At 62.5% G+C, this 57,400-nt stretch carries 52 protein-coding genes (1 of these 52 cut by a window edge); 17 read left to right on the top strand and 35 right to left on the bottom strand.

Annotated elements, in window-relative coordinates:
• Positions 1–66 carry the 3' portion of an alpha/beta hydrolase gene (locus J2Y41_RS10755; protein ID WP_309928406.1) on the top strand. 714 nt of this gene lie to the left of the window's left edge, so 66 of the gene's 780 nt are visible here — the last part of the coding sequence; its start codon lies beyond the left edge, outside the window; the stop codon is at positions 64–66.
• 23 nt (positions 67–89) lie between these two features.
• Here the strand turns inward: J2Y41_RS10755 and J2Y41_RS10750 are convergent, their stop codons facing one another.
• A complete protein-coding gene (locus J2Y41_RS10750) occupies positions 90–569 on the bottom strand; it encodes an NUDIX domain-containing protein (RefSeq protein WP_309928664.1) in 480 nt (159 codons plus the stop codon).
• A gap of 242 nt (positions 570–811) precedes the next feature.
• Here J2Y41_RS10750 and J2Y41_RS10745 point away from each other — a divergent pair, with 242 nt between their 5' ends.
• Complete coding sequence (locus J2Y41_RS10745; RefSeq protein ID WP_309928405.1) at positions 812–2,182, top strand: hypothetical protein; 1,371 nt, start codon at positions 812–814, stop codon at positions 2,180–2,182.
• Positions 2,183–2,283: 101 nt separating this feature from the next.
• On the opposite strand, the gene J2Y41_RS10740 is transcribed toward J2Y41_RS10745, so the two are convergent.
• From J2Y41_RS10740 to J2Y41_RS10725, 4 genes are all read right to left on the bottom strand, one after another.
• The gene (locus J2Y41_RS10740) at positions 2,284–2,460 is read right to left on the bottom strand and encodes a hypothetical protein (protein WP_224088936.1); all 177 of its coding nucleotides are present in this window, start codon (positions 2,458–2,460) and stop codon (positions 2,284–2,286) included.
• A gap of 7 nt (positions 2,461–2,467) precedes the next feature.
• A complete protein-coding gene (locus J2Y41_RS10735) occupies positions 2,468–3,583 on the bottom strand; it encodes a glycosyltransferase family 2 protein (protein WP_309928404.1) in 1,116 nt (371 codons plus the stop codon).
• A 198-nt stretch (positions 3,584–3,781) separates the two neighbouring features.
• On the bottom strand, positions 3,782–3,952 hold the full coding sequence (locus J2Y41_RS10730; protein WP_216926503.1) for a hypothetical protein: 171 nt from the start codon (positions 3,950–3,952) through the stop codon (positions 3,782–3,784).
• 179 nt (positions 3,953–4,131) lie between these two features.
• Complete coding sequence (locus J2Y41_RS10725) at positions 4,132–4,962, bottom strand: oxidoreductase (RefSeq protein WP_309928403.1); 831 nt, start codon at positions 4,960–4,962, stop codon at positions 4,132–4,134.
• 353 nt (positions 4,963–5,315) lie between these two features.
• On the opposite strand from J2Y41_RS10725, the gene J2Y41_RS10720 reads away from it, so the two are divergent.
• Positions 5,316–7,334: a rhamnogalacturonan lyase gene (locus J2Y41_RS10720; protein ID WP_309928402.1), complete on the top strand. Its 2,019-nt coding sequence runs from the start codon at positions 5,316–5,318 to the stop codon at positions 7,332–7,334.
• 106 nt (positions 7,335–7,440) lie between these two features.
• On the opposite strand, the gene J2Y41_RS10715 is transcribed toward J2Y41_RS10720, so the two are convergent.
• Positions 7,441–8,202: an SRPBCC family protein gene (locus tag J2Y41_RS10715; protein ID WP_309928401.1), complete on the bottom strand. Its 762-nt coding sequence runs from the start codon at positions 8,200–8,202 to the stop codon at positions 7,441–7,443.
• A gap of 178 nt (positions 8,203–8,380) precedes the next feature.
• Positions 8,381–11,041: a Tat pathway signal sequence domain protein gene (locus J2Y41_RS10710; RefSeq protein ID WP_309928400.1), complete on the bottom strand. Its 2,661-nt coding sequence runs from the start codon at positions 11,039–11,041 to the stop codon at positions 8,381–8,383.
• 149 nt (positions 11,042–11,190) lie between these two features.
• Here J2Y41_RS10710 and J2Y41_RS10705 point away from each other — a divergent pair, with 149 nt between their 5' ends.
• The 3 genes from J2Y41_RS10705 to J2Y41_RS10695 all read left to right on the top strand — a co-directional run bounded on the left by J2Y41_RS10705 (position 11,191) and on the right by J2Y41_RS10695 (position 12,730).
• Complete coding sequence (locus tag J2Y41_RS10705; RefSeq protein ID WP_309928399.1) at positions 11,191–11,538, top strand: metalloregulator ArsR/SmtB family transcription factor; 348 nt, start codon at positions 11,191–11,193, stop codon at positions 11,536–11,538.
• 13 nt (positions 11,539–11,551) lie between these two features.
• Positions 11,552–12,058 (top strand): SRPBCC domain-containing protein, encoded by a 507-nt coding sequence (locus J2Y41_RS10700; RefSeq protein ID WP_309928398.1) that lies wholly within the window; start codon positions 11,552–11,554, stop codon positions 12,056–12,058.
• A 93-nt stretch (positions 12,059–12,151) separates the two neighbouring features.
• The gene (locus tag J2Y41_RS10695; RefSeq protein WP_224165356.1) at positions 12,152–12,730 is read left to right on the top strand and encodes an adenylate kinase; all 579 of its coding nucleotides are present in this window, start codon (positions 12,152–12,154) and stop codon (positions 12,728–12,730) included.
• On the opposite strand, the gene J2Y41_RS10690 is transcribed toward J2Y41_RS10695, so the two are convergent.
• The 3 genes from J2Y41_RS10690 to J2Y41_RS10680 are packed head-to-tail and all read right to left on the bottom strand — an operon-like array spanning position 12,727 to position 15,901.
• Positions 12,727–13,434, bottom strand: coding sequence for a glycosyltransferase (locus J2Y41_RS10690; RefSeq protein ID WP_309928662.1), 708 nt, complete (start codon positions 13,432–13,434; stop codon positions 12,727–12,729). The genes J2Y41_RS10695 and J2Y41_RS10690 overlap by 4 nt on opposite strands.
• A gap of 41 nt (positions 13,435–13,475) precedes the next feature.
• On the bottom strand, positions 13,476–14,834 hold the full coding sequence (locus J2Y41_RS10685; protein WP_309928397.1) for a bifunctional PIG-L family deacetylase/class I SAM-dependent methyltransferase: 1,359 nt from the start codon (positions 14,832–14,834) through the stop codon (positions 13,476–13,478).
• Entirely contained in the window at positions 14,828–15,901 is a 1,074-nt protein-coding gene (locus J2Y41_RS10680; protein WP_309928396.1) for an acyl-CoA dehydrogenase family protein, read from the bottom strand. The genes J2Y41_RS10685 and J2Y41_RS10680 overlap by 7 nt, the downstream gene beginning before the upstream one ends.
• Before the next feature lie 302 nt (positions 15,902–16,203).
• Between J2Y41_RS10680 and J2Y41_RS10675 the strand changes: the two genes are divergently transcribed.
• On the top strand, positions 16,204–18,525 hold the full coding sequence (locus J2Y41_RS10675; RefSeq protein WP_309928395.1) for a bifunctional SulP family inorganic anion transporter/carbonic anhydrase: 2,322 nt from the start codon (positions 16,204–16,206) through the stop codon (positions 18,523–18,525).
• Positions 18,526–18,670: 145 nt separating this feature from the next.
• Here J2Y41_RS10675 and J2Y41_RS10670 read toward each other — a convergent pair whose 3' ends face one another.
• A complete protein-coding gene (locus J2Y41_RS10670) occupies positions 18,671–19,021 on the bottom strand; it encodes a VOC family protein (protein WP_309928394.1) in 351 nt (116 codons plus the stop codon).
• Between the two features lie 137 nt (positions 19,022–19,158).
• On the opposite strand from J2Y41_RS10670, the gene J2Y41_RS10665 reads away from it, so the two are divergent.
• On the top strand, positions 19,159–19,755 hold the full coding sequence (locus tag J2Y41_RS10665) for a DUF1992 domain-containing protein (RefSeq protein ID WP_309928393.1): 597 nt from the start codon (positions 19,159–19,161) through the stop codon (positions 19,753–19,755).
• Between the two features lie 74 nt (positions 19,756–19,829).
• Here J2Y41_RS10665 and J2Y41_RS10660 read toward each other — a convergent pair whose 3' ends face one another.
• The 17 genes from J2Y41_RS10660 to J2Y41_RS10580 all read right to left on the bottom strand — a co-directional run bounded on the left by J2Y41_RS10660 (position 19,830) and on the right by J2Y41_RS10580 (position 40,108).
• Entirely contained in the window at positions 19,830–21,110 is a 1,281-nt protein-coding gene (locus tag J2Y41_RS10660) for an ammonium transporter (protein WP_309928392.1), read from the bottom strand.
• 189 nt (positions 21,111–21,299) lie between these two features.
• Positions 21,300–22,604 (bottom strand): MFS transporter, encoded by a 1,305-nt coding sequence (locus tag J2Y41_RS10655; RefSeq protein ID WP_309928391.1) that lies wholly within the window; start codon positions 22,602–22,604, stop codon positions 21,300–21,302.
• Between the two features lie 135 nt (positions 22,605–22,739).
• Entirely contained in the window at positions 22,740–23,471 is a 732-nt protein-coding gene (locus J2Y41_RS10650; RefSeq protein WP_309928390.1) for a glutamine amidotransferase, read from the bottom strand.
• A 98-nt stretch (positions 23,472–23,569) separates the two neighbouring features.
• On the bottom strand, positions 23,570–25,750 hold the full coding sequence (locus tag J2Y41_RS10645) for a transglycosylase domain-containing protein (protein WP_309928389.1): 2,181 nt from the start codon (positions 25,748–25,750) through the stop codon (positions 23,570–23,572).
• 106 nt (positions 25,751–25,856) lie between these two features.
• Positions 25,857–26,330 carry a sensor histidine kinase gene (locus J2Y41_RS10640; protein ID WP_224088909.1) on the bottom strand — a complete coding sequence of 158 codons (474 nt, stop codon included), beginning with the start codon at positions 26,328–26,330 and terminating at the stop codon, positions 25,857–25,859.
• Positions 26,331–26,564: 234 nt separating this feature from the next.
• On the bottom strand, positions 26,565–27,278 hold the full coding sequence (locus J2Y41_RS10635; protein ID WP_309928388.1) for an aspartate/glutamate racemase family protein: 714 nt from the start codon (positions 27,276–27,278) through the stop codon (positions 26,565–26,567).
• A complete protein-coding gene (locus J2Y41_RS10630) occupies positions 27,268–28,707 on the bottom strand; it encodes an MFS transporter (protein WP_309928387.1) in 1,440 nt (479 codons plus the stop codon). Before J2Y41_RS10630 ends, J2Y41_RS10635 begins: the two co-directional genes overlap by 11 nt.
• A gap of 225 nt (positions 28,708–28,932) precedes the next feature.
• A complete protein-coding gene (locus J2Y41_RS10625; protein WP_309928386.1) occupies positions 28,933–30,537 on the bottom strand; it encodes a carbohydrate-binding domain-containing protein in 1,605 nt (534 codons plus the stop codon).
• Between the two features lie 27 nt (positions 30,538–30,564).
• Positions 30,565–31,359, bottom strand: a complete 795-nt coding sequence (locus J2Y41_RS10620) for a polyphosphate polymerase domain-containing protein (protein ID WP_309928385.1) — start codon at positions 31,357–31,359, stop codon at positions 30,565–30,567.
• A complete protein-coding gene (locus J2Y41_RS10615; protein ID WP_309928384.1) occupies positions 31,356–32,090 on the bottom strand; it encodes a DUF4956 domain-containing protein in 735 nt (244 codons plus the stop codon). Before J2Y41_RS10615 ends, J2Y41_RS10620 begins: the two co-directional genes overlap by 4 nt.
• Positions 32,087–33,244, bottom strand: a complete 1,158-nt coding sequence (locus tag J2Y41_RS10610) for a bifunctional glycosyltransferase family 2/GtrA family protein (RefSeq protein WP_309928383.1) — start codon at positions 33,242–33,244, stop codon at positions 32,087–32,089. The genes J2Y41_RS10615 and J2Y41_RS10610 overlap by 4 nt, the downstream gene beginning before the upstream one ends.
• Positions 33,241–34,233 (bottom strand): phosphodiester glycosidase family protein, encoded by a 993-nt coding sequence (locus tag J2Y41_RS10605; protein ID WP_309928381.1) that lies wholly within the window; start codon positions 34,231–34,233, stop codon positions 33,241–33,243. Before J2Y41_RS10605 ends, J2Y41_RS10610 begins: the two co-directional genes overlap by 4 nt.
• Positions 34,234–34,300: 67 nt before the next feature.
• The gene (locus J2Y41_RS10600; RefSeq protein WP_309928380.1) at positions 34,301–34,885 is read right to left on the bottom strand and encodes a DinB family protein; all 585 of its coding nucleotides are present in this window, start codon (positions 34,883–34,885) and stop codon (positions 34,301–34,303) included.
• A 116-nt stretch (positions 34,886–35,001) separates the two neighbouring features.
• A complete protein-coding gene (locus J2Y41_RS10595) occupies positions 35,002–35,814 on the bottom strand; it encodes a bifunctional allantoicase/(S)-ureidoglycine aminohydrolase (RefSeq protein ID WP_017200648.1) in 813 nt (270 codons plus the stop codon).
• Between the two features lie 14 nt (positions 35,815–35,828).
• Positions 35,829–37,091: a DUF6986 family protein gene (locus tag J2Y41_RS10590; protein WP_309928378.1), complete on the bottom strand. Its 1,263-nt coding sequence runs from the start codon at positions 37,089–37,091 to the stop codon at positions 35,829–35,831.
• Position 37,092: 1 nt separating this feature from the next.
• Complete coding sequence (gene aceB / locus J2Y41_RS10585) at positions 37,093–38,691, bottom strand: malate synthase A (RefSeq protein WP_224088898.1); 1,599 nt, start codon at positions 38,689–38,691, stop codon at positions 37,093–37,095.
• Positions 38,692–38,707: 16 nt separating this feature from the next.
• Entirely contained in the window at positions 38,708–40,108 is a 1,401-nt protein-coding gene (locus J2Y41_RS10580) for an NAD-dependent malic enzyme (protein ID WP_224088897.1), read from the bottom strand.
• A 221-nt stretch (positions 40,109–40,329) separates the two neighbouring features.
• Between J2Y41_RS10580 and J2Y41_RS10575 the strand changes: the two genes are divergently transcribed.
• Complete coding sequence (locus J2Y41_RS10575; RefSeq protein ID WP_224088895.1) at positions 40,330–41,085, top strand: IclR family transcriptional regulator; 756 nt, start codon at positions 40,330–40,332, stop codon at positions 41,083–41,085.
• 61 nt (positions 41,086–41,146) lie between these two features.
• On the opposite strand, the gene J2Y41_RS10570 is transcribed toward J2Y41_RS10575, so the two are convergent.
• From J2Y41_RS10570 to pucL, 3 genes are all read right to left on the bottom strand, one after another.
• Positions 41,147–41,338: a hypothetical protein gene (locus tag J2Y41_RS10570; RefSeq protein ID WP_224088893.1), complete on the bottom strand. Its 192-nt coding sequence runs from the start codon at positions 41,336–41,338 to the stop codon at positions 41,147–41,149.
• Between the two features lie 147 nt (positions 41,339–41,485).
• On the bottom strand, positions 41,486–42,994 hold the full coding sequence (locus tag J2Y41_RS10565; RefSeq protein WP_224088891.1) for a nucleobase:cation symporter-2 family protein: 1,509 nt from the start codon (positions 42,992–42,994) through the stop codon (positions 41,486–41,488).
• 165 nt (positions 42,995–43,159) lie between these two features.
• Complete coding sequence (gene pucL, locus J2Y41_RS10560) at positions 43,160–44,074, bottom strand: factor-independent urate hydroxylase (protein WP_224088890.1); 915 nt, start codon at positions 44,072–44,074, stop codon at positions 43,160–43,162.
• A gap of 371 nt (positions 44,075–44,445) precedes the next feature.
• Between pucL and J2Y41_RS10555 the strand changes: the two genes are divergently transcribed.
• Together J2Y41_RS10555 and J2Y41_RS10550 are read left to right on the top strand one after the other, a co-directional pair.
• Positions 44,446–44,622, top strand: coding sequence for a hypothetical protein (locus J2Y41_RS10555; RefSeq protein WP_224088889.1), 177 nt, complete (start codon positions 44,446–44,448; stop codon positions 44,620–44,622).
• Positions 44,623–44,793: 171 nt separating this feature from the next.
• Positions 44,794–45,729 carry a hypothetical protein gene (locus J2Y41_RS10550; protein ID WP_309928376.1) on the top strand — a complete coding sequence of 312 codons (936 nt, stop codon included), beginning with the start codon at positions 44,794–44,796 and terminating at the stop codon, positions 45,727–45,729.
• A 97-nt stretch (positions 45,730–45,826) separates the two neighbouring features.
• Here J2Y41_RS10550 and J2Y41_RS10545 read toward each other — a convergent pair whose 3' ends face one another.
• Positions 45,827–47,170, bottom strand: a complete 1,344-nt coding sequence (locus J2Y41_RS10545; RefSeq protein ID WP_309928375.1) for an 8-oxoguanine deaminase — start codon at positions 47,168–47,170, stop codon at positions 45,827–45,829.
• 399 nt (positions 47,171–47,569) lie between these two features.
• Between J2Y41_RS10545 and J2Y41_RS10540 the strand changes: the two genes are divergently transcribed.
• From J2Y41_RS10540 to J2Y41_RS10520, 5 genes are all read left to right on the top strand, one after another.
• On the top strand, positions 47,570–48,064 hold the full coding sequence (locus J2Y41_RS10540; RefSeq protein WP_224088887.1) for a nucleoside deaminase: 495 nt from the start codon (positions 47,570–47,572) through the stop codon (positions 48,062–48,064).
• A gap of 6 nt (positions 48,065–48,070) precedes the next feature.
• A complete protein-coding gene (locus J2Y41_RS10535) occupies positions 48,071–49,648 on the top strand; it encodes an NCS2 family permease (RefSeq protein ID WP_224088886.1) in 1,578 nt (525 codons plus the stop codon).
• Positions 49,649–49,981: 333 nt separating this feature from the next.
• Positions 49,982–51,220, top strand: coding sequence for an XdhC family protein (locus tag J2Y41_RS10530; protein WP_224088885.1), 1,239 nt, complete (start codon positions 49,982–49,984; stop codon positions 51,218–51,220).
• Complete coding sequence (locus tag J2Y41_RS10525; RefSeq protein ID WP_224088884.1) at positions 51,211–52,146, top strand: xanthine dehydrogenase family protein subunit M; 936 nt, start codon at positions 51,211–51,213, stop codon at positions 52,144–52,146. Before J2Y41_RS10530 ends, J2Y41_RS10525 begins: the two co-directional genes overlap by 10 nt.
• Positions 52,136–54,958: a molybdopterin cofactor-binding domain-containing protein gene (locus J2Y41_RS10520; protein WP_309928374.1), complete on the top strand. Its 2,823-nt coding sequence runs from the start codon at positions 52,136–52,138 to the stop codon at positions 54,956–54,958. Before J2Y41_RS10525 ends, J2Y41_RS10520 begins: the two co-directional genes overlap by 11 nt.
• Before the next feature lie 48 nt (positions 54,959–55,006).
• Here J2Y41_RS10520 and J2Y41_RS10515 read toward each other — a convergent pair whose 3' ends face one another.
• Both J2Y41_RS10515 and nboR read right to left on the bottom strand, forming a co-directional pair.
• On the bottom strand, positions 55,007–55,474 hold the full coding sequence (locus tag J2Y41_RS10515) for a GNAT family N-acetyltransferase (RefSeq protein WP_309928373.1): 468 nt from the start codon (positions 55,472–55,474) through the stop codon (positions 55,007–55,009).
• Positions 55,475–55,526: 52 nt separating this feature from the next.
• On the bottom strand, positions 55,527–56,138 hold the full coding sequence (nboR, locus tag J2Y41_RS10510; protein WP_309928372.1) for a nicotine blue oxidoreductase: 612 nt from the start codon (positions 56,136–56,138) through the stop codon (positions 55,527–55,529).
• A gap of 185 nt (positions 56,139–56,323) precedes the next feature.
• Here nboR and J2Y41_RS10505 point away from each other — a divergent pair, with 185 nt between their 5' ends.
• The gene (locus J2Y41_RS10505) at positions 56,324–56,515 is read left to right on the top strand and encodes a DUF1508 domain-containing protein (RefSeq protein WP_223934473.1); all 192 of its coding nucleotides are present in this window, start codon (positions 56,324–56,326) and stop codon (positions 56,513–56,515) included.
• A gap of 94 nt (positions 56,516–56,609) precedes the next feature.
• Here the strand turns inward: J2Y41_RS10505 and J2Y41_RS10500 are convergent.
• Positions 56,610–57,400: transketolase-like TK C-terminal-containing protein (locus tag J2Y41_RS10500; protein WP_396133514.1), on the bottom strand; the 791-nt coding region annotated here is incomplete at its 5' end.

Below are 57,400 nucleotides of genomic sequence, written 5' to 3'. Positions count from 1 at the left end.
CTGCACTTGGACCACCCGGAGACCATTGACTGGATTCGGCAATTTGTTACCAAAAAGGGCGCCTAATTCCGGCACTTTGACGAGAGCTTCTAAAGGGCTTTCCCGCCAAGGTGCCGGACCAAAGCGTCCACAATCGGCAGCTGCCCTTTGACGAGCTTTGTCCGGGCCGTGGCTTCCCCAAACCATCGGGCATCGTCTATCTCAGGAAATTCCTTGATGGAGCCGGACCCCTTGGGCCATTCCATGGGAAAGGTATTGCTGACGATTTCATCGGGCTGGAAGGAGTCTGCCTCTGCAGTGAAAGTTGTGATGAGTTTGCCGGAGGGCTGTTTGAAAACCCCTAACAACATGTAGTCGCCGGGTGGCGGTGGAGTACCAATTTCCTCGGTGAATTCGCGTCGGGCAGCAATCAGCGGGTCTTCATCCTCAAGGTATTCACCCTTGGGAATTGACCACGCATGCTCGTCTTTGTGCGCCCAAAAAGGCCCACCCATGTGGGCAATCCAGAGTTCCAACTCTCCAGTGGAACCTTGCCGGTACAGCAGGATCCCAGCGCTGCGAATCGTGATGCGACCTCCCGGCGTCATGATGTGAACGCGAAATGAATAGACAAAGCCAAGATTACTCCCGGCCACGCTGCCGTTATCCAATTGATGGCATATCGCCCGTTTTGGTTCGTCAATTCCCTTCCTACGGGCTCACGTCTACTTGATAATCGAGGAACTGCACGTTCCTCGTGGGGGTGGAACGTCTTTGCGGTCGCCGGTTTTTGCCGACGACGAGTCTGGGCGCATCAATGGAGGACACGGCTATGGCATGGTCAGTAGGGCTCATTCCGCATGGGCGAATAAAAGCAGCAGGTTTGGCCGTTGTGCTGGCGGTGGGCTTATCAATGCTCGCTGGAGCGGGCCCATCCCGGGCGGCCGATACAACCCCCATGGCTGAGGATCCCGGCCCTGTGGGCAGCTTTGCCTGGAAGGGTTTCAACTGGCAGAAGCGCTTCTGGGGCGGGGCTCCGATGTACAACGCGAGCTGGGACGCCAACAACGTAAGCAACCCGGACGCCAATGGGTACGTCAAACTGTCCATCACCAACCCAACCGGTTCGGCTCCCAAGGGTGCAGAGTTCCAGTCCACGCGTGAGGGATTCGGCTACGGAACGTACAGCACCACTGTGGAAAAGGACGTGAGCGCGCTCCAGAAGGAAGTGGTCTGGGGTTGCCTGTTCACCTACGACCCCGCGGCGGAACCTGGCTACACGGAGATCGACCTCTGCGAGGCGTCCGCTTGGGGAGGCGGAGCTGCCTATGGCCAGAACTGGCCTGTCACACAAGGCCATGGCTATTGGTTTGACGCCACACTGCCTCCAGGACAGGGCAACAACACTGTCACGTTCGATGTCACGAACGCCCCGATCCTTACCCACAGGATGGTTTGGGAGCCCGGCAAGCTCACCTTTGAGACGTTTGCCGGCGAAGGCTACGGAGGAACGCTGCTGAAGCGGACGGTCTTGCAGGGCTCCACAGTTCCACTTCCGGCAAAGGAACAGATCCATTTCAATCTCTGGGTTACCGGAGGTGGCGGCGGCGATGCTGCCCATGTGTCACCTGAATCCGTGACGATCCGTGATTTCTCATTTGTACCGGGCATCCCGTTGACGGCCCCAACACCCACTATCTCCGGAACGGCGGCAGTGGGATCAACATTGACTGCCAACCCAGGCGCGTGGACCACTGGAACCGCGTTGACTTATCAGTGGTTCAAGAACGGCACGGCCATCGCCGGTGCAACGGCCCCCACGCGTGTCCTTGCAGCAGCGGATCAAGGTGCCACGCTGACCGTCCGGGTTACAGGCACCAAAGCCGGCTACGCCACCGCCACCAAGGAATCGGCACCCACGGCTGCCGTGGTGGCCGGTACGCTGCTTGCCCCTGCTCCCACGGTCACAGGGACGCTCACTGTTGGTTCCACACTGACTGCCAACCCGGGGACGTGGACCTCGGGAACCACCTTGACTTATCAGTGGTACCGCTCCGGTGTTGCGATCACTGGGGCAACTGCCAGGACCTACGTTCTAGTGGGCGCCGATCAGGGAGACACCATGCGGGTGCGGGTTACAGGAACGAAGGCCGGGTATACCTCGGTATCCAAGTACTCCGCCAACACGGCACTCGTAAGTTAAGGAACGTCGGGTTAGGGCAACAAACCCGCAGTTGTGTCGCGCTGGGGGCGTGATCCGACACAACTGCGGGTTTGCTGGGCTTGATGGTTTCTCTGTGCGCGCTAGTTTTTCTGCGCGCGGACCGGGACCATCCTCTTGATGGCCAGGCCAAGAGCCAGCATGGCGAAGGCGGCCAATGCGAACCAGAAGAGGTCCCCGGCGCCGGTCATAGCAAGAGTGCCGGAGCCGGCCCCTCCCGCAATTGCTGCGCCTACGGATCCTGCCGGGTTGTTGTACATGAGTCGTTTACCAAACTTTCTTTCTGTTGAGTGCGGCGTCCAGGTAGGCCTTGGCGTGGACTGCCTGGAGGAAAACGTCGATGACGGTTTCGTACATGGTTGCGGCAAGCAACATGTACCTCCAACCCCGGAAACGCAGGGTTACTATGCGTTCCAGGACGAAGATGCAGGTGACAGCGAGCCAGAATGGGTGGAGATTCAGCCCCATTCCGGTGGTCAGGGCAAAGACGATGGATCCGAGATAGGCCAAGGTCACCAGGAGGCCGAGCATGGAGAGGAACTGCCGTCCCCAGTAGGCCCTGGTGACTTTGGTCCACCCGTACTGCACACAGTTCTCCACGGCTCCGCGCTTCCAGCGAAGCCGCTGCGACCATAGTTCCCGCCACGTGGGCATGACTTCGGTAACCAGCGTGCAGTTTGATGGTGAAGCTATGCGGTATCCGAGGGTGAGGAGCGCGAAGGACAATTCGTTGTCTTCGGTCAGCACCGAGGTATCGTAGACGCCGCCCTCGCCGTTTCCGGGAGGAAGCGTACCGTTCAATCGTGCTGAGACGACGTCCCGAAGGGTTCGAATGCGGAATAACGCCGCAGTCCCTGTGACTACCAGGCATCTGCCGTGGAGGCGCTTTATATCCCTGGCGTAGCGGGCGTACTCATTTCGTTGCAGGTGTCCTACGAATCCGCCTCCGGGTCCACCGCTGAACACTCCGCCCACGGCGCCCAGCAGTTCGTCGTTGAGGAGGTTGTTGGTGGCATTCTCGATGAAGTCCGGGGCGAGCTGCGAATCGGCGTCCTGCACCAGAACCAGGTCGTCGGGATCAGCTCCGGGAAGAAATTGGCCCAGTGCGAAGTTCAGGGCACCGGCCTTCTTATCCTTGTTGCCGATCGTGTGGAAGACTTCGACGCCCTGGGCCAAAGCCAGTTCTTCAGTATCGTCAGTGCAGTTATCGGCCACCACGATCACGCGATCAGGGCGGCGGGTCTGGTTGTTCAGCGAGATAAGGGTTTGGGTAATGCCAGCGGATTCGTTGTGTGCCGGGACCAGGACCGTAACCACACCGCCAGGGGCACGATGGGATCCTCGTGGTGCAGGAGTTGTCTCTGAATTGACGCCCCGATACATGCTGGGATCCCTCCGTTCGAACCTTGAAGTGGTGTTTCACTTAGGGTTCCAACGCGAACGCAAGAAAGCTGCCCGCAAAGCATCAAGGAAGTCTCAAGGTTTGATCAGGAGTTCCCGGACGGCGTCAATATGCAGAAAACGCAAGAGGACGACGCCGGGAGGTCCCGGCGTCGTCCTCTTGTGGTGCGTTTGAGCTGCTTAGCGGCTCAGGCTAACGGTGAAGGTTTTCGGTCCGCTGAGCGTTACTGCAATGCCGCAGTTTTCTGCAGCGGCGCGGGGGGAAAGATCCCGGATGGCGGCGTCGATGGTGTGGTCGATTGCCGACTTGTCCCAGATTTTCAGCGTGATGGAGTCAGTATGTGTCGTCATTGTCAGTACTTTCACTCAGGCCGTTAACAGCCCCAAGCTTCTTCGCAGGGGCCGCATCCTCGTCGGTGAGGATTGCTGATTCAGCTTGTATGGGAACGAATTCCCTCATTCATGGTTCATGTTGCCTACCGCGATTGACAAGCTGATCCGGCCAAGTGTGACCGATTACACGTTTGAAGTTACTCCGTGTAACCCGTGCTGAGGCTCTGCTCGCGCCAACGGTCCACCTCGGCACGCTGGGCCTCTTCCACCGCACCGTAGGCGTAGACGGCGTCGGCGCCCAGCAGCAGGAAGCCTGGTGTCTCAGCTGCTTGGACCGCGGCGATAATCACCTCTGCTGCTTTGTCCGGGTCGCCGGGCTGGGTGCCGTGGACGGTGTCATTTTCCTTGCGACGCTTCCCGGCCGTCTCTGCGTAGTCCTGGATCGCCTGGGCAGATTGCGTCAGCGAACGCCCCGCAAAATCGGTCCGGAATGCACCGGGCTCCACCACTGTCACGGAGATTCCCAGAGGCTTCAGTTCCTTCTGCAACGCGCCCGACAGGCCTTCCAGCGCGGCCTTCGTTGCTGAGTAATAGCCGGAACCGGGAGGGCAGATTCGGGCGCCAATGGAGGAGATATTCACGATCGCACCGGAGCGGCGGGAGCGCATCCCAGGCAGGACGGCCTTGATCATGGCCACCGGGCCAAAAACGTTGGTATCGAACAGCGCCCGGACGTCGCCGTCGTCGCCCTCTTCAATGGCTGCGCGGTAACCATAACCGGCGTTGTTGACCAGGACGTCCACCGCGCCAAAGCGTTCTTCGGCCTCCTTCATGACGGCTTCAATCTGCGACTGCTCCGTGACATCGAGTGCGACGGCGAGGGCCGTCGTCGGAAATTCTGTGGCCAGGTCCTGCAGCTTGGAGACGTCGCGCGCGGTGACGACGGCGTTATCGCCCCGCGCGAGCACGCCTTGGGCCAGTGCGCGGCCGAGTCCGGTGGAGCAGCCAGTGATGAGCCAGGTAGTCATGATGTTCCTTTCAAAGGGTGGACCACTCCCTTGGAACGCTACCCCTCAGAGGAATGGGCGTGGGCTCCTGACTTTCTTTGAATCTTCGACCGCGTCAAAACAACTCCAATCAGTTGGATTTGCGGGCCCTTCGGCAGCAAAGAAGGTCGGGAGGAAGCGAGTCCCGGCCTGTTCCCTTCTGTCAAACTCTTGACTGCCGTGTTTTGCCACTGGTAAACATTGAGGCGGAAAGCGTTTTCTCACCCCCTTGAACGATTGCGGGATGCGCTTTGCCATGTATTGAAACGTTCCAAACCGCGGTCGGCAGGCCCACTGCCGCCCAGCATCAAAGGAGATGTTCTTTGGCTTACCCCATGAAGTGTTCCTCCCGCAGAACCAACGGCCGTGCGTTCAGGGGCCTGCCGTTGGCAGCGTCAGCTTCCCTGGCCGCCGCAGCCATAGCCCTGACAGGACTCCCGGTCGCCCAAGCAGCTCCGGCCCCGGTCGGCCCGTCAACGCACGCCGGTCTTCCCGGCGTCGTGCCTGCCGAAAAGGCTGGCCCGACGCTCAAGCGACAGGTGGAATATCTGGACCGGGCACCCATCGCCGTCTTGACCGACCAAGGCGTTACCGTGAGCTGGCGAATGCTCGGCCTGGATGAGGACACCGTGGGTTTCCAGGTGTTGCGTGACGGCGTCAACATCACCGAGGAGCCCATCCGCAACGCCACAATGTTCGTCGACCCTGACGGAACCGCGGAGTCCAGCTACGTCATCAAGACCGTTGGAAATGGCCAAGGCCAGGACAAATTGACCGAAGCCGTCACGCCGCTGGCGCAGAACTACCTGGCCATCAAGCTCGATAAGCCCGCCGACGCCGTGACCCCGGACGGCAAGGCCTACACGTACTCGGCCAACGATGCCACCGTGGCCGACCTCGACGGCGACGGCAAGTATGAGGTCATTCAGACGTGGGCGCCGTCCAACGCCAAGGACAACTCGCAGTCCGGCTACACGGGCAACGTTTACGTCGATGCCTACAAGCTGGACGGTACCAAGCTGTGGCGCATCGATCTGGGACGCAACATCCGCGCCGGCGCACACTACACCCAGGTTCTGGCCTACGACTTCGACGGCGACGGCAAGGCCGAAGTTTCCTTCAAGACGGCGGACGGCACCCGTGACGCGGCGGGCACGGTGATCGGAAACGCCGACGCCGACTTCCGCAACAGTTCCGGTTATGTCCTGTCCGGCCCGGAATTCCTGACGGTCTTCAAGGGCGAGACCGGAACCATCATGGATACGGTGGCTTACGCACCCGAGCGCGGCACCGTTTCCAGCTGGGGCGACACCTACGGCAACCGCGTGGACCGGTTCCTTGCGGGCGTGGCGTACCTCGACGGCGAACACCCGTCCATGATGTTCAGCCGTGGCTACTACACCCGCACCGTCCTGGTGACGTACGACCTCGTGAACGGCAAGCTCGTGAAGCGGTGGACGTTCGATTCCAACCTGGCCGGTGACCAATACAAGGGGCAAGGCAACCACAACCTCTCCGTAGTGGACGTGGACCAGGACGGCAAGGACGAGTTCGTCTTTGGCTCCATGACCATCGATGACAACGGCCAGCCGCTTTACAACACCAAGTTGGGCCATGGCGACGCGATCCACACCAGCGACCTTGATCCGTCCAGGCCCGGCCTTGAAACCTTCGCTGTCCACGAAAGTATGAGCCAGAGCGGCAACAGGGGAGCCACCTTCCGAGACGCTGCCACGGGTGAGGTTCTCTGGAGCATCCCGGCCATCAAGGACACCGGCCGCGGAGCAGCAGGGGACATCGATCCCCGATATGCCGGGGCTGAAGGTTGGGCGGTAGGCGGTTCCGCTGCGTGGGATTCACCCGTGGGCCAGCTGATGTCTGCCAAGGGAGAGCTGATCGCGGAGAAGATTCCCGCAGCGAACTTCCTGGCCTGGTGGGATGGCGATCTCCTCCGTGAGATTGTGGACCACGATTACGATGCCACGGTGTCCCGTGGCGTTCCGACCATCTCCAAGTGGAATTGGGAAACCGAACAGAGCGACCGTCTCCTGACGGCCGACGGCGCCCGCAGTAACAACACCACCAAGGGAAACCCGTCCATCCAGGCAGACATCCTGGGAGACTGGCGTGAAGAGATCGCCTGGCCATCCACGGACAGCACGGAGCTGCGCGTCTACACCACCACGGCTCCCACCGATGTTCGCCTGCGGACGCTGATGCACGACACCGTGTACCGTACATCCGTCGCCCGGGAGAACGTGGCCTACAACCAGCCGCCGCACCCGAGCTTCTACATCGGCGAGGGCATGCAGGTGCCGGCGATGCCCGCCGTCGCCTATGCCGGTCAGAACTAGCGGCCCTTAACAACGCCCTTGCAACCAGAGGTTATTAACAGGAGTGCCGCCCGGATCTTGGTGATCCGGGCGGCACTGGTTGTTTCTTCTGTGGGGGGGGTGCCTGCTACCGCTGGCCGGGCAGCCCGCCCATAGGTGGGATGTAACCCGGGCCGAAGCCCTCGTCGTCCTTCCGTTCCGCGGCACTGCGCGTATCGCTGTCCGCTGTCTCGTCGGAATCGCCGTCCAGATCTGCCAGGCCGTTGGTCTGATCGAAGGCGTGCGTGATGGGATCTACGATCGGTACGTCGGTGGGTGCATCCTTGTCGGCCCCTGTTGAAGCCCCGGCTGCTGCGCTGGTGCTGGCTGCTGTTGCGGCACCGGTTGCTGCGCTCGTGCTGGTTGTCGCGCTTGTGCCGGTTGTTGTGTCGGCAGGTGTAGCCATGGTGCTCGTGTCAGCAGCCCGCTCGGGTGCCTTGTGCTCGACGTATTCCTTGAACTTCTTCAAGTCCGACTCCGCCTGCCTTTCAACCACATGTAATTTGTCGCCCAGGAATTCAAGGACGCCGTGCGGTTCGTATTCCAGCGACAGATGCAAGGACGTCTGGCTCGGTCCGGCTTCCTTGAAGTCCACCCAGCCGGCATTCTTGGCACCTTCCACCGCTGCCCAAGCCACGGCCCGGTCCATGTCCTGCTGGACGATCTTTGCTTCCCAGCGGCGATGGACGCCAGCGATCTCGGCTACCCATTCCAGACGGTCTTCGCCCAGGCGCGTCACGCGTTCCACTCCGCCCATGAAACGGGGAAACTCCTCGAAATGCGTCCATTGACTGTAGGCCGTACTCACCGGAACGTTGACCAGGATTGTCTTGTCTACCTTCGTGGTCACAATGTCCTCCTCTGACTCGGTTCGGTTTTGCCCGAGACGACGTCATGCGCCATCCATTAATAAGCTTACTTACCGTGGGACTTCCTGACCCTTTTGGTTTTTTGAGCGCGCAAAATCAACCCGTTTGGCTCACTTTCCGCCCGCGGCGGCGGCAAAGAAGATCACGAACCAACAGGACTTACGACGCCGGGCCCTCCTCACCCGCCAGCGCGCCTCCAACAAGGGCCAGGTTTTGGATGACGGCCAGTCCGAACTGGGCGGTGTCATTGGTGGAAACGGTCGGAGCCTCGTCCACGGGCTGGAGGACATAGGGCGGCAGGATCTTTTTCAGCGTGAACGCCTCGGCATGGTTCAAGTTCTCCCCGCCCTGGGCAAAGCTCTCCCATGCCAACCCGGCCAGGTCCAGGGACCCTAGTCGGGCTGCCGCATAGGCCGTGAGTCGGCTGTGCGCCTGAGTCAGGTAGATGCCTGCAAGGGGCTGTCCTACTTCGGCGGCTTGCTCCTCCGGCGAAGCCAGGAATAGCCGGCAATACTGCATCCATGCTTTCTCGAAGGATGCATCCGGCACCAGGCTGATCAGTTCGCTGCAGATTTCCACCAAACCAAAAACGGCGCTCAGGTGCGAGACGCTGATGACCTCGCGTCCGGCGTCGAACCTTCCTTTGTCCAGGTCGTAGAGCGCCTCGCCGGTGAGGAAGCCGTACTTGAGGGCGCCGATATCGGCCATGGTTCCCAGGAGGCGGTTGCGTGAACGGGGGTTGCCGGTGCGTTCCCAGTCGGTGAGCCACGTGGCGGCGAGCGAGCCCCAGTCTGTACCCAGCCCGACGCCCAAGGCGCCGCGGTCCGGGCGGTAGGTCTCGGCGTCGGGACGCACTTTGCGTACGGGGTCCAACCCCAGGAAGTTCTGGTCGCTGTCCACCAGTTCGGTGAGGAGATCGCCGGTGCGCTCATCGGCGGTCAGGTAATAGTAGAAGCGTCGGTAGGCGGGGGTGCTGATTCGAAGCTGCTTGGCGCTGCAACCCCAGTGCTGCACGTTGTGCCGCGAGCCCAGCCCGCGCCAGGGGCCAAGGTGGTACACATCCACTTCGCCGGTGTGGCGCGTCATTGCCTCGGCAAAGCGGAAGACGTCGGCCCGGCCCGAGCGCAGGTACATGTACCAGAGCCAGAGATCGGGTGAGAGTTCCGAGTTGTCCCACGCGTAGCCGCCGACGTCGTAGCGCCAGACGTGCCGGTCGGAGTCGTAGGTGTGCATGACGTCGGCGTAGTTCCAGAATCCGTACCAGCGGCGCTGCTCTCTTTGGCCTTGGTAGAAGTCGAACAGGAAATCGAGCTTGTCTTCGAGTGCCGCCCGCGCCGGAGTGCTGCGGTCCACCGGCGCCCAGTCGCCGAAGACGCCCGCGGAGTGCAGGTACTCAGGCGATGGCTGCAATAGCGGGGGAGTGGACGCTGCCCGGGCGTCCATGGCGAGGGATTCGGCGCTGGGCGTGGCGTCGTACGCGAACAACGTGAGCTCGTGGGTCCGTGCAATTCCCGTCGGATTTCCGAATCCAGGCTCGTAATCCTCGTACGTAATCTCGAGCCCCTCGAGTTGTTCCTCGAAGGTGTCCTGGCCGAGGCCGTCGTGATAGAAACGCAGGTCCATCGGCTGGGCTTCGGGGGAGTAGAGCCAAGCGGTCAGCGTTGCCTCCCGGGTGGCTGCTCCGCGGATGTCCAGCTGGCCCGGGTGCGACTGCCAGAAGTCCCGAACGCCAACGCCGAAGCCGCCTCGGAGGTCGCTCAGGGAGCAGAATCCCGCCGATCGCGTCCCGCCAGAGATGCCCACCCAACCGTGGCCCGGGGCCGTGCGTTTGCGGAGCTCGAAGCCGTCCGCGCTCAGCTGCGTGAGCGTGTAGTCGTTCCATGTGGGGATGAGGTGGAGCCGTTCGGAAACCAGGGGGCTCCATTCGTTCACCGGCGGAGTGGGTTCCCCGGCGACCTGGGCTTGGCGGACTTTCTCCCCCGGATCCCTTCTCAGGCCGGTGAGTCCGCGGACCGCCTCCACAAGGAATCCGCCGTCCGCTCCGGCGATCCGGACGTGGCGATCGTGCAATTCGCTCTCGAGCGGGATGGTGAACCGAACTCCAAGTCCGGCCAGGAAATCCTGCCCGGCATCGCCGTCCCAGATGAACGAATGCATCATTCGGATGCTCCGCGCGCCGGCGTAGAAGTAGAAGCGGACGGTGAATGGAAGCCACTCCCTTTCGCCCAGGTCCGCCCGATGGCGGCCTTCCAGACGCACGACGGCGCGAACGGGACCGCGTTGCTCGACCGTAAGGGACGTGACTTCGCCAGTGAGGCCTTCGCGCGTTGTGCTGCCAGCTCCCTCGGCAACGTCGTTCTGCAGCAGGCTCACGAGCCGTCCGTCCTTCGCCACCACTGAACCACCGCGGGTCAGCGTACTGAACAGGCTCGCTCCAGACCGCGGCAGGACCATTTCCAGGGTCCCGGTGGAGACGGTCACGGACTCTTCCCTTTCGGTGACCGTCACCTCGGGCGATCGTTCGACGCCGGCTGCCGGGCCGCCGTCGTGAGCTTGCTTGCCGCTGGAGGTGACGGAGTATGCGCTCGCCGGGTTGCCCGTCGCGCCCAGGGCGATGCCCGCCCACTTGAGGGAACCGTCGGGCCAAGTAGCGAGCGGCCAGGTTTGGGCGTTGACGTGGCGTCCGCGGGCATCCATAACGGATAGCTCAGACGCCTGCGCGACGGTGCCGCGTGCAAAGGGCATCCCCCATGTTGTGCCACCGCTCAGGGCGGCGGGCGGTGCGCCATCGAGCCACGTGATGGGAGCGTGCTGAGTCATGTTCGAGTCCACCTAAAGTTTCGGAAAGCGCTTTCTTTGTTACGTTTCAAGAAACTTACCTCCGGGTGTCGTGAGCCGCAAGGGGTGACCGCTGGATGACCCCAGCGAACCATTGACACGCCCGCATCGCGGCGATATCGTACAACCAAATGGTTGTAGATCAGCTCAATTCCGTACCCTCCAGTGATGTGGACCTTGACCGGTTGTTCCACGCGTTGGCAGATGGCACTCGGCGGGACATTGTGGCCAGGGTGACATCCGGGGAGTACTCGGTGTCCGGATTGGCTGGGCTCTACACCATGAGTTTCGCGGCCGTGCAGAAGCATGTCGCGGTCCTGGAACGGGCCTCCCTGGTGACCAAGGAGAAGCGTGGGAGGGAGCAGATCGTGCGGGGGAACCGTGACGGACTGCAAAAAGCCCGGCGTCTGCTGGACCAATACGAAATGATCTGGCGGCAACGTGCCGGCCGGATCGCCGAAATTCTCAGTGAAGACTAGGAAGGGATCTGCCATGACCGTGGTCAGCGTGGACAAGAATACGGAGGCCCTAAGCCTCACAGTCGTTGCCGAGTTCGATGCCGGCGTCCAGCGCGTTTGGAAAATCTGGGAGGACCCACGCCAACTTGAACGATGGTGGGGGCCGCCTACCGTCCCGGCCACGTTCGAAACCCACGATTTCACGCCCGGAGGCAAGGCCGCCTATTACATGACGGTGCCCGACGGAACAAGGGCCCACGGCTGGTGGCAGTTCACCACCATCAACGCCCCGGACCACCTCGAATTCGACTACGGATTTGCCGACGATCAGGGCACCCCCATGGGCGAGCATGGAGCCGCGCACGCCACCGTCAAGCTCGAGCCCATTGGCGACCGCACCCGCATGACCATGTCCACGCGCTTTGACTCTGAAGAACAGCTTCAGATGATGTCGGACATGGGCATGGAGGAAGGCCTGCGGGAGGCCATCGGTCAGGTCGACGCACTCCTCGCCGAGCCGGCCAACGCCTCACTCCAGTAGCGGCGGCCAAGAAAAACCGGCGACGGCGGGAGCGTCGCGCCGTCGTCGGCGTATCGTTTAAGTCCCGGCCGCCTCTTGGAACGGACTTGTGTCATGGCGCGATTGATCATCATGGGCCCTCCAGGTTCCGGCAAAGGCACGCAGGCGGAAGTGATCGCCCGGCATTTCTCGATCCCCGCGATCTCTACGGGAGACCTCTTCCGTGCACATGTTCGGGACAAGACAGAGCTCGGCGCAGAAGCGGGCGAGTACATGGACCGGGGCGAATTTGTTCCCGACCACGTCACCACGGCCATGCTCCGCCAGCGGCTGGAGGAAGGTGACACGGGGAACGGGTTCCTCCTTGACGGCTACCCGCGCACTGTCATCCAAATTGGTGCCCTTGATGAGATATTGGCCGCGAGGCATCAGGCGCTCGAAGTGGTTCTTGTGCTGAATGTGGAGGATGCCGAACTCGTTGCCCGCATGCTTCAACGGGCTCAGGAACAGGGCCGCAGCGACGATACTGAACCCGTCATTCAGCGCCGGCTGGAGCTGTACCGGGACGAGACGCAGCCTGTGGTGACTGCGTACACGCAACGCGGAATCCTGTTGATGGTGGACGGCTCCGGCGATCGGGAATCGATTACGGCGAAGGCCATTGCTGCGGTGGAGAAGGCACTGGCGGTTTAACGCGCCACGGACGAAAGCCCGGAGCCAAGGGTCCGGAGATAGGCCGCGAATCCTTCGGGTGCCCGAGCCTGCAGCCGCCCGGAGGTTGTCACCTTGGTGGTGTCCGTGGCGATGACCGCCAGCCCGAGCCGCCGAAGGCGTTCAACCAGGACCCGGTCCTCGTGGGACCTTAGCCTCGGAAAGCCGCCCGCGGCCAGGTACGCAGAAGCACGGACGCCAAGGTTTGCCCCGTAAATATGGGGATGGTCTTCCCGGGAGGGGTGCAGTTCCCGCCAGCGTTCCAGGACCGCCTCGTCCATGTCCCGGGAGTCCGGCTCCACGGATCCCAAGATGGCGTCGGCACCGGCGTTGGCAAGTTCCACCTGTCGCACCAGCCAGTGTCCCGGGACGGTGGAGTCGGCGTCGGTGGTGGCCAACCACGTACCTGCGCCTGCGCCTGCGGCGAAGGGCAGGCGTTCCAGGGCGGCACGGATGCCGGCGTCGCGGCTGGCGCCCGTGCTGCGAAATCCGACCTCGACCGGGAGGAAACGGAGATCAGCCGAAGTGTACGCAGCCGTGATGCTGGAGGATCGGTCCGTGCAGGCGTCCAGGACCACAGCGATTGAAACCCCGATTCGGGGGTGCTCGCGCTGCAGGGCATCCGCCGCGGTCTGCAACGCCGCCAATGCTGAGCCGATGTGCCGTTCCTCGTTGTGGGCCGGCATGACCACCGCGACGCTCCGGATTTTTTGCCGGTCCGCGGTGGTCACAGCGTTTCACTCGGGGCAATAAGGATCTCCAGCATGAAGTCCCTTTCCCGGTAGATCCCATGCGCGGGCCACGCAAGATGGCTGCGGGCCATTGCGTGAACTGCCTCTGCGTCCAGTTGCCAGCCCGAGATCGGGTGCCGCCAATGGCAAAGAAGCAGGGTGCCGCCGGGCCGGGTGGAAGCTCGAATCCGGTCCAGTAGTTCGCTCAGTTCTTCCGGCGAAAGGTAATAGCCCGTCTCGGACAACACCACCAGGTCGAAGGTCCCTTCCGGCCACTCATCCGGCACAGTGAGGCGGCGGGCTTCGGCCGAGGGGTATCCGGAGAGCCGCTGTGTTGCCTGGAGCAATGCCGTGCTGCTGGCGTCCACTCCAAGGAATTGCCTGCAGCGCCGGGCGAGTTCCTCGCTGAGCGTGCCGATGGAACAGCCCACTTCCAGGCCGGAATCATACGACTCCTTGGGCAAGGCCGCCAACGTCAGGGCACGCTTGCGGCGTTCGTACCAGCTGGAGGAGTAGTCCCACGGGTCCTCTTCACGGGAGTGGACCTCGTCGAAGATCCGCTCGGCGTCTGCTGCTGTGTTGCTTCCCGCCGTGAATGGGTGCCAGGCGAAGGTCTCGAAGTGGCGGGAAAAGTGTTCCAGGAAAGTCCCGGACAGCAGCGTCTCATCACCCGGCTGCTCGGACAATGGTTCCACTTGCGAGGCATGGGCGCCCATCGCGTCGTTCTTGGCGTCCCGCTCCGCCGCTGTTAACGGGACCCGTACCCATGACTGCCAAGCGGCATCGCCGGGTCCTGCCCAGAGCCAATACCAAATGGGGTACTCCAGCAGGCCATGGCCTCCGGCGGCGGCAACCCTGGCTGCGATCGAGCCCAAGGTGTCGTGGTCTGTGTGCCCGTCCGACCGGTACGGCGCCACGATCACCACGTTGTCCGCCGGATGGCCCGACGCTGCTCCGCGAACAGCGTCTTCGATTCGATCTTCATGGGCTGCCAGCTGCCCGTCCGGCAGCTCCAGGAATTGCCACGCCGCGCTGGGAGCCAGCCCGGACACAGCCGTGCCGAACTCAATGAGCCTGATAGCGGCAAGCTGTTCCGACGTGGTGGTTTGCGACTCCGGGTGCGACGCTTCGCCGGCAGTGCAGAGCAGGAGCTTCACGGTGGCCCCGCTGTGGTGGAGCTTGGCCAGGAGGCCGCCGGCGCCGAGTGTTTCGTCGTCCGGGTGCGCGGCGAGCACCACAAAGGCCATGCTTGTGAGTTCGCTTGCGTCCAGCGGCAACTCCGGCAAGGCAGCGACGCCGCTGGCCGCCCATTCCGCCTCGGTTGTTCCCGTGTCTGCGTGCGAGAAGCTCACCATCCGGCGTCCCCATCCAGAGTCAAGGCGCCCAACTGCGCGTCGTCTCTCAGGGCGTGGTGCTGGCGAATGTATAAGGACAGGTCCGCCATTCGTTTTCCGTACGCCTCGTTGAAAGCCAGCGGGCCCGGTCCGAGGTTCTGGCTCACAACCGTTTGGACACGTTCGACGGCGGCGGCAACAGTCCCGCGGACGCGCAAGGCTTCGCTCCAGGCGCTGGAGCCGTCTCCACCTGAATCGGCCAGACAGCCGGCGTCGATCCGTTCGGCTGTTGCGGCCAGGTATCCGCCGACGGAGGTGAGGATCCTGTCCACCTCGCCCAGGGAAGCGAGGGCGATCTGGTCCGGGTTCCGGCCGTTTCCTACGCCCGCGGCCAGAGCTGCCCTGAAGTCACGGGCCATTGCCACGGCTCCGCCGAACCAGCACGAGGCCACTCCCATGCCACCCCACGCGAAGCCGGGACGTTTGAAATACCAGTCCTCGTCGCCCACCGGTGCTGCCTTCACATGCTCGAAGTGGACGGTGCCGCTGGGGATTTCCTGCAGGCCCCGGCTGGTCCACTTCGGGGTTTCGCACGATACTCCAGGGTCCTTCAGGCTGACGGCGAAGGCCGTCCTGCCGTTGCCCTCCGTGTGGGCTGTGATGATGGCATTGTCCAGCTGGGCGGCCAGCGAGCACCATGGTTTGGCGCCGTTGAGTACGTAGTTTCCGGCAGGGTCGGTCTTGGCCTCGAGTTTCATGCCGGGACCTTCGGCCGCGAAGACTCCCCACGGGCCTGTCGCGATTGCTTCGGAACCGGACTGGGCCAGGATCGCGAGGGCGTCCAGGTGGGGTTCAAGGACGCGTCCGGCGGCCACGTCCACGGCCGTGACGGACGCCAGGAGTTCCCAGAGCTTGGCTGTGTTGCCCTCGCCAGGCTTCGGAGCAGTGTGTCCTATCTCCCCGGCAATGGCCAACAGTTCAGGGATGTTACCCACGGCCGCCCGGATTTGTTCGAGTACGGGTTCGAAGGCTTGAAGTTGAACGGACTCGGAACTGATGCGTACGGGTTGGGATTCGGGGTCGCTCATGGACTCAAGCCTAAACTAAGGAACCTTAGTTTATGGGCTGCGAGAAGCAAGAACGACGGCGGGAGGGGCATCACTGCCGACTTCCCAGGTGCCGAGCCATTTATGGCATCGCGCCGAGGTGGGACGGAGGTGAGCATTGCGCTGGGTTTCCAACGAGTCCAGCCCGCGGAAAAGTTCCCCTTTGTCGCCACATGACGCAGCCTTTTCACAAGTTTTGTCACAAGAATCACATCATCTTGTCATTTAACATGACAAGATTCCTACGCTGGAGGAGTCAATGTTCCCGAGCCTTAGGAATTCCAGTGCCACAACCAAACGACTCCGCTTCCATCTCCACCGACTCCCACAGCCCGCCCGGAAAGAACCCACCCGGCAAGAACCCGCCCGGCAACCCGCGCAAAGCCCAAGGTTTCCTCAGCAACCTCGGCGCCGACCTCCCCGCGTCCTTGGTGGTTTTCCTCGTTGCCCTTCCGCTGTCCCTCGGCATCGCCGCAGCCTCCGGAGCACCCGTCATGGCAGGGCTCATCGCAGCTGCCATCGGAGGAATCGTTGCGGGCAGCCTGGGAGGCTCTCCACTCCAGGTGAGCGGTCCCGCCGCGGGCCTGACCGTCGTCGTTGCCGGCCTGGTTGACGAGTTCGGCTGGCAGGTGACGTGTGCGATTACGGCTGCTGCCGGCGTCGTGCAGTTGCTGCTGGGTGTCAGCCGCGTAGGCCGGGCCGCACTGGCAGTGTCGCCGGTGGTGGTCAAAGCCATGCTCGCTGGCATCGGCATCACGATCATCCTGCAGCAGTTGCATGTGTTGCTCGGCGGCCAGGCCGCTGGGTCCGCCGTCGAAAACCTGACCGCACTTCCAGCGGCCATCACCAATGTCGAGTTGCATTCGGCGCTGCTGGGACTGGCCGTCGTCGCGATTCTTCTGGCGTGGAAATACCTGCCCACTGCGGTGCGGAAGATTCCCGGGCCGCTTGCCGCCGTCGTCGCTGTTACCGCTTTGTCTGCAGCAGTTGCGCCCAGCGTCGAGCGCATCAGCTTCAGCGGTTCCCTCTTCGACGCCGTCGCCCTTCCCAGTTTGCCGGACGGTAACTGGCGTGCTGCGGTCATGGCGGTCATCACGGTAGCCCTGATCGCAAGCATCGAATCGCTGCTTTCCGCGGTGGCGGTGGACAAGATGCATGCAGGCACGCGCACCAACCTCAACCGGGAACTCGTCGGACAAGGCTCGGCAAACATGGTCTCCGGTATGCTCGGCGGCCTCCCGGTGACGGGCGTGATCGTCCGCAGCGCCACCAATGTTGAAGCCGGCGCCGCGAGCCGCGCGTCCGCCATCCTGCACGGCGTGTGGGTCCTGGTGTTCTCTGCACTGTTCGCCGGTCTCATCCAGCTGATTCCGTTGTCCGTGCTCGCAGGCCTGTTGCTCGTCATCGGCGCCAAGCTCATCAAGGTCGCCGACATCAAAACCAGCCTGCGCACCGGCGACCTCCTGGTCTACGTGGTCACGCTGGCATGCGTTGTTGTTCTGAACTTGCTCGAGGGCGTCATTATCGGCCTGGCACTCGCGGCCCTCTGCGTGTTGTGGCGGGTACTCCGTGCCCAGATCCAAGCCCATGCTCCCGCCGGGGAGCAGCTGCCGTGGCGGGTCACGATCGCCGGGTCCTGCAGCTTCTTCGCCCTGCCCCGACTAAACCGCGTGCTTCACTCCGTGCCCGAAGGACAGGACACAGTGGTTGAACTCAACGCCGATTACCTCGATCACGCCTTCCGCGAGGCTCTGGTTGCCTGGCAGACGCAACACCGCTCCAGCGGCGCCTCGGTGCTGCTGGAGGAACACGGAACCACCGCTTTCACCGACGCCGCGGACAGCACTCCCCAGCGTCAGGATCCACGCGAATTCCCGCTGCCACCCAGGACTTCCTGGCAGTCGTCGCCGCTGGATGGTACCCACCAGGAAGCGCACGACGACGACGGGCAGCTTCCGCTACGGTCGATCCTCCTTGGCATCGACAAATACCATCGACGCTACGCAGACAAGGTTCGCCCGCTGGTGCAGGACCTGACCGAGGGGCAGAACCCGGACACCTTGTTTGTTGCCTGCGTCGACTCCCGCGTCAATCCGAACCTGATCACCAGCAGCGGCCCCGGCGACCTTCTGACACTGCGGAACATCGGCAACGTAGTGTGCCCTGATGGCCGGGATGCCTCGATCGACTCGACACTGGCATTCGCGGTCAAGGGCTTGTCCGTGGACTCGATCGTGATCTGCGGCCACTCCAATTGCGGCGCGATGAAGGCCGTTATCGCCGACGCCGAGGGTGCGGCCGCAGCTTTGGGTGGGGGCTTCGATGCCTGGCTGGAGCATGCCCGGCCGAGCTACAGCGCGCTGTTGGACGGTCATCCTGTGGCCCTTGCTGCCGAAGCTGAGGGCTACAGCCGCCTGGACCAGCTCAGCATGGTGAACGTAGCTGTCCAGCTCCAGAAGCTCGAAGAGCACCAGGTCACCGGGCCAGCCTTGGCATCTGGACGAGTGCAGGCCACGGGTTTGTTCTACGACATTTGCACGGCCCGCGTGGTCCTTGTGACTCCCCAGGGCATAGAACAACTGGATCCGAGCATGGCCGTTCACTAGCCCGCCAGCTGGCTTTCGTTGCTTCACGACCTGCTTTGAGCTGACGCTGGCGCCGACACGCCGTTACCTGCGGCGTGTCGGGGCCGCCAGGCTGTCAAAGGGGGGCGTGAAGCAACAGGCTGCGGCGTTCGTGGAACCAGGAAGACTAGCGGTCCGTGAGAAGCAGGACGTTCCCGTCGAGGTCCCGGACGGTGAAGAACAAGCACACGTCCGGATCGCCCTCCACCACCGACACGCCATGTCCGTTCCTGAGCAAACGATCCCGCATGCCCGTGAGGTCCTCCACGAGGAAACCGCACGTCGCCCAAGCCAGCCCGGGCTCAGCCGCGATCCCGCTGAGGGGACCCATCAGCGTAACGGCGGCACCGCCGTCGCCCGTTAGAACTGCCGACCACTCCGAAACGGTGACGATCCGAAGCAACAGGTGTTCCGAATACCACCTGGCTGCCCGGCCCGGATCCGAGACGGGAATGAATGCATTGGAAACAGTAGTCACGCGCGGCCCTTCCTGTGGGGATATTTGGATTGAGAGTAGCCCCCAGCCCTCCCCGTGGCCCAGCAAAGTGCGGAATACTGGAGCCGGAACCACGATTTCCGGCAGGAGAGGACTGCCGTGCGAGGAGGTGGCGAAACGTGAGCGCCGGGAACAACGCCTTCAGGCGGAAGCTCGAGCGGGGAGCGGAACTGCGGGCCGTCCGATCGTGGGGCGGCAATGCCGAGGAAGACGCAGAGCTTGAGGCGGCCGAGGCAGAGGAGCGGGAGAAACGCCGGAAGGTGGACGACGCCGCGCGGGTCGAATATTTGATCCGGGATGCCATGAACCAGGGCAAATTCGACAACCTCAAATACGCCGGCAAGCCGATCCCGGGCCTGGGGGAGCACTATGACCCGGACTGGTGGGTCAAAGGTCTGATCCAGCGCGAGCAACTCAGCGGGATCGGGCCACCAGCCATTCTCCTACGGATCGAGGACGCTGAACTCGACGCGAAGCTGGATCAGCAGTACACGGAGAAACAGGTCCGCGACATTGTTGAGGACTTCAACAAGCGGGTCGTTGAGGCTCGTCGACAGCTCCAGGGTGGGCCGCCAGTGATCACCAAGCTGAGGGATGTTGACGCCGAGCTGGAACGCTGGCGCGGACGACGTGCCGTGGCGGCGCCGCCCGAGCCGGAGCCCGGGGAACCAATCAAACGTAGTTGGTGGCAGCGGCTCTGGAACGGCTTCGGCTGATACGAAATCCGGCCCCAGCGTCGGGGATGCGGCTAGGCGAAGCTGTCTTCCTTTGCCTGCTCCGACTCCTTGCGTCAACCCTTGATCAGCGACGACAAGTGCGCCTGCTGCTGGCGGAAGTGGCCGTGGGCCGTGAGGCCAAACTCGTAGGCAGACTCTGCATGCTGGGTGAGGTCCACGCCGGTTACTTCATGTTCGTGGGCCACGCGGAAGCCGATTGTCTTGTCAATAGCGCGGCCGATCAGGAGGGTGCCCAGGCCAGAGAGGGCGATAGTGAGCAGCACGGCAACTGTCTGTGCCACGAGTTGCTGAACGCCGCCCCCGTAAAGGAGGCCACCGGCCACGCCCTCCGTGGGGAAGGCAACAAATCCAAGGGAAAGCGTGCCGATCACGCCGGCGCCGAAGTGCACGCCCACGACGTCAAGGGAATCGTCGAAACCGAACTTGTACTTCAGGTCTACGAACACTGCACAGGCAGCACCGGCAACGAGTCCCAGGCCAAGGGCCGCGAGTGGGGTGATGTTGGCGCAGGAAGGGGTGATGGCCACCAAGCCGGCGACAACGCCGGAGGCTGCGCCCAACGATGTCGGGTGTCCGTGGCGGATCTTCTCCGTGACCAACCAGCTCAGCATCGCAGCGGCAGGAGCCACCAGGGTGTTGACCCAGATCAGGCCTGCCTGCTCAACCGTGGTTGCAGCGCCGCCATTGAAGCCAAACCACCCGAACCAGAGGATTGCTGCGCCGATCATGATGAACGGGACGTTGTGGGGGCGGTGGTTGGGGTCCTTGGCGAATCCGTGACGCTTTCCCACGATCAATGCGAGGACGAAAGCGGCGGTACCTGAACTGACCTCAACTACGGCACCGCCGGCGAAGTCGATCACCTGGCCGAAGATCTGCGTGACGGCTCCACCCGCGCTCATCAAGCCACCGCCCCAGACCATGTAAGCCAGTGGGCAGTAGACCACTGTTACCCAGATGGGGACGAAGAGCGCCCATGCGCCGAACTTGGCGCGGTCGGCGATTGCGCCGCTGATGAGCGCCACAGTGATGATGGCGAACGTAGCCGCGAAGACTACCTTGAGGAGGTCAGGCGAACCCATGAGGTCCTGGAGGCCGAAATGTGCAAAGGGGTTGCCGAACAGGCCCAGGAAGCCGTCGCCGGTGGTCATCGAGTATCCCCACAGCACCCACACCACGCCAACAATGCCCGCAGAGATGAAGCTCATCATGATCATGTTGAGCGCTGCCTTGGCGCGGGTCATGCCGCCGTAGAAAAGGCCAAGGCCCGGAGTCATGAAAAGCACCATTGCCGATGACAACATCAGCCAGACGTGTTGCGCAGAGATCTCCACTGCGTTCCCTTCTGATCAAGCCTGAACGGGCCCGTTGTTGCACGGCCCTCACTACCCCCCGATCAATATTCGGTGAGCTATGTTTCCGACTCAGAAGAGCTAAGTTGCAGGGAAGTTACAGAAACCCCACGTTCGTGAAGATCAGGTGACTGGCATGTTTCAGGGATGTTACCGACGCTTCCCGCGCGGTCATTTTTCGCGAGGCCCTGTTTCGCGAGGTCCTGTTTCGCGCGGCCCTGTTTCGTGCGGCCCTGCCGGGTATCCGCCACGCCTGCTGAAGATGATGATCCCCAAGGCAATTGCCGTCGGCAGCGCCGCGGCCAGCGGCACCAGCTGAGCCCCAACGGTGGTCAGCGCCAAAGCACCGTAACCGGCACCGACGGCAATCCCCAGCTGGATGGTCACTACTGTGAGGCCGTTGGCCGCATCCTTGTGCTCCCCGCCGGCGCGAAGGATCGCCGCCTGGTTGTAGATGCCGATCGCTCCGAAGGAAACGCCCCAGGCGACCATCAGCGCGAAAACCCCCACCCATGTGCCGCCCAGAACCGGAAGCAGCGCGAAGGCAAGCAAAAGAAGCCCGACGGCGGTAATCACCGAACGCCGGGGACGGGAATCGGCGGTCAGGCCGGCAATCCAGATCCCGACCAAGCCCGAGATTCCCACCACGGACAGGGAAATGCCAGTGAGGGCTTCGGGCAATCCGGAGGCGAGCAGGAAAGGGGCAACATATGTAAAGAGTGTGAAGTGTGCCAGCAGCAAGAGTGGCCAAGCGGTGGCCACGGCGATCACGCCCGGTAGCTTGAGCGCCGCCCGGATCGACGGCGTCTTGTGGGTACCCGGATCATGCGCAGCAGGCAGGAGCCAGAACGCCAAAACTGCCAACAGGACGCCAACCCCGGCCAGGACCACGAAGGAAACCCGCCATGTCATGAGCGTGCCCATCAGTGTGCCTATCGGAGCCCCGACTGCCAACGCGATGCTGGTTCCGCTGAAGACGACGGCCATGGACTTGCCCACCGAGTGCGCAGGAACGATGCGCGCCACATACGGTGCCATGCTCGACCACAACATGCCATGGGCAATACCGCCCAACAGCCTTGCAACGATGGCCACTTCAAGATTAGGGCTCAATGCCAGCAAGACGTTGCTAAGTGCAAAGGCAAGTACGGTCCCGATCAACAGGGTCTTTCGTGGGACCCGCCCGCCCAGGAGTCGGGACAAGGGAAGGGCGGTGAAGACGATGATTGCTGCATATGCTGCGGTCAAGGAACCTACAGCCGATTCCTCCACACCCAGATCCCGGCTGATCTGGGGAAGCAGCCCGGACGGAAGCAGCTCTGTTGTGACAGCCGTAAAGCCCGCGGCAGCAAGCACCAAAAGGCCGCCCCAAGGGATCTTGCCCGCTGCCCGGGTTTTCGCTGGGCTTGGCTTGGACTTTCCTTCTTCGGGTGTCGCGTGCATCTGGGTTTCGACCGCCAAAGGGTCCTGCTTCAAAGATTGCTCCTCATGGATGAATCACGTTTGTGGGCATGTGCGTGAGTATCCCCAACGCTACCCAGCCAGCGGCGCGTGAGGGAGGCTCTGACAGAAACCCCTTTCTTGGGGTGCAGAGCAGGCCTCGCAAGCTCCCTAGCGAGCGTAGAGTTCCGTGAAATTCCTCAAGACCCGCATCGGTTCCGTCACCGAGGCTTGCTTGGCGGTTTCGATGAGTTCATCGGCAGCGTCCGGCGGGAAATAGCCCGCGTTCTTGTAGATGTTGATCCTGGTGATCAGGCCGTCGACATCCAGTTCGGGGTGGAATTGCGTGGCATAGAGATTCTTCTTGATGCGGAACATGTGCACCGGGCAGGCTGCGGAACTAGCGAGCAACACGGCGTTTCCCGGCAGCTTGCTGCAGGCTTCCTTATGCCCGACGAATGCTTCGAAGGTGTGGGGCAGGCCTTTGAGCAGGAGATCGCGCTCCCCGTCCGCGGTCAATTTAATCTCCGTGGCACCCACCGGTTCACCGTAGCGACGATCAATGATGGCTCCCTGATGAACACCCAGGGTTCCAACTCCGTAGCAGGCACCCAAGAAGGGGAAGTCCTCGGCCACGATGCGATCCAGGAGGGCTGAGAGTTCAGCTTCGACGCGAAGCTGGGCCGGGCTCTTCTCCTCCACAGGGTCGCTGGAGGTGTAGGGACTGCCGCCCACAATCACACCGGAGTATCCGGCCAGGTCAATGGCCGGCAATGGTCCTGACTCGAGCCTGATGCGGACCAATTCCTCAGCCTGGAGCCCGCAGTACCGGAGGTAAGCCTGGTACTCGTCATCCGCTGCCGCGTCTTCGGCGCGCGTGGCCAACAAAAGGAAGGGCTTCACAGGCCAAGTCTGCGGGAGGAACGACTGGCTTTCAAAGTCTTTCTGCCGGCTGGGCCGCGGAAATGGCGCGCAGACCGGGCCCCGTAACGCAGACCCACTCAGCGAGGTGCGGCCGGTGACGTGCTCGGACCAGGGGAAGGCGGGGGAGCCGGAGGGTTGAACGCACCGCTCGGATAGAGGGCTGTGGCCTGCATCATGTAGTTGGCCCACTGCGGGCCGGCGATCATGTAGCCATCCAATGACTTGTAGAACTTTCCGTTAATGGTGACGTTCTGTCCCGCGCGCTGTTGTCCCGCCGTCGTGTCCCCAAAGAATGAGGCCGTGGCGAGCCGTGTGGTGAAGCCAGCCACCCAGGTTGCGCCGTTGTTGTTGGAGGTACCGGTCTTGGCCGCGACGGGGACCTGGTTCTGTACCTTGGGTTCGATGTAGACGCCGGATCCGAGCTTGAGGACGTCCTGCAGCACCGCTGTGACCCCACGGGCCACAGCAGGTTTCACCGTCTCCTTGCATTCAGGGGTTTGCGCCGGGTATTTCCTGCCTTGTGAGTCGCTGATGTCGGTGATGGCGATTGGTTTGCAGTAGGTGCCATCGTTGGCGAATGTTGCGTAGGCGCTCGCCAGGACAACAGGAGCGACGCCGATGGACCCCAGGAGGTTGCCGATCTGGTGCATATTGATCTGGGCGTTGTCCAAGCCGCTGTGCAAACCAACCGCGTCCACCATTTTTTGGATGCCGCAGAAATCCAACTGGGCCGCAGTAGCGAAAGTGGCGGTGTTAATGGAGTTGTAAAGGCCGTAGTTGATGGGCATTGGGCGGTAGTAGCCCTCGTCGTTGTTCTGCAGGTCATCATCCGCGCCGAGGTTTTGGGCCTTCTGCGCAGTGCTGTATCCACCCAGCACCTTGCCGCAGCTGGACCGCCAGGGGAAGCCAACCGGGTAGACCCGGCGGGAAGCATCCACCACGGCAGTGGGCGACTTGCCCTCGTTGAGCCACTCCGCGAAAATGAACGGCTTCATGGTGGAGCCGGGTTGGAAGCCACCGGCACCGTTGAGGTCGTTACCGTTTTCGTCCTTCGCATCCACGTTGAAGTTCAACTGGGTATCGAATTTCCCGTCCTGCGGAACGAACACCGTGTTTTGTGCCATGGACAGTATCTTTCCCGTGCCTGGTTGCACGGTGGTCATCGAAGCACCCCACTTGTCCGGGTTCGCGCCTGCAGAGGCATCCACTTGTACTTGTGCCGCCGCCTGCAACCGGCTGTCCAACGTGGTGGTGATGGTGAGCCCGCCCCGGTAGAGGAGTCGTTCGCGGTCCTCCAGGGTTGCGCCGTAGGCCTCATTGTTGAGGATCAGGTGGGACACGTAATCGCAGAAGTAGATGGCAATGGTGGCGCCCGCGCAGCCCTGCAGGGAAGGAGTGATTTTCAGCTCAACGGGGCTGGCGACTGCCGCGTCATGATCTACTTGCGTGATCTTGCCTTGTTCCAACATCCTGTCCAGCACCAGGTTTCGGCGGGCGAACGCTGATTCCGGGGCGGTTGTTGGGTCATAGACGCTGGGTCCGTTCACCAGGCCGGCCAAGAGCGCGGCCTGTGGCAATGTGAGGTCTTTTGCTGATGTGCTGAAGAAGTAGCGTGAAGCAGCTTCGATGCCATACGCGTTCCGGTTGAAGAACACGATGTTCAGGTACCCCTCAAGGATTTGGTCTTTGCTGAAGCGTTTCTCAAGCTCCAACGCCAGCTTGATCTCGCGCAGCTTGTCACCCATGGTCTTGTCCCCGCTGAGCACCACGTCCTCGGGCCGACCCTGCGAGAGGCGGGACTCGTTCAGCACGTTGGTGACGTATTGCTGGGTCAGGGTGGACGCGCCCTGCCGGGTTCCCTTGGTCACGTTGGATGTCAGGGCGCGGATGATCCCTTGCGCATCTACTCCGGGATGTTCGTAAAAACGGCTGTCTTCGATGGCCACGATTGCCTGGCGGATGAAAGGTGACATCTGATCCAGAGGTACCTTCACCCGGTTCTCGGCATAAAACGTGGCGATGTGCTGGCCATCCGCACTAAGCACGGTGCTGGAAAGGGACGGCGAATCAACGTCCAGTTGGCTGGGAAGGCTTTCGTAAAAGCCGATGGAACCGCCCATGGTGGTGCTGGTGAACTGAACCACCGGCACCATGAAGCCGCAGATCAGCACCCCGCAGAGGGCGCTCACGAAGAAAAACCCGAAGATCCTCAGAAGGACCTTGCCAAGACCTAACCGTGGACCCTTGTTCCGCGCCATTTCGTGCCATTCCGTCGAGATGTCAGGCTGAAAAGTAGCTACAGAATACGTCTGCGGACGCCGTCAATCCATGGCTCCGGGGCCACAAAAAGGTCCCAAATTGGACTCAATCCAGTGGCAGTGTGACCCTCACGGTGGTGCCCCGCCCAACCCCGGAGTCGATCTCGACTGACCCTCCGGCGTCGTGTACAGCAATGGACATGAGCAGCAGGCCGAAGCCGTGGCGGCGGCCGCTGGGGGCGGCGTGGATTTCGAAACCTTTGCCGTTGTCCATGATCGTCAGTTGGATTCCGTGGTAGACGGCGTTGAGGCGGATGGTCAGTTCGCTGGCGTCGGCGTAGTTCAGCGTGTTGCTGAAAGTCTCCTGGGCTACGTGGTACAGCAGCGCGGCGGATGCGGACGAGATCTCGATGCCGTGGTGGGGTGTGTGCCAATGGACGGTCACTCCGGAGCGTCGAAGCGGCGCAGCAAGCCTGTCGATGCATCCTGCGACACCCAGTGCGTGGAAATCCACGGGGTGCTGGTCCTGGATGATGCCCTTGACGGCGATCACCTCGGTTAGCGCTGCTGACTGTTCCATTGGTTCCCCCACATCATTGTGATTCTTGCTGGTTGTTCGTTGCCGAAACCCTGATGGATTGATGGAACGGGGGCTTCGTCTGCTTCCAGCGTGGCGCGCCAAAATCAAGGACTCTGTTTGTTTGGCTCAATTTCCCATCAAGTTTGCGGGGCGGGCTTGCGGACGTGGCATTCTTCATGCGGGGGTGCCCGACGGCGGCACTTCCGCACCGCCGTCGGGCCCTGTTTGTGGGGTCTAACCTTCCTGTGGAAGCTCCGCGAGCAGCAGCCGGCAGGCGCTGGGGATCGGTTGGATGATCTCGACGGCGGTCGTTTCGGCCAGGCGCCGGGCGGTGGCACTCAGGGGCCCGCCGGCAATGATGACCGCCTGGGAGCCGTCGTTTTCCGTTGCAGCGCTGACTGCTTCGGCCAACTCGTGGAATTGTCTTTCAGGATCGGCAGCGAGGGCCAGAGGCTCGGACGTGGTCAATCGAACACCTGCGAAGTGTTCCGAAAGTCCATGGGCCGCCACAAGCTTGCCCAAGGCGTCCACCAGCAACGGAGTGCTGGTCGCCATCCCAAAACGACGCAGCTCGCCATCCCGAGCGTGGGCTGCGGCGTGCACAGAGCCTTGACCGATGCCGATCACCGGGATGTCCAGTTCCCCGTCCAGTTGCGCGCGCCCGGGATCACCGATGGCGGCGACAATCACGCCGGCGACCCTGCCGCCGTCGGGCCCTGAAAGGTAGTTTTGCACTGCTTCGGTGACGTGCCGGGCCGACTCAGCCAGCGAGACGGGATCCACAATCATGGAAGGTCCAGACGACGCGGTGATACCGACTACCTGGAGACCGTGGGGTTCCAGGGTCTCCTTGGCGAGGTCCACCATCATCGCTGTTGTGCTGCTGTTGGTGTTCGGATTTACCAGCAGGACGATCCGGGCTGAAGGCCGGGGAGTATCAGTGTCCATAAATTGCCGCCTCCTCGTCGTTGCCGGGTTCCGAGTCTTCTTCCAGTGGCTTCCCGAAGGTTTCCGGCGGGAATTGAACCACGATTGCCAGGATGCAGAAGAGCACGGCCAGGGTGGTGAACATGCCGGGCAGACTCGCTGAGTCAAAAACAGCTCCGGAAATGAGCGGGAAGAGACCGCCGGACAACGAGCCAGCTGCGAGGATAATCGACGTTCCGAAGCCTCGGGTGCGGGTGGGGTAGAGCTCCGGGGCGAACAGCCAGATGGTGGTGTTCAGGATGATGACGGAGAAGTTGAAGAGGACACCGAAGATCACTACCAGCACGATGTCGTTGGCGAGGAAGGCCATGGACAGTCCTGAGAGGCACCCAAGGATGGCGGCAGCCGTGAGCACCTTTTTGCGTGGCAAACGGCTGGCCAAATAGGCAGCGGTGGCCGCGCCCAGCAAAGAGCCCGACTGCATGATGAGGGTGAACCAGAGGCTGGTGTTTACGGCATATCCGCGGGAAACCAGAATGGTGGGCATCAGCGTCAGCATCGAAATCTGGGCGGCGTATGACATGCAGACGGCGATGCAGAGCAGGACAGTGCGCTTGAGGAGCTTACCGCGCAGCGCGTCCTTCCAATGTCCTGACGCCGTGACCACCACGGGGTCTGGCACTGCGGTGATGTAAGTTTCCGGATCGGCTATGCGTCCGGAGAGCTTGTTGCGGGCCAGACGGGTGATGACCATGTTTGCTTCGTCGATCTTGCCCTGGGATGCAAGGAAACGGGGCGTTTCGGGGACAAAGCGTCGGAAGAACATCACCAAAAGGGCGGGGATGAACAGCAAGCCGAACACCCAGCGCCACTTGTCCGGACCATCGAAGAGCGTGAAGACAAGGATGCCAAAGGCAGGTGCAAGCATGTTGCCCAAGCCGGCCGCGGTGACGTTGATGAGTCCGACGGCGGTCCCGCGGTGTTTCGCTGCGAAGAACTCCGCCATCATGATCACGGCCACTGCGATTTCGCCGCCCAGGCCAAAGCCCACCACGAAACGGCCAGCGGCCAGGATGGGGTAGTTGGGGGCAACGGCACAGAGCAGCGAACCACCAGCGAAGATGATGAGGTTGATGACCAGCATGTGCCGGCGGCCATATTTATCGACGATGAGTCCCGTCGCCAGCCGTCCGAGTGCGGTTGCCGTAAACGTCATTGTGTTCAGCAAGCCGATTTCGGTGGCCCCAAGTCCCCACGACTGGCGCAGGATGGGGCCGGTGATGCCCACGGCGTTTTGCTCGAGGGCATCGAAGAATACCCCCAGCAGGATCATGAAGACGATCTGGCGGTGCGCGCCAGTCACTCCAATCCGCTGGTACGCGCCTTCAATTTGTTTCGCCAGGGATCCGGTCCGCGGTGTTGCAGCCTCCTGGGCAAGGTCTTTTTCCACAGTGCGCTCCTTACTGAGCTCTGAAGGTTCATTCATTGCCACGTGAATGGTTCCATCATGCGGAATGCGAATATCACATGAAGGAATGTGATGTAGATTACGCTTTGGGATACCAAAACACCATGGTTGGCGCGTAAACAAAATGTGACCGGATGCTCATGGATGGGCTGAGCGCGGGTGGCTTCGTGGCGTAGCTGTGTCTTGGAGGTCTGCGTCAGGTGGAACCTAGCGGCGTCCGCCCCCACCACCAGGACCCTGTGCCTGCGTGTACTGGCCTGCCGTCACAGTTCCCTGCTTGTCCGCTCCGTCAATGGACCCAGTCGTCAGACCAGCCTTCGCATCCGCCTTGCCTCCCGTGTAAACCGTGTACGTCTGGCCCTCGCTGATTCCGGACGAGGAGAACACCAGGGAGGCAATGCTCTTGGTTGTCACGAAGGAAGCCACCACAGTCCCCGACGGGTCGACGATGTGCACCGGCGTGCCGGCAGCCACAGAGGAGTTGAAGGTTACCTGCACGCCGGACTGAGTGGATGAGGTCCCCGGAGTCACTGCCATCCCGGCACTGCCGGCTGCAGCCACGGTCCCACCCGTGACGGTCAATTCACCGTTGACGTCAAGCGCGCCGTTGCCATCGTTCGTGGGCCCGTTGACCACCACCGTTCCCCCGGAAATCGTCGCGTTTCCGTTGGAGTCCAAGCCGTCTCCCTGGGAGTTGATGGTCAAGGTGCCACCGGACACGTCAACGGTGTAGTCGCCGACGGTCTCGCCGCCGCCCATGCCGCCCCCGCCGCCTCCCATATCGCCTGGGCCGGTGCCCGCCCCGGAATCCGCAGAGTTGGAGGACCCGCCCGAGGCGTTCACGCCGTCGTCGTTGGATGTGACGGTGACATCGCCACCGGAGACGGCGACGTGCTGGGCCTCAAGCCCTTCCTCCGACTCGGCCACGGTGACTGTTCCTCCCGTGATGGAGAGGGTGTTGAAGGCCTTGACGCCGTCGTCACCCGCGGTGACCGTCAAGGAGCCCCCGCTAACCAGCAGCCAGCCGCGGTTTGCGTCTGTTTCGTTGTCTGCTTTCACGCCATCTCCGCCGGCTGTCACTTGGTAGGCGCCGTCCAGCAGCACGGTGTAGTCCTTGCCGCGGATGCCATCGTCTTTGGCGTCCACCGTGACTTTGCCGGAGGCCATGACCAGGCCGTCCTTGGAGACGATGCCGTCGTTGTAGTTTCCGTTGACGGTCAATGAACCCGGCCCGGCGATGGTCAGGTCCGTCATTGAGAAAAGTGCTGCGTTGGGTGCGTCCTCGCCCTGTTCGGCATAGCTCGTGGCGTCGGTCAACGTGTTCGAACTGCCGTCTTCCAAGTAGACGATCGCTTCGTCCGCGCTCTTGACGGAGAACGGCGAACCGGTCGAATTTCCCAGTTCCACACCATCCAGGATGATCCGGACGGTGTCGGAATCGCCTGCGGCCACCACGATCTGGCCGTCGCTCAGCGAGCCGCTCAGGCGGTAGGTTCCGGCCGCGCTGATGGTGACGGTATTGCCGTCCACCGCCACTCCAGTGGAGGCCGACGACGTCACTTTGCTGCCGCCGTCGGCCAGGCTGACGGCCACTTCAGACGCAGGGTCCCAGGTGAGGTCATCGCTGTCGAAATGGGTATCGGCTTCGATTGTGGCAGCGGTGACGGTCTGGGCGGAGTCGGAGGTGGACCCGGCTGTGCTGGATGACGAGGTGCTGGAAGAAGTGGAACTGGTGGCGGCGTTTGAGCAGCCGGCCAGTGATACCGCCAAGGCGACGGCGGCAACGGAAAGGTAAGTGCGGAAGGAGCGCATGGTGGATTCCTTAGGGAAGTCTGTGGGTTAGCTGATGGTGGCGGGACGCAGGGGCATCCGGCGTCGGAGGGTTTGATTCCAGCGGTTGGCGGGCAGCCCGGGGTGGAGCGCAGCCATGCCGGTGGCGAACTTGGAGATGCGGCAGGGGCGAACACCGTTCCTCCACAGGTGCTTGTCCAGCGGGCCGGGGGCAGATCCGGACTTTGTCTCAACCACGACGGCGTCGTCCAGGACCCAGGGCTGCCCGTCCGGGCGTTGCCAGGTGACCTCTGAATCGATCGTCGCGCGGCTCCCGGATTCCGGAAGGAAAAGCGTGGTGCGGCGGTAGCGGGTGGAGAGAACAGGTTCCAGCGGGCTGAAATTCACCTCACCAAGGGTGGCTGCAAGGGTCTCGTTCACGTAGGCCAGGCCTTCCCCCGTGAGCCGGTCGCGGTTGCACAGCTCATAGGGGATGCGCTCCTTGACGGTGGCCTCGCGGGCACCTTCGGTCTTGACCTCCAGGAAGCTCAGTGCGGTGTCCAGGTAAGTACGGGTGCGGATCTTGAAGCGGCGGCGACGACCATGCGCGGCAAGCATGTAGCTGTCCAGGTCAGGGGTATCGAAGTAGACGGAGTCGTAGGCGAACGTCCGATTTCCGTCCATTTCGAGGACCCGGGCCTCCGTGGTGAAGGTCGACAGGATCCGCCGGGCGGTTGCGGACGGCACCAGATACTTGCGGTCCACCCGCGTCAGCAGCGCCGCTTCGGTGGTGAGTTCTTCAAGCCCGACGGCGGGTAGCTGGTTCAGCTGGGGAACGATCGCTTCGGCGTCCACATGGCTCATGAGACACCTGCTGAGGTGGGCACGGGTTGCTGTGGCTGACTTGCCGGCGGCTGGGTTGAGGGCAGTTCCTCGGATGCCGGCGTGAGTGCGCCTGCAGGCTGGTCGAAGCCGAGCTGGCCCTGCGAAGCAGCGTGGTCCTGGGAAACAGCGTGGCCCTGCGAATCAGCGTGGGTCTGACTCACGCGGGAGGACCGTACGGCATACCGGACATCCACGATCGTTTTGTCGTTCACCAGGTCCAGCTCCTGGATGGTGGCCGAGTGGACCGTGCCATCGAGGACTTCCTCAAGCCGGGCGTGCAGTTCGTGTTCGTTGTTGATGGCCCGGTCCAGGACCACGGTCTGGTGCCTGTAAGCGGGGAGGACCCTGGGGTTGTCACCGACGAACATGACCAGGAGGACCATGCCCATGAGGGACAACGTCAGCCAAAGGGGTTCTACGCCGATGCCTGCGATCAGGCCCAGCGCCAGCGCTGAGAAGTAGTAGGCCACCTCGTGCTGCGCGAGTTCCGTGGATCGCAGGCGGATGATTGACAGAACACCGAACAGCCCCAAGCCGAGCCCGATCCCGGCTGCTGAGCCGGACAAGGCCGTCGCAACTGCCAGGACCCCAACGTTCATGCCCAGGTAGGAAACTACAAGGTCACGACGCCGGTGCCGGCGTAGGTAGAGGGCGAACGTGAGGACAGTGATGGCGGCGAGGTCCGCTGCTACAAGGATGATGGTGTTCATCGGATTCTCCGGAATCTGTTGGTTGGCTGGTCTCCACGATTCCCGGTCCTGCTGTGCTGAAACTGTGCCGGGACCAAGGCTGGGATATGCGTTTCGACGTCGGCTGGTTCCGGTGTGCCGGCCAAGGTTGTGCCGGCCTTGCGGGCGAAGAGGAATCGCTGCTGCACGGCGAAGCTCACGCCCAGCAAAGCCATCTCCGTGACGAGCTTGGCCAGCAAATCCGGAACAGCAACGGAGGTGAGGGCCCACATGATCGAGTAGTTGGCGGATAGCAAGATGACAACGAGCGCCATATATCCTGCGGCGGTGGAACGCAATGATCTTTCCGTGCCGTGATCGAAGACCAGCTGTCGGTTGACCAGGAAGTTCACAGCCGAGCTGATCACCCTGGCTCCGACCACTGCCAGAAGGAGCGAATCCGTGAGCGCGCTGAGGATCAGGAAGGCCACCGTATCCACCAGGAATGCCGAGAAGGACGAAACCAGGAACTTCAACAGCGGTGCGTAGATTCTGATGGAATCGGCCACAGGCCTGAAATGCGAGCCCGAGTTGTTATCCAGGTACACCGTTGCGATGTCCACGGAGTCAATGGCGTAGCCGGCCTGCTTCGCCTCCAGCAACAGGTTCAGCTCGTACTCGTACCGTTGGCCGCGGACAGTCAGCAACCAAGGGAGCATGTCCGCCCGGTAGCCACGCAGGCCCGTTTGCGTGTCGGCGATCCGTTGGCCGGTAGCGAGCCGGAACAGCCAGCGCGTCACTGTATTGCCGAACTTACTGCGTGCAGGAACGTCGCCTGAAAAGTTCCGGCAGCCCAGAACCATGGTGGCCGTAACTCGGCCCACCCTGTCCGCAACCGCAAGGATATCCGCGACGCCATGTTGGCCATCGCTGTCGGCACACACCACGTCGTTGCCAGGGAATTCAGCCGCAATGAAGGCGAAACCACTCTTGAGGGCATGCCCTTTGCCGCCGTTGACGGCGTAGCTCAGCACGTGGCACCCAAGCCGGGCGGCGTCGTCGAACACGTCATTGAAGTCCGGTCCGGAACCATCGTCCACCACCACGATCCTCAGCCACGGATCGGCTTCCTGGATGGTGCGGATGAGGTTGATGAGCTGGTGGTCCGGCTCGTAGGCCGGGATCAGGACGATCATGACGACTGGGCGATGTAGAGGATGTCGGAGGTACCGCGCTCTTTGCCTTCGCCGAGCGGATTGTTCACCAGCGCACCGTTGAAGTACATGGTGGACGAGCCGCCGCCGTCGATGTTGTATGCGGTGGTTGCGCCAAGGTCCTTCATGATCTGTGCGAGGCCGGTCATGGTGACGCCTGCGGAATAGCCCGGGCTGCGGCCATCCACCACCACAAACACGAGATGGTTCCCGTCGATGACTCCCACGGCCGTGCGCGGTTGCTCGCCCTGGATGGAGTGGTTGCCGAAATTCGTATCGACCTCAACATCCTCGATGCCCGAGGCGATCTCGCCATTGTCCAGCAAGGAAGGCCCAAACGAGAGCGTGTTCCACACACCATCCGCAAGGAGCTGATCAGCCGACGTGGTGGTCTCGTCGTACACCTTGACAGTGCCGTCCTTGTAGAACGCCAGACCCTGGCGTGCGCCCTCGTCCCGGTACACCACGCCGTTGCGGATCACGATGCCCGTATCCCGGAAACCGTAGTAGTCGCCGTTGATGGCGAAAATGGCGTTGTGGTCCTGCGCGATCGCGGACGTGGTCTCCGTGATGTTCTCGCCATAGGTGTCTTCCGCAAAGGCAGACCTCAGCGTCGTCGCGTCATCAAGCACGACGTCGGCAACATAGTAGGTCACGGTGGCGTCGCCGCTGCCGGTGGTCACCGTGGAGATGGTGACGCCGGTGTCGCCGGACGTGTACGAGGTATCCGTGACCACCGCGCTCGCCGACGTTTCAGCGGAGGTGGAGTCCGGCGTCGTGCCTGTATCTGTTGTGCCCGCCTGGCTCGCTTCGTATTCCGAGACGTTGGTGATTTGGGCGTGGGGAATGACGAAACGGTCCAATGCCCAGGCCGTGGCACCCCCGGCAGAGAGAGTGACCGCCAGGACGGCGGAGACGACGGCGCGCCGGGTCCGGCTGCCCTTACGGTTTTCGGTCTGTTGAGGAGTCATGCCTCATTTCTACGGACCGGGCCTACGCCGCAGGTTTGCTCCACTTATGTGTGGGCTGTGAAGGCTTTTAGCGGTGGAGATCTGCCTCCAGGGCTGCTTCTTCAATGCGGAACCTGTGTGCTGCCCATTCTTCGGAGTTGCGGGACGGGATGTTGGGGTCGCCTGGTCTTTGGCCCGCGGTGGCGTCGGTGAGCTCACGGATGATGTCCGCGTGCCCTGCATGCCGCGCGGTTTCCACGCACATGTGGACAAGGATCTGATGGAGCGTCACATTTCGCTTCTCTTCGGACCACCAAGGCACAACGCCGGGAGCATCCAAGGGGAGGGCTTCAATAGTGGCATCGCTGTGGTTGGCCGAGAAGTGGTGCAACTCCAGAATTTCCGCGCGGCTTTCCGAAGCGGGCACCCACAGATCAGCATCCGGCTCAGCGTCCTCCGCGAACCAAGGCAACTCACGGCCGCTCGGACGCCCAAACGTCTCTCCGAAATAGCCCAACTCCACGCTCGCAACATGCTTCACGAGGCCCAGGAGATTGGTACCAGTCGGTGTCATTGGCCTGCGGGCATCGTATTCGCTGAGGCCATCCAGCTTGCCGAGCAGGTCCGCCCGGCGCAGGCGCAAATAACCGTGCAACGTCGCTTTGTCGTCCATGGGCAGCACTCTACCCAAGCGGGGCCGACACGAGTTCGCGGGAAACGCACGAAATCGCCGGAAGGCTCCCAGCGAACTGGCAGCTTTCCGGCGATCTCGGCACAAGCAGGCAAGGACTAGGTGAGCTTCACCTGGCGGTTCATGTCCTTGTACAGCAGGTAACGGAACTCGCCCGGGCCACCCGCGTAGCAGGCCTGCGGGCAGAAGGCACGCAGCCACATGAAGTCGCCGGCTTCCACTTCCACCCAGTCGTTGTTGAGCAGGTACATGGCCTTGCCCTCCAGGACGTACAGGCCGTGCTCCATGACGTGGGTTTCCGGGAAGGGGATCACGCCGCCGGGCTGGAAGGTGACGATGTTGACCTGCATGTCGTGGGCGAGGTCGCTGGAGTCCGTGAAGCGTGTGGTCTTCCAGACGTCGTTCGTGTCCGGCATGGAGGTGGGCTCCACGTCCTTCTCGTTGGTGACGAAGGACTTGGCTTCGAAACCTTCAAGGCGTTCGTAGGCCTTGCGGATCCAGTGGAAGGAGACGATGTCGTCGGAGACGTTCTCCAGGCCCCACTCCGCGCCGGCAGCGAGGTAGGCGTAGCCACCCTCTTCGAGGTGGTGCAGTTCGCCGTCGAGGGTCAGGTTGACCTGGCCCTTGGTGACGAAGATGACGCCTTCAACGCCGGACTCAAACTCGGCCTTGGGAGCCCCGCCGCCCGGTGCGATCTCCACGATCAGCTGGGAGAACGTGGTGGCGAAGCCTGAGATTGGCCGCGCAATGATCCACGAACGCGTGTTGGAGAAGCCCGGCAGGTTGCTGGTGACGATGTCCGTCATCACGCCCTTGGGGATCACGGTGTAGGCCTCGGTGACGATCGCCCGTTCCGTGGTGAGGTGGGTCTGCGGCGGCAGGCCGCCCTGGGGGTAGTAGTACTTACCCATGGGAATGCTCCTTATCAGTGGGAAGTCGGTTGCGCGAGCCGCGGGTGCGCCAATGCGGTCAGCTGTGAAAGTTCGACGCCGGCAAGCGCCTTGACCTCGTCGGTCCCCACTGCGCCGCACTGGACGCCACGGAGGACGAAGCCGGCAAGCGCGCGGGCGGTGGCGGGCTCGTCCATGACGCCGCCTTCGGTGCGTTCTACATAGTTGCGGAGGCGCAGTGCCGCGGCGGGCAGGCCTTCGCGGTAGAAAGCGTACGACGCCGAGAAGCGGCTGGGGAGCTGGGCGGCGTGCAGGTCCCATCCTTGGTAATAGCCGTTTTCAAGGGAGCGGCGGACCAGCCGGCCGTGAAGCTTCCAGGCGTCTTCAACGGCGTCGCCCACAGGAATGATGTTGGTGGAACCGTCAGAGAGGCGGATACCCGTTCCGGCGACAGCGAGCTGCATGACTTCCTTGGCGAAGTCGGCCACGGGATGCTCCATGGATTGGTATTCCGCTGAGATTCCCAGCGAAGCGCTGTAATCGTAGGTCCCGTAGTGCAGGGCGCTGATACGGCCCGGAACAACGTGGGGGAGCTGTGCCACGGGAGACGTTCCATCGGCGCCCAGAATGAGCTGCGGCGTTTCCACCTGTACCTCGAACCGGAGCCTCCCCGCGGGAAGCCCGTGGACTTCCTCGAGACGCGAGACTGCGAAGTCCATGGCCTGAACCTGGGCCACCGTGGTGACCTTGGGCAGGGTGAGGATCAGTCCTGCCGGGAGTTCGCCGGCCTCAGCAAGTGTGGAGACGAACAGATCCAGGGTCCGCAGGCCGCGGGCACGGGTGGCTGCCTCGAAGCACTTGAAGCGGATGCCGATGAACGGCGGAGCGGTTCCCGCTGCAACCGCAGCAGCAACAGCGTTGGCGGCAGCAACGGCGTCGGCGTCTTCTGCCTCATCGCCGCGGTCCCCGTAGCCGTCCTCGAAGTCCAGGCGCAGGTCCTCGATCGGTTCGGAAGAGAGTTTCGCCGCCACACGGGAGGCAACAGCGGCAGCCAAATGAGGCTCCTGACCCAACAGCTGGCCGAGCTTTTCCAGGCCTCCGTGGGCTTCCGCCGTCGCGAGCGCCTGGGCGCCCCACTCCGCCGCAAATGACGGCGTGAAGCGGTCCGCCGGGATGTAGACGGTATGAATGGGCTGGCGTGAGCCGTCGTCGCCGGGGTAGTTGCGGTCCAGGAGTTGGTCCGTCGCCTCAAGCTGGGACTCGATGTGAGCCAGATCAGAGGAAGAGAATGAACCCATCTCAGCCCACCAGCTCGTAAGCGGGTGTTGTCAGGAAATCGGTGTAATCGTCTGACAGACAGATGTCCTCGATCAGCTTGGAAGCCGGCTCGTAGTACTTGGTGAAATTCTCGTCACCGAATTCGATGCGCAAACGCTCGGTTTCTTCGCCGAGGATCCGGGTGACGAGTTCGCGGGTCACCGTGTTGCCAGTGTCCGCGAGGACGGACTTGTTGCGGATCTGCTGCCACACCTGCGAGCGGGAGATTTCCGCGGTCGCGGCATCTTCCATGAGGTTGTGGATGGCGACGGCACCGCTGCCGGAGATCCAAACGCCCGTGTACGCGACGGCGACGTAGAGGTTCAGCCGCAGGCCTGCCTCTGTCACGGTGCCGCCGGCGGAGGCGACGTCGATCAGCTGCTCAGCCGTGACGTTCACCTCGGGGCGCTGCTTGTCCAACTGGTTGGGGCGGTCGCCCAGTACCGAATCGAACACTTCGCGGCACGTGGAAACGAGGTCCGGGTGCGCAACCCAGGAACCGTCGAAGCCGTCGTTTGCCTCGCGCGTCTTGTCGGCACGGACCTTGTCGAAGGCCGCAGCGGTGACGTCCGGCTGCTTGCGGTTCGGGATGACAGCAGCCATGCCGCCCATGGCGAAGGCGCCGCGCTTGTGGCAGGTCTTGACCAGGAGCTCGGTATAGGCGCGCATGAACGGCGCGGTCATGGCAACGGTGGCGCGGTCCGGGAGGACGAACTCTTCGCCGGCATCACGGAAGTACTTGATGATGCTGAAGAGGTAGTCCCAGCGGCCGGCGTTCAGGCCCGATGCGTGGTCGCGCAGCTCGTAGAGGATCTCGTCCATTTCAAACGCGGCCGGGATGGTCTCGATGAGGACGGTGGCGCGGATGCTGCCTTGCGGGATGCCGAGGAAGTCCTGGGCAAAGACGAAAACGTCGTTCCAGAGGCGGGCCTCAAGGTGGCTCTCCATCTTGGGCAGGTAGTAGTAAGGGCCATGGCCGTTCAGGAGCAACTGCTTGGCGATGTGGAAGAAGTGCAAGCCAAAGTCCACCAGCGCGCCCACCGCAGGTTCGCCGTCGATGAGCAGGTGGTTCTCCTCCATGTGCCAGCCGCGCGGACGGGCAACAACAACAGCCAAAGGAGCGTCCGTGCGCAGACGGTACTCCTTGCCTTCCGGCGACGTGTAGCTCAGGGTTCCCTGGGCGGCGTCGCGGAGGTTGAGGATCGCATCAATGACGTTGGGCCACGTGGGAGTGCTGGCGTCTTCGAGGTCCGCGAGCCACACCTTGGCACCGGAGTTCAGCGCGTTGATGGCCATCTTGGCAGGGGTTGCCGGACCGGTCATCTCCACGCGGCGGTCCTGCAGGGCTGCCGGTGCCTCAGCGACCTTCCAGTCGCCGTCGCGGATTTCCTGGGTCTCCGGGAGAAAGTCCAGGCGGCTGGTGTCCGCAACCTTCTGGCGCTTGGCTTTGCGGGCCTCCAGCAACTCGGCACGGGTGCCGGCGAAGCGCTTGTGCAGTTCCTCGATAAAGGCCAATGCCTTGGGGGTTAGGATCTCCTCGGCGCGATCGATCGGCCGGGGATCAGTGACTGTGATAGCCATTTGGCGGTGTCCTTTTCTAGAGTGCGCTGGCGGCGTTGGCGTGCGCAGCTGCTGCTACGGCACTGGCCACATCGGCGGCAACATGGGGATCGAAGACGCTGGGGATAATGTAACTCGCGTTCAGCTCATCGTCAGCCACCCGGTTGGCAATTGCTTCGGCTGCGGCCACCAGCATGTCCGGAGTGATGTCAGATGCTCCAGCATCCAGCAGTCCGCGGAAGAAGCCGGGGAAGGCCAGCACGTTGTTGATCTGGTTGGGGAAGTCGCTGCGACCCGTGGCAACCACGGCTGCGTGCTTGGAAGCGATGACGGGATCGATTTCCGGCGTCGGGTTCGCCATGGCAAACACGATAGCGTTCTCGGCCATCGAAGCAACCTGCTCCTCGCCGATCACGTGCGGAGCGCTGACACCGATGAACACGTCCGCTCCCTTGAGGGCGTCATGCAGGGTTCCGGCGAAGCCTTCTTCGTTGGTGTTCGCGGCGATCCAGCTGCGGTGCTCGTCGTCGTACTTCTCGCCCGAGTGGATGGCGCCCGAGCGGCCGGCTGCGATGATGTGCTGCGCACCCTGGGCCTTGAGGAGCTGGATGATGGCCGAGCCGGCCGCGCCGACGCCCGAGACAACGATCTTGACCTCGGATAGCTTCTTGTCCACCACGCGCAGGGCGTTAACCAAGGCAGCGAGCGTGACGATTGCGGTTCCGTGCTGGTCATCGTGGAACACCGGGATGTCGAGTTCTTCACGGAGGCGGTTTTCGATCTCGAAGCAGCGCGGGGCGGCAATATCTTCGAGGTTGATGCCGCCGTAGACAGGGGCCATGGCCTTGGCGATCATGATGATTTCTTCGGTGTCCTGCGTGTCCAGGCAGACCGGCCAGGCGTCGACATTGGCGAACTGCTTGAACAGTGCGGCCTTTCCTTCCATGACCGGGAGGGCCGCGGCGGGGCCGATGTTGCCCAAGCCCAGGACAGCCGAGCCGTCGGTGAGGACTGCGATGGTGTTGCGCTTGACCGTCAGGTTGCGGGCGGCAGCGGGGTCTTCGGCGATCGCCAAGCAGACGCGCGCGACGCCGGGCGTGTAGGCGCGGGACAGATCGTCACGGTTGCGCAGGGCTACCTTGGGGACGACCTCGAGCTTGCCGCCCAGGTGCATGAGGAAGGTGCGGTCCGAGACGTGCTGGACGGTGACGCCGTCGAGGGCGTTAAGGGCATCCTTCACACGGGCTGCGTGGGCGTCGTCCGTGGTGTTGCAGGTGACGTCAACAACGATCGTCTCGTGGTGGGATTCCGTGACGTCCAGCGCGGTGATTGCTGCACCGGCTGCGCCGACGGCTGCTGCCAGTTCGCTCGTAGCTGTGAAGCTGGACGGTGCGGCGACGCGCAGGGTGATCGAGTTTCCGGGGCTCGGATTCGCCATTGAAATTCCTCCTGTTAGGCCCGTTCCCGGGCCGCCGTTCCAAACTGAATGTTTTCGTATTATGGATATTATTATCTACAAAGTGGAAATACAACCCCCTGCTCGGTCATCTTCGGTGTCATCGCGCATGGGGCCGGCGTGCTGTATCTTGGGTGTTCTAAGCAATTCTTTTCACGATGCGGATAAGAGTTGTCGGAATCTGAGTCATTGGAGACAAGGGAATGGCTGAAAAAGCCTCCGGAGGCGTGCAGTCCGTTGAGCGCGTCTTTGAACTGCTGGAACTGATCACGGATGCGGGTGGCGACGTCACTCTGAGCGAGCTGTCGTCGTCCACTGACCTGCCCTTGCCCACTATCCACCGCCTGCTGCGCACTTTGGTCTCCCTTGGCTATATCCGCCAGCTGCCCAACCGGCGCTACGCTTTGGGCCCCCGGCTCATCCGGCTTGGCGAGGGGGCCAGCAAGCAGCTCGGCGCCGTGGCGCGTCCGCAGCTGAAGACCCTCGTTGAACGCCTCGGCGAAACTTCCAACATGGCGGTCCTGGATTCGGACATGGTTATCTACGTGGCCCAGGTCCCGTCCATGCACTCCATGCGCATGTTCACCGAGGTTGGCCGCCGCGCCCACACGCATGACACCGGCGTTGGTAAAGCGATCCTGGCGCAGCTCGACGACGAACAGGTCCGTGGCATTGTTGCCCGCACCGGCATGCCCACGCCCACGGCCAAGAGCATCGGCGACATCGACTCCCTGCTCGCGGACCTCAAGCTGATCCGTGAGCGCGGCTACTCCATTGACGAGGAAGAGCAGGAGCTCGGCGTACGCTGCTTCGCGATGGCAGTGCCCAATGCTCCCACTCCTACCGCGATCTCCGTTTCCGGGCCCATCACCCGTGTGGACCAGAGCTTTGCCGACCGCGCTGTGCCGATGCTGCGCGAAGCCGCCCTGGCGATCTCCGCGGAGCTCAACCAGAACTAACCCGCCTCCCGCCGAGTTGGCATTTGATGGCAATGTTTCCTGGAAACATTGCCATCTTTTGTCATCTCGGCGTGGGTTTTGAGCGGGTAGCTTTCCTCATCACCGGATCCACCCCGACGGCGGCCGCGAAGTTCAAGTGCCTGTCCCGGACGTAGATCAGGGCTTCTTCGCCCGGCTGGTCCGTCACCTTGAACGTGTCCTGCGCGGCCTTGGGAATGCCGATCAAGGGGACCAATGCCTGACGCAAACCCATCGCGGCGGCAACCCAACGGTGGGCTGCCTGCGAAAGTGAGTGCCGGCGTCGTACATTCCCGTAGGCGATCAGACCCCGCTAGCCGACAAAGGCGGCAGTGTCCCCCAAGGAAACACTGCCGCCTGTTGCTGTCTCTGCGACCGGGACCTAGTGCTCGGAGGCGCTGGAGGTCTTGAGCGGGACTTCCTTGCCGTCAGCGTCGATGAGCTTGCCGTTCTCGAAGCGGTCGCCTTCGCTGAGGCACTTGATGTCCTCTTCGCTGACGATCCGGTCCGTACCAGCGACGAACACTGACTGATTGTCTGTGTTGCCTGCCTTGAAGTGGTTGAACAGGATGTTCAGCAGGATCGCCATGACCGCGGCGGAGCTGATGCCGGAGTGGAAGATCGTGGAGAACCAGGACGGGAACTGGTCGTAGAACTTCGGGGCGGCAATGGGGATCATGCCGAAGCCGATCGAAGCCGCAACGATGATCAGGTTCATGTTGTTCTTGTACTCAACCTTGGCCAGGGTACGGATACCGCTGGCTGCCACCGTGCCGAAAAGCACGACGCCGGCACCGCCCAGGACGGGCGTCGGAACCGCTGCGACCACTCGGCCGAGGATCGGCAGGAGGCCCAGGACCACCAGGATGAGGCCGCCGGCGCTGACCACGAACCGGCTCTTGATGCCTGTGATGGCCACGAGCCCAACGTTCTGGGCGAAGGCGCTCTGTGTGAAGGAGTTGAACAGCGGTGAGATGGCGCTGGAGAGCATGTCCGCGCGGAGGCCGTCGCCGATCCGGCGGGAGTCAACCTTCGTATCGACGATCTCGCCCACTGCAATGATGTCTGCGGAGGTCTCCGTAAGTGTTACCAGGATGACGATGAGCATCGAAATGATTGCTGCGATTTCGAAGGTTGGAGCGCCGAAGGCGAAGGGCGTGGGGAAAGCGACGACGTCGCCCTGGCCAACCTTGGAGAAGTCTGCCATTCCTGCGACGAACGCGATGATGGTGCCGATGACCATGGCCAGCAGGATGGAGAGCCGGGAGATGGCGGCGTTGCCCACCTTGCTCAGGAGCAGAACGACGCCCATGGTTGCTGCGGCGAGGCCAATGTTGGCCATGCTGCCGTAGTTGTCGGCCTTGGCGTTTCCACCCATGGCCCAGTTGGCTGCAACCGGCATCAGCGTCAGGCCAATGGTGGTGATGACTGTGCCCGTCACCACGGGCGGGAAGAACTTGATGATCTTGGAGAACAGGGGAGTGATGGCCAGGCCGATCAGGGAAGCCACGATGACCGAACCGAAGACGGCCTGGATGCCCCCGCCGCCTTGGACGATCGCAACCATCGTCGAGACGCCGGCGAAGGAGACGCCCTGAACAAGGGGTAGCTGTGAGCCGAAGAACGGGATGCCCACCGTCTGGAGGATGGTGGCCAGGCCGCCGACGAACAGGCAGGCTGCGATGAGGAGGCCGATATCCTGCGAGGACATGCCTGCGGCGGCGCCGATGATCAGCGGTGGGGCAATGATTCCGCCATACATAGTGAGGACGTGCTGGAAGCCGTAGGCGAACGTGCTTCCGATGGAGAGCCGCTTGTCCTCAGGACGTTCCGGCTTGTGCGGCTGCGAAGAGGTGGTATTCGCAGGGCGGGATTTCTTCTTGATGTTCATGGCAGACTTTCTGGGTTCATGGCAGACGTCTTCGTCTGGCTAACTGTGTCTGGCTAACAAAATCTTGGGGTTTTGGGGGTTGGAGTTTGTGTGCAGGTCCGGCCTTGGGACGCGATGGGGGACCTGCACACAAACTCCGGGATGGTGCGTTGTTAGGGGTGGTGCTTAGCAGAAGCCGGCGATGCCGCTCCATGCAACGGGCGCGGCTGTGGTGTTGTCGCGCTGGACGGTTGCTTCGATGAGGCCGTACGGGCGGTCCGCGGCGAAGAAAACCTCGTTCGGGTTGTCCAGGCCGAACGGGCTCAGGTCAACCAGGAAGTGGTGCTTGTTGGGCATGGAGAACTTGATCTCATCCACTTCGCTGTGCGCTTCCAGGACCTTCTTGCCCATGTCGAACAGGGTCTGCTGCAGGGCGTGCGAGTAGTTCTCGGTGAAGCCTTCCAGCAGAAGGGCCTTGATGTCCTCGTAGCTCTTGTTGAAGTCCGTGCCTGCCAGGTCCACGTTGGTGTTGTAGCGCCAGCGGGCGGACACATCAGTGGCAAGGATGCGGTCCGTGGTTTCCGGCAGGGTGGTGTACTTGTCGCGCGGGTAGCCGACGAAGCCCGACTGGGTGGTCTTGAGGACGGTAAGGTCCTTGAGGCCGGAAATCACGTGGGTGGTTGCGCCATCACGGACGACGACGGCGGTACGCACCTCTTGTCCGTTGCGGACGAAGCTGTGGTCGTGTCCTGCGCCGTGTGCCTGGATGCGATCCCAGCTGTAGGCCTCGGCTTCCCAGCGGCCACCGGTTACCCATTCGAACTCACCGGTGAAGTGATCGGCGAGACGCAGCAGGAAGGACTCCGGTGAGCCGATGCCGTCACGGGCAAAAGCGTAGACAGTGTTCTTCTGGGTATCGGTGGCAACCACATGGCCGTTGTCGCCTTCGAGGTGTGCAGCCTGGAAATCGCCGCGCAGCTGCGAGGTGACATTCAGATCTTCGATGTGGTGGCGGTCAGTATCCCGAGTGACCTTGACGACGCGGACTTCCGCTTTGCCGTACTGGTTTTCGCCGAGGACGATGTTATTGCTCATGGTCATATCCCAACTTCTGTGAGGTGGAACCTACGTTCCATCAATGAAATTAAGCGCGTGTTTCCACCGCGTTTCTGGTGGAGCCGACCCAACAAAAAAGAGCCGACATCCATTGATGCCAGCTCATTACGACCCTGCCTGCTGCTCTCAGGTTACGTGACGTACGCCACGAACTCATTCGAGAGTAGCGCATGATTTCGGCTTGTGTATACGGGTTTCCGGAGATCGTTATGAAGCAGCGAAATGTGACCGGAGCAACTCTTCCTCCCTTCTGGACGGGTCTTGACGCTTCGTTTGGGAGCTGCCTACACTTTCACATAGCAATAAATAATTTCCGAAATACGGAAAACTGCCTGCATGAGAAAGAGGAGGAACAGATGGACTCGAAGGATACGAACAAGGTCGTGGAATTCCCGGCACCGGGTCAGGAGCTGTACCTGCCTTTCGGTGCAACAGATCCGGACTTTTACATTCCGGCCGACTGCGACCGCAATGCCGGCGGATTCTCGCGCTGGCTCCGCGCGCTCCCGGTGTTCGGCCGGCAACGCCCCTAGGATCTTTCCTGCATCGACGGGCCGCCTTCCACGCCGCACCCCGTTTCGACGTCTTGCTGCGGGTTAGACGGTAGGAGTCGTCTAACCCGCAGCAAGCCGTCTAGGCGGACTTTTCCACATAGGATCAAACCCTCCTGTCCCAGGATCACAGGGTCTGGCCAAGCTTGGTTCATGACTAAGACAGCCCTCGGGGAGCTCCCTCCCGGCATGAATCTGTGGCGGACGAGCGAGCTCAATGCGGCGGGATTCAATGCCCGCGCCATAGCCACCCTCGTGCGAGGGGGTGTGCTGGTACGGCTCCGCCGAGGTTGCTACATCCGCGGGAGCACCTGGACCGCGCAGAAGCCTTGGGTGCGAAGCCGACAACTGATCGCAGCACACGCTCATGGGACGCTCACGACGTCGGGTGGCGGCTTGGTCTACAGCCATACCTCCGCGGCGCGGCTCCACCGGCTGCTCCTCTGGGACGTAGATGACCGGATACATGTCACCCAGGAGAAGACGCCGTCGCCTATCTCGCATGGCCGCGACGTAGTGGCCCATTCCAGGATTCTCACCAAGGACGATGTGGTTCTTGTGGACGGTCTGCCGTGCACATCCCTGGAGCAGACGGTTGTGGACTGCTGCATGTTGTTCAACGTCCGGCAAGCGCTCATTTTGATGGACCACGCACTCCGCCGTGGCGCGGACGTGGGCAAGCTGAAGGTTATGTGTGCAGGCCTGGCGGGGCGGAACGGTGTCCTTTCGTTGCGGACGGCGCTGGCGAACGCAGATCCGAAGTCGGAGTCGCCCGGTGAAACCCTGACCCGCGAACTTCTTTTGCGGCTCGGGATTGGTCTACCCGAGCTGCAAGTGGAGGTTCAAACGTCCGAGGGGCGTCATCGCCTCGATTTTGCGTGGCGCAGTAAGAAAGTTGCCCTTGAGTTCGACGGGCGAATGAAGTACTTCGACTATGCGCCCACTGACGAGGTCATTTTTCAGGAACGATTACGTGAGAAGGCCCTAATGGAGCTCGGTTGGACCTTCGTTCGCATCCAATGGCGGGATCTCTTCCAAGAACAGGACTTCAAGATTCGGGTGCTTCGGGCTCTCCATGCAGCCGGATAGACGGGTTGCTGCGCATTAGACGACTCCTCCCGTCTAATGCGCAGCGAACCATCGAAGCGGCCGACCCAGGCGGCCCGGCCGGCCCGGAAGAGCAAGCCTACCCCGCCACCAGCTTCCGCGCCGCCGCAGAGTGCTCAGCGATGAGCCCGGCAACGTCCAAGTCGGGAATTGCACCATCCACCACGCGCCAGTGGCCACCCACCATCACCCGGTCCGCACGGTCCGCCCCGCACAGCAACAACGCGGCGACGGGGTCGTGGCTTCCGGAAAACCTCAACGAGTCAAGCTTGAACAGGGCAAGGTCGGCTTGAAGGCCAGGAGCCAACTGCCCGATGTCGGAGCGGCCCAGGACGGCAGCGGACCCGCGTGTTGCCCAGCCAAGGGCCCTCTCCACAGGGACCGAAGCCCCGTATCGGAGCCGCTGCAAATACAGCGCTTGGCGGGCTTCGAGGATCATGTTGGAAGCATCGTTCGACGCCGATCCGTCCACACCCAGCCCCACGGGCACGCCCGCCGCCTCGAGTTCCAGAACGCGGGCGGTACCGGATGCGAGCCTCATGTTGGAGGTTGGGCAGTGCGCGACGGCGGTGCCGGCGGCTCCCAGCCTGGCGATCTCGTCGTCGTTGAAGTGGATGCCGTGTCCAAGCCAGGTGCGGGATCCCAACCAGCCAACTGATTCCAGATAATCCACGGTCCGCAGCCCAAACATGGAGCGGCAGAAGTCTTCCTCGTCGATGGTCTCGGCAAGGTGCGTGTGCAGCCGGACATCGTAGCGCTCGGCCATGGCTGCGCTCTCAGCCATGATTTCTTTGGTCACCGAGAAGGGAGAGCAGGGGGCAAGGGCTATCTGAACAGAAGCTCCATCGCCGGTCTCGTGGTACTCACGAATCAGCCGTTCGCTGTCCGCAAGGATCGTCCCGGGTGACTGGACCGTCGTCCGGGGCGGGAGCCCGCCGTCGTCCTCTCCCAACGTCATGGATCCGCGGGTCAGTGTTGCCCGCATCCCCATGGACCGGACCGCCGCGACCTCGATATCAATGGCATCTTCCATGCCGTCGGGGAAGAGGTAGTGGTGGTCGGCGGCGGTGGTGCAACCGGACAACAAAAGCTCGGCGAGGGCAACCTGCACGGCGAGCTCCAGGCTGCGCGGGGTCAGCCGTGCCCACACCGGGTACAGGTTTTGCAACCAGGGGAACAGCGGCGCGTTGGCCACCGGACCCCACGCGCGGGTCAGCGTTTGGTAGAAGTGGTGGTGGGTGTTGATGAGCCCGGGCAGAACCACGTGGGCAGAGGCATCAAAGACAGAACAAGGCAACGAAGGCTGCCCGCCCGTAGGTACGAGCTCCACGATCTTCCCGTCGGAAACAACCAGGCCGCCGCCGGCGTCGAGGTCGTTTGCGGTGAAGATACCCAGCGGGTTCTTGATCCAAAGTGGGGTCATGTCAGGTTCCTTGTCTGGTCGGCGTTTACGCGTTCCAGCTCAGTTAGGCCCTGTCTGCTGATCCAGGAGCCGGAAGCCAACGAGTGCGTCCGGTGCGAAAAGCGTAAGATGCACGACGGCGGCCGTCAACGTGCGCAGGAGTCCCCCGGTCACATACGGCTGATAATAGAAATCTCGTATGACGAAATTAAATTTTCAAAAATCTATGGCGCGGCTCACAAACCTGGTGCTACGCTCTAACTGCCAAAGGCGGGCACCCGGACTTCGGGAAGCTATCTACCAGGCGCAACTTAACCTTCATCGCACATGCTGAAGCCTGGTAACCAAGCTAACTGGAGCTCCGTTCCGTAGCGCCCCCAACAGGTCACCTGGCTTCCTCAGCACTAAGGAAGTCGCAACATGAGTACAACCGTCACGGCCGAGCAATTCCTGGCCACATCCATTGAGCTGGCAACAGCCAATGTCCTCAACAGTGGTGGCCCCTTCGGCGCCGTCATTGTTACCGCGGATGGACAAGCCTTCCAGGGCGTCAACCGCGTCACCGCCACGAACGATCCCACCGCACACGCAGAAGTCACGGCCATCCGTAACGCCTGCCGCGAACTGGGGACCTTCGACCTGAGCGGAGCAACCCTCTACACCAGCTGCGAGCCATGCCCCATGTGCCTGGCCTCCGCACTGTGGGCACGCGTTGACCGCGTGTTCTTTGCCGCGGACCGTCACGATGCCGCATCCGTCGGCTTCGATGATGCCGTGTTCTACGAGTACTTCGAGAACGACAACCGGGACGCGCTGATGCCGGTAGCCAAGCTGGAACTGGGCGACCCCCAGGCTCCGGCGGCCCTCCAGCCGTTCACCACATGGAACACGCTTGATTCCAGGATCGACTACTAGGGCCCGGTGGCTGACATGACAATCCTGGATCCCGCAGAAATGCAGACCGCAGCCGAAAAGCAGGCTGCGCTCCTCCCCAACGGAGGCAAAAGCGCAGAGCCCACAGCGGCAAACGCAAAGCACACGGCAACCGGCAACAGCAAGCCGCCGGTGTCGAACTCCTTCCTGGATAAGTTTTTCCAGATCTCCGAGCGTGGTTCCACGTTGGCCCGTGAATTCCGCGGCGGCTTGGTCACGTTCTTCACCATGGCGTACATCGTCATCCTCAACCCGCTCATCCTGGGTGGCTTCTCGGCGGACAACGCACCGGTGGATGTGGCCGGCGGCTGGCTCTCGGCAGCACAGGTGGGCGCAGTGACCGGCCTGACAGCCGGTGTCATGACCATCGTCTTCGGACTGGTCGCCAACCTTCCTTTCGGCCTCGCAGCAGGCCTGGGTATCAATTCCTTCCTCGCCGTGGCTGTCATCCAGGAAGTCACATGGCCAGAAGCCATGGGCCTGGTGGTCATCAACGGCATCCTGATCGTCCTTTTCGGTGCCACCGGTGCGCGGACGGCGATCTTCAAGGCAGTCCCGAAGGAACTCAAAGCCGCCATCACCGTTGGCATCGGTCTGTTCATCGCCTTTATCGGCTTCGTCGACTCCGGCTTTGTCCGCCCCACCAAGGGCGGCCCCCCGGTCCAGCTCGGCACGGATGGTTCCATCACCTCCATCCCAACCCTCGTCTTCATCATCGGATTGCTGGTCATGGGTATCCTCGTGGCACGTAAGATCCAAGGCGGCCTGTTGATCGGCATCGTCGCCACAACAGTCCTCGCCGCTGTAGCCGAGGCCGTGTTCCACATTGGTCCCGGCACCGCGGACAACCCCGGCGGCTGGCACCTCAACGTGCCGATCCTGTCCAGCCAGTTGATGTCCGTCCCGGACCTCAGCCTGGTAGGCCAGTTCGATCTCTTCGGTTCGTTCGCCAGGATCGGCGGACTGGCTGCGACCATGCTGGTCTTCACCTTGGTGTTCACCAACTTCTTCGACGCCATGGGCACCATGACGGGCCTGGCCAAGAGCGCAGGCGTGGCACACAAGGACGGAACGTTCCCCAAATTGAAGTCCGCCTTCATCGTTGAAGGCATGGGTGCAGTGGTGGGCGGCGCAACGTCCGGCTCATCAAACACCGTGTACATCGACTCGGCTGCGGGCATCGGCGAAGGCGCGCGGACCGGCCTTGCCTCGGTGGTCACCGGCTTGCTGTTCCTTGGTTCGATGTTCTTCACCCCGCTTACTTCGGTTGTCCCGTTGGAAGTGGCTGCCGCAGCGCTCGTGGTGGTGGGCGCGATGATGATGGCCCAGATCCGCGAGATCAAGTTCACCAAGTTCGCCATCGCGTTGCCGGCGTTCCTCACCATAGTGACCATGCCGCTGACCTACTCCATTGCCAACGGCATCGGCGTCGGGTTCATCTCCTTCGCGGTGATCAGCGCGGCATCGGGCAAGGCCAAGAAGGTCCATCCGCTCATGTGGGTGGTCACGGCGGGCTTCATCATCTACTTCGCCCGTGGCCCGATCAACGCCTTGATGGGCGTCTAACCCCGGAGCCACCCCCGCGCCGGCGGGTCCACACCCGGCACTTCGAACGGCGGTCCGTCCGCACCCCCCGCACGAATAGGCGTCCGTCGTCGTGGTCCTTTGGGAACAGGCACGACGGCGGGCGGCGGCCCTGTTGATTCAGGAACGGGTGTTGATGCTCCGTCAGGGAACGGGGGCAGGGAGATGAAGCCCTTGCCCCCGTTCCTATGAACTCTTATTCAATAACCGCGACTACCCCTCAACACCTTCTGGAAATGAGATTATGAGGGCAAGATCGCGCACTTCACCGGCCGGGCCACCTGGCCGGGACACCTGGAAAAAGGACGTGTTGCCATGCTGGATCTGATGCCTTCCCTGGGCAGCTGGCGGCCTGCGGTCTCTGGCCAACGATGCGCTGTGGCCACGATTGTAGGGACTGGCGGCTCAGTGCCGCGCCCCATGGGTACTTCCATGATGGTCTCCGAACATGGAGAAATCCTGGGCAGCCTGTCCGGCGGTTGCGTAGAAGGGGCGGTCGTTGAGGCAGCCTTGGAAGCAATGCGCGACGGCGGCCCACGCCTTGAATCTTATGGCTACAGTGCCGAGGACGCGTTCGCCGCAGGACTCACCTGTGGAGGGGAGCTGGAAGTCCATATCCAGCCGCTGGGTAGCGATTCCGGCGAAATGGCCCTGTTCGATATTGCTGTCTCAAACGAACCTACTGCCCTCGCGCTCATCCGCAGGCTCGGCGGCGGAGGGGGCGTTGTCGTCGTTGATGATCCCGTGCGCTTCCGCGCCATGGAATCAATGCAACTCGCCCGGTTGGTGGGCGATCATCCTGCCACCTTGATGGCTGCGGCCGCTCAGGTGGAGCCTCTGCTCCAAGGCGGACGCACGGGGTTGGTCCGGCTGGCAGCGCCCGAGGGCTGCATCGATGGCTGGGTGACCACTGAGAGGTTGGCATTGCCCCCACAAGAAGCAACCCAGCCCGAACCGATCACCTTGTTCGTGGAAAGCCGGTTGCCGGCAGCGCGGATGCTCATTTTCGGTGCCAACGACTTCGGAGCTGCATTGCTTCCCGCGGGACAGATGCTTGGTTACAACGTCACCCTGTGTGATGCCCGCCCTGCGTTTGCCCAGCAGACCCGTTTCGCGGGAGCGGACCAAGTAGTCACCGACTGGCCTCACCGCTATCTGGAAGCCGAAGCAGCGGCCGGGCAGGTCGACGCCCGGACCGTGGTGTGCGTGCTGACCCACGATCCAAAATTCGACATCCCTTTGCTTGAAACAGCGCTTCGCTTGAACCTGGCTTACGTCGGCGCAATGGGCTCGAGGCGCAGCCACCGGCAACGGATTGACGCCCTGCTCGAAGCGGGCACGCCTGCCGAAGCGCTCGAACGCCTGCATTCCCCGATCGGATTGAACCTTGGTGCAGTGACACCAGCCGAAGTCGCCGTCTCCATCACGGCAGAAATCATCGCCGAGCGGGGAACCCCCAGCCATACAGCCACGGGCTTCCCCTCGCTCAAGGACAGCACCGGCCCGATTCACCCAGCACCTCAACACCTCACTCAGGAGGACCCATGGACATGAACACCATCGAGGCCGTGGTCCCCACCACGGATCCTTCGCAATGGCGCGACGGCGATGCCTGGCTCGCCGGGGGCACTGTCCTTTTCTCCTATGGCAGCACCGTCCTCAAGCGGCTCCTTGACCTCGGCCAAGCAGATTGGCGAGCGATCACTGTCACAGACCAAGGCATCGAACTTGCCGCCACCTGCACCGTCGCTGAGCTTTACGCCCTGCCGGCATCCGCAGAAATAGCCAACCGTGAGTGGCCGGGGCTGGCCCTGATCCGTCCGTGCTGCGACTCTTTCGTGGCATCGTTCAAGATCTGGAACATGTCCACGGTAGGCGGCAACCTCTGCACGTCTTTGCCGGCTGGCCCCATGATTTCGTTGTGCGCCGGACTCGACGGCATTGCATCCATCCAGAGCCCGGATGGCAGCAGCCGCAGCGTGCCTGTCACTGATTTCGTCACCGGGGATATGCAGAATGTCCTGTTCCCGGGGGAGTTGCTCCGCAGCATCCAGCTTCCGGCCGCGGCACTCTCGGCCCGGGTCGCCTTCCGGCGTCTGTCGCTCAGCAATCTGGGACGCTCCGGCGTGCTGGTCATCGGACGCCTCGACGCCGACGGCGGCATGGTCATCACCGTCACCGCCTCGACGAAAAGGCCGGTACAACTACGGTTCCCCGCCGGGCAGGTTCCCGACACCGGGATGCTGGCTGACGCCGTCGGGGATTCCATTCCCTGGCCGCTGTACCACGATGACATCCATGGGCTTCCCGCATGGCGCCGCGATATGACGTTCAAACTGGCCGAGGAAATCCGGGCCGAGCTACTGGGCGAGTCGATGGTCGTGTCAGGCGATTTCTGGCCGCCGCACGCCACATCACCGCAACCATCCACGCAACCCGCAAACAACAACCCGCAGAAGGAGGCCTCCCATGGCAATTGAGATCAACGGCGCTGCCTCCCAGGCCACACCTCGCCCCGGCCAATGCCTGCGCACTTTCCTACGGGAGCAGGGAAACTTCGGCGTTAAGAAGGGCTGCGACGGCGGTGACTGCGGCGCTTGCACTGTGCACGTCGATGGCACCCCCGTGCACAGCTGCATCTATCCGGCTGTTCGCGCCGATGGCAAAGCGGTCACCACGATCGAGGGCCTCTCCACCGGCCAAAACCTTCACCCGGTGCAGGAACAGTTCCTTGAAGCGCAAGGTTTCCAATGCGGTTTCTGCACCGCTGGCATGGTCATGACGGCAGCCACTTTCGACGACGAGCAACGTGCCAACCTGCCCCGCAACCTCAAGGGCAATCTGTGCCGCTGCACCGGCTACCGTTCCATCGCTGACGCTGTGTGCGGTCATGGCGGCGGGCACGCGCACGACGCCGGAGCTGACGTTTCCGGGGCACAATCGCCTGGCGCTGGTCATCCTGCCGCTGTGGAAGCCACGCCCGGCCAGCTCGGGGACAATGTGCCAGCACCCGCCGGTCAAGCTGTGGTGACCGGAACTGCCCGGTACACCCTGGATGTCCCGGCCGAGCAGCTGCCTGGACTACTGCACCTCAAGCTTCTCCGTTCGCCGCATCCACATGCCCGGATCGTATCCATTGACAAGACCGCGGCACTGGCCGTTCCTGGCGTCGTCGCCGTGTTCACACACGAAGACGCGCCGGCGCAGTTGTTCTCCACTGCCCAGCACGAACACTTCACTGACGATCCCGATGACACCCGCGTGCTGGACAACGTAGTGAGGTTCATCGGGCAGCGCGTTGCCGCTGTCGTGGCGGAGTCCGTTGCTGCTGCCGAGGCCGGAACCCGTGCGCTTGTTGTGGAGTACGAGCTTCTGGAGCCGGTGTTTACGCCCCAAGAGGCAATTCTTCCCGGTGCCCCGGCAATCCATGGCGATAAGGACGGCGTTCTGTCCAGAATCTCGCGGCCACTGGAGAACGTGGTGGCCGAGGTCCATGCAGAGCTGGGCAGCGTGGACGATGGCTTCGCGGCAGCCGACTTCATCCATGAGCACACGTACAAGACGCAAAGGGTTCAGCACGTTGCGATGGAAACGCACGCGTCCATTGCCTGGCTGGATGAGGAAGGCAGACTGGTTGTCCGTTCCTCCACGCAGGTTCCGTTCCTTGTGAAGCGCACCTTGATGCGTTTGTTTAACCTGCCGGAGGAGACGGTCCGCGTGATGGCCGGTCGCGTCGGCGGAGGTTTTGGCGGGAAACAGGAGGTCCTCACAGAGGATCTTGTGGCCCTCGCGACACTGGCTTTGCGTAGGCCGGTCCAGGTGGAGTTCACCCGGACTGAGCAGTTCATGGCCGCCACCACAAGGCACCCCTTCACCATTAATCTCAAAGCTGGAGCCAGCCGGAACGGATACCTGACCGCCCTTCAATTGGACGTCATCACCGACACCGGCGCTTACGGAAATCATGCGCCCGGCGTGATGTTCCACGGTTGTGGCGAATCGCTGGCGGTATACAAGTGCGTGAACAAGAAAGTGGATGCGCAGGCCGTCTACACCAACACCGTTCCGGCCGGTGCCTTCCGGGGGTATGGGTTGAGCCAGATGATTTTCGCGATCGAGTCGGCAATTGACGAGCTGGCGATCGGAATCGGCATGGACCCCTTGGAGTTCCGGCTTAAGAACATGGTCCGGCCTGGCGATCACATGTTGTCCACCACGCCCGAGCCCGAGGAAGACGTCCACTACGGTAGTTACGGTCTGGACCAGTGCGTGGCCTTGGTCCGGGACGCCCTGGACCGTGGCAAGGAGCGTTACCGGGCCGCCGGACTCGACGACCTCGGTCCGGACTGGGTCATCGGCGAAGGTGCGGCCCTGTCCATGATCGATACCGTCCCGCCGCGCGGCCACTTCGCCCACACGAGGGTGAGCCTGGAAGCGGACGGAAGGTTCGCCGTCGACGTCGGTACTGCGGAGTTCGGAAACGGCACCACAACCGTTCATGCACAACTGGCTGCGACTGCGTTGGCAACGGCCGCCTCAAAAATTACCGTCCGGCAGTCCGATACGGACCTCGTGGAGCACGATACCGGCGCATTTGGTTCGGCGGGGACGGTGGTCGCCGGCAAGGCGACGCTCGGTGCGGCCCTTGAGCTCGCCACGAGGATCCAGACCGTGGCGGCTTCCTTGACGGGGTCTGCATTAGCGGATTGCCGTTTGGTGGACGGGGCTGTCGAGTGCGGTGATCGTGTTGTTCCGCTCACGGAAATTTTCGACGCCGCCCGTCTCCAAGGCGTTCGCCTCGCCACGGATGGCAACTGGGGAGGAACGCCGCGGTCAGTGGCCTTCAATGTCCACGGATTCCGGGTTGCCGTTAATACGGGAACGGGTGAGCTGCGGATCCTGCAGAGCGTGCAGGCCGCAGATGCCGGCGTTGTGGTGAACCCTCGTCAGTGCCGTGGGCAGATCGAAGGCGGCATCGCGCAGGCACTTGGTGCGGTGCTGTATGAGGAAGTGAAAGTGGACGACGCCGGACACGTCACCACCGATATCCTCCGGCAGTATCACATTCCCTCATTCGCGGACGTGCCGCGGAGCGAGGTCTATTTCGCAACAACCAACGACAGCACCGGGCCCCTCGGCGCCAAGTCCATGAGCGAGAGCCCGTTCAACCCCGTGGCACCCGCGCTGGCCAATGCGATCCGCAACGCCACCGGGGTCCGTTTCGGCGAACTGCCCATCGCCCGGGACAAAATCTACCTGGCCCTCCGTGACCGCACCCTGATCCCCAACTGAGTCGCATTTGTGCGCGTTTAGAGCCGTCTAAACGCGCACAAATGCTACCTACTTGGGCGAGAGGGTGAGCTCCATGAACACGCTGTTCGGGTCCAGAGTGTAGTCGGCGAAGGGCGGGCATTCGGTGAATCCATGCCTGGCATACAAGCGACGCGCGGGCGCAAAGTACTCTTCAGTTCCCGTTTCCAAGCTCACACGTTCGTATCCCCGCCGGCCGGCTTCGGCCACGATATGTTCGAGCATGCGGGTGGCCACTCCCCGCCCACGGGCAGCGGTGGTGGTGCGCATCGACTTGATCTCAGCATGCCCCGCGGCCAGTTCCTTCAGTGCCCCGCATCCCAGCAACAGGCCGTTTTCCCGGGCTGTCCAGAACGTGATCGTTTCATGCGACAAGGCCGAATGGTCCAACGCGTGCACGCTTTCTGCCGGCGACGTCGCAAACATATCCGCCAGATGCTCGCTGAGGAGCTGATGAACATCCGGGCGCGTGGGATCGTCAGGTGCAATCTGGATCATGGATTCAAATTTACCGGCTCTGGATGGGTCGGCCCTACGCTCAACTCCGCAGTCAGTCCTCCAGCAAGTGCAACTGGTCCTTCGTATCCAGGTCCTCTCCCGAGCAGAGATCGCTGCAATCCACCAGGTCCACCAGACCCGGATGCGCCTTGAGGAAGGATCGCGCCCCCGTGTCACCATTCGCCGCTTCCGCCGCTTGGGATCTGAGCCCGACGTCGATAATCACCGGGTGCCGACGCTTAAGGCGGCCTGACTCGTCAGGATAGGCTGCTGCCGTGACCCGACCAGGACGGTGGCTGCCCAGCAATCGGCTGACCGCCGTCGGGGTCAATCCGGGCTGGTCCACCAACGCCACCATGATGCTGTGTCCGGGTGAGGCGGCCTCGATTCCTGCGCGGAAAGAGCCCGCCATGCCTTTGGCCCAGTTCTTGTTCTCCACCACCGTGTACGTCCGTCGATCGGTGGTGCTTCGAACGCGGTCCGCCTCGGCCCCAACAACCACCACGACCTCCCGGCAGCCGCCGTCGAACAGGGTATCGGCGAGCACCTCAACCAGCGTTCGGCCGCGGTAGGGGAGCAGCGCCTTGGGTCCGCGGCCCAAGCGCGTACCGGCCCCCGCAGCAAGCAAGACGCCCGTAGTGGGCGCCACGCCGGATTCAGTCATATCCTCACGATACGCGCGGGCATCCGTGAGGTCTGTAGCTCCTTTGGGGCTTTCCACGACATCTACCAAAATCGGTTGCAAACTACTCCTCAGTAGGTCTGTTGGTAGGTTCCGACGGCCATTATTGTCTGTAGGGAATTGTTCAAATCGCTCTAATGCAATGATGCGTGGAGGAAAAGGGGAAGATGGCGGGCAGTTTCGAAATACTCAAGGCCGGGACGAACACGTTCAGGTTCCGACTCACAGCCGATGACGGCACAGTTGTGGCAGTGTCGCCACAGTTTCCCAATTTGAAGGCCGTCGTGGCGGGTATCAACGCGGTCCGCGAAAACGCGGCAACCGGATTCGTCGTAGACCGGAGGAACCTGGGCACCTGAGCCTCCCCCGCAGTACACCAAAAACACAGTTGGCGGCAGTGTTCTTCATGAACACTGCCGCCAACTGTCTTATTGCCTTGTCATGCGTCGGTTGTTAGGCATCGCCGCCCGCTCCGCCGGTGGTGCCGGCGTTCACATCGAGCAGTTTGTAACGGTCAATGGCGTACGACGGCGCACCCTCCTCGACTTCGCCCCTCGCCGCCAGCAACTGGAGGGTTTTGGCGACGATGGAGTGGGTGTCGTTTTTGAAGTAGCGGCGGGCGGCTTGGCGGGTGTCGGAGAAGCCGAAGCCGTCTGCTCCGAGGGAGGCGAAGTCGTTGGGGATGAATTGGCGGATTTGGTCGGGGACGGCTTTCATGTAGTCGGACACGGCGATGACGGGTCCGGTGGTGCCGGCGAGTTGTTCGGTGATGAACGGGGTGCGGGCGGGTTGGCCGGGGTTGAGGAAGGCGTGTTCTTCGGCGGCGAGTCCGTCGCGTCGGAGTTCGTTCCAGGACGTCACGGACCAGACTTCGGCGGCGACGCCCCAGTCCTGGGCGAGGATCCGGGCGGCTTCCAGGGCCCAGGGTACGGAGACGCCGGAGGCGAGGATGTTCGCGGTGGGCCGGTTGGTACCTGTGTTGGCGGCGCCATTGGTGTTTTCCGGGGCGGGGGCGAGGCGGTAGATGCCCTTGATCAGGCCGTTGATGTCCAGGTTTTCCGGTTCGGCGGGTTGGGTGATGGGTTCGTTGTAGACGGTGAGGTAGTACATCACGTTTTTGTCGGATGCGGTGCCGGTGCCGTCGTTGTCGGGGCCGTACATTTCTTCGAGGCCGTGGCGGATGATGTGGCCGATTTCGTAGCCGTAGGCGGGGTCGTAGGTTTTCACGGCGGGGTTGGTGGAGG

The sequence above is a fragment of the Arthrobacter sp. 1088 genome (assembly GCF_031455315.1).
Lineage (GTDB): Bacteria > Actinomycetota > Actinomycetes > Actinomycetales > Micrococcaceae > Arthrobacter.
The sequence above is the reverse complement of the archived record's forward strand: the minus strand, read 5'-3'. Positions and strand labels throughout refer to the sequence as shown.

Coding starts and splice junctions, on each gene's coding strand:
- J2Y41_RS10700 (WP_309928398.1), top strand. CDS start 11,552: ATGACCGTGGTCAGCGTGGACAAGAATACGGAGGCCCTAAGCCTCACA.
- J2Y41_RS10605 (WP_309928381.1), bottom strand. CDS start 34,233: ATGACTCCTCAACAGACCGAAAACCGTAAGGGCAGCCGGACCCGGCGC.
- J2Y41_RS10580 (WP_224088897.1), bottom strand. CDS start 40,108: ATGGCGAATCCGAGCCCCGGAAACTCGATCACCCTGCGCGTCGCCGCA.
- J2Y41_RS10620 (WP_309928385.1), bottom strand. CDS start 31,359: ATGAGCCATGTGGACGCCGAAGCGATCGTTCCCCAGCTGAACCAGCTA.
- J2Y41_RS10530 (WP_224088885.1), top strand. CDS start 49,982: ATGCTGGATCTGATGCCTTCCCTGGGCAGCTGGCGGCCTGCGGTCTCT.
- J2Y41_RS10540 (WP_224088887.1), top strand. CDS start 47,570: ATGAGTACAACCGTCACGGCCGAGCAATTCCTGGCCACATCCATTGAG.
- nboR (WP_309928372.1), bottom strand. CDS start 56,138: ATGACTGAATCCGGCGTGGCGCCCACTACGGGCGTCTTGCTTGCTGCG.
- J2Y41_RS10575 (WP_224088895.1), top strand. CDS start 40,330: ATGGCTGAAAAAGCCTCCGGAGGCGTGCAGTCCGTTGAGCGCGTCTTT.
- J2Y41_RS10590 (WP_309928378.1), bottom strand. CDS start 37,091: ATGGGTTCATTCTCTTCCTCTGATCTGGCTCACATCGAGTCCCAGCTT.
- J2Y41_RS10525 (WP_224088884.1), top strand. CDS start 51,211: ATGGACATGAACACCATCGAGGCCGTGGTCCCCACCACGGATCCTTCG.
- J2Y41_RS10610 (WP_309928383.1), bottom strand. CDS start 33,244: ATGATCGTCCTGATCCCGGCCTACGAGCCGGACCACCAGCTCATCAAC.
- J2Y41_RS10740 (WP_224088936.1), bottom strand. CDS start 2,460: ATGTACAACAACCCGGCAGGATCCGTAGGCGCAGCAATTGCGGGAGGG.
- J2Y41_RS10695 (WP_224165356.1), top strand. CDS start 12,152: ATGGCGCGATTGATCATCATGGGCCCTCCAGGTTCCGGCAAAGGCACG.
- J2Y41_RS10615 (WP_309928384.1), bottom strand. CDS start 32,090: ATGAACACCATCATCCTTGTAGCAGCGGACCTCGCCGCCATCACTGTC.
- J2Y41_RS10570 (WP_224088893.1), bottom strand. CDS start 41,338: ATGGGTTTGCGTCAGGCATTGGTCCCCTTGATCGGCATTCCCAAGGCC.
- J2Y41_RS10545 (WP_309928375.1), bottom strand. CDS start 47,170: ATGACCCCACTTTGGATCAAGAACCCGCTGGGTATCTTCACCGCAAAC.
- J2Y41_RS10730 (WP_216926503.1), bottom strand. CDS start 3,952: ATGACGACACATACTGACTCCATCACGCTGAAAATCTGGGACAAGTCG.
- J2Y41_RS10520 (WP_309928374.1), top strand. CDS start 52,136: ATGGCAATTGAGATCAACGGCGCTGCCTCCCAGGCCACACCTCGCCCC.
- J2Y41_RS10635 (WP_309928388.1), bottom strand. CDS start 27,278: ATGGACACTGATACTCCCCGGCCTTCAGCCCGGATCGTCCTGCTGGTA.
- J2Y41_RS10745 (WP_309928405.1), top strand. CDS start 812: ATGGCATGGTCAGTAGGGCTCATTCCGCATGGGCGAATAAAAGCAGCA.
- J2Y41_RS10725 (WP_309928403.1), bottom strand. CDS start 4,962: ATGACTACCTGGCTCATCACTGGCTGCTCCACCGGACTCGGCCGCGCA.
- J2Y41_RS10625 (WP_309928386.1), bottom strand. CDS start 30,537: ATGCGCTCCTTCCGCACTTACCTTTCCGTTGCCGCCGTCGCCTTGGCG.
- J2Y41_RS10550 (WP_309928376.1), top strand. CDS start 44,794: ATGACTAAGACAGCCCTCGGGGAGCTCCCTCCCGGCATGAATCTGTGG.
- J2Y41_RS10505 (WP_223934473.1), top strand. CDS start 56,324: ATGGCGGGCAGTTTCGAAATACTCAAGGCCGGGACGAACACGTTCAGG.
- J2Y41_RS10555 (WP_224088889.1), top strand. CDS start 44,446: ATGGACTCGAAGGATACGAACAAGGTCGTGGAATTCCCGGCACCGGGT.
- pucL (WP_224088890.1), bottom strand. CDS start 44,074: ATGACCATGAGCAATAACATCGTCCTCGGCGAAAACCAGTACGGCAAA.
- aceB (WP_224088898.1), bottom strand. CDS start 38,691: ATGGCTATCACAGTCACTGATCCCCGGCCGATCGATCGCGCCGAGGAG.
- J2Y41_RS10720 (WP_309928402.1), top strand. CDS start 5,316: ATGAAGTGTTCCTCCCGCAGAACCAACGGCCGTGCGTTCAGGGGCCTG.
- J2Y41_RS10735 (WP_309928404.1), bottom strand. CDS start 3,583: ATGTATCGGGGCGTCAATTCAGAGACAACTCCTGCACCACGAGGATCC.
- J2Y41_RS10515 (WP_309928373.1), bottom strand. CDS start 55,474: ATGATCCAGATTGCACCTGACGATCCCACGCGCCCGGATGTTCATCAG.
- J2Y41_RS10685 (WP_309928397.1), bottom strand. CDS start 14,834: ATGGTGAGCTTCTCGCACGCAGACACGGGAACAACCGAGGCGGAATGG.
- J2Y41_RS10690 (WP_309928662.1), bottom strand. CDS start 13,434: ATGCCGGCCCACAACGAGGAACGGCACATCGGCTCAGCATTGGCGGCG.
- J2Y41_RS10595 (WP_017200648.1), bottom strand. CDS start 35,814: ATGGGTAAGTACTACTACCCCCAGGGCGGCCTGCCGCCGCAGACCCAC.
- J2Y41_RS10565 (WP_224088891.1), bottom strand. CDS start 42,994: ATGAACATCAAGAAGAAATCCCGCCCTGCGAATACCACCTCTTCGCAG.
- J2Y41_RS10680 (WP_309928396.1), bottom strand. CDS start 15,901: ATGAGCGACCCCGAATCCCAACCCGTACGCATCAGTTCCGAGTCCGTT.
- J2Y41_RS10705 (WP_309928399.1), top strand. CDS start 11,191: ATGGTTGTAGATCAGCTCAATTCCGTACCCTCCAGTGATGTGGACCTT.
- J2Y41_RS10710 (WP_309928400.1), bottom strand. CDS start 11,041: ATGACTCAGCACGCTCCCATCACGTGGCTCGATGGCGCACCGCCCGCC.
- J2Y41_RS10640 (WP_224088909.1), bottom strand. CDS start 26,330: ATGGAACAGTCAGCAGCGCTAACCGAGGTGATCGCCGTCAAGGGCATC.
- J2Y41_RS10600 (WP_309928380.1), bottom strand. CDS start 34,885: ATGGACGACAAAGCGACGTTGCACGGTTATTTGCGCCTGCGCCGGGCG.
- J2Y41_RS10645 (WP_309928389.1), bottom strand. CDS start 25,750: ATGGCGCGGAACAAGGGTCCACGGTTAGGTCTTGGCAAGGTCCTTCTG.